At 63.5% G+C, this 50,746-nt stretch carries 47 protein-coding genes and 2 pseudogenes (1 of these 49 running past the window's edge); 20 read left to right on the forward strand and 29 right to left on the reverse strand.

Annotated elements, in window-relative coordinates; genetic code table 11:
* The 8 genes and pseudogenes from AYJ54_RS32455 to AYJ54_RS32480 all read left to right on the forward strand — a co-directional run.
* Nucleotides 1-259: the 3' end of a DUF1028 domain-containing protein gene (locus tag AYJ54_RS32455; RefSeq protein WP_063705520.1), read on the forward strand. 452 nt of this gene lie to the left of the window's left edge; 259 of the gene's 711 nt are visible here — the last part of the coding sequence; its start codon lies off the left edge, out of view; its stop codon occupies nt 257-259.
* 29 nt (nt 260-288) lie between these two features.
* Nucleotides 289-1,103: pseudogene (locus AYJ54_RS48105) on the forward strand (ABC transporter ATP-binding protein); the annotation flags it as partial.
* 1 nt (nt 1,104) lies between these two features.
* Nucleotides 1,105-1,246, forward strand: a pseudogene (dppD, locus tag AYJ54_RS52950) (dipeptide ABC transporter ATP-binding protein DppD); the annotation flags it as partial.
* The gene (locus AYJ54_RS32460; RefSeq protein ID WP_082905957.1) at nt 1,246-2,352 is read left to right on the forward strand and encodes an ABC transporter ATP-binding protein; all 1,107 of its coding nucleotides are present in this window, start codon (nt 1,246-1,248) and stop codon (nt 2,350-2,352) included. The pseudogene dppD and the gene AYJ54_RS32460, both read left to right, overlap by 1 nt.
* A 22-nt stretch (nt 2,353-2,374) precedes the next feature.
* Nucleotides 2,375-3,886, forward strand: coding sequence for an ABC transporter substrate-binding protein (locus AYJ54_RS32465; protein ID WP_063705522.1), 1,512 nt, complete (start codon nt 2,375-2,377; stop codon nt 3,884-3,886).
* A gap of 10 nt (nt 3,887-3,896) precedes the next feature.
* Nucleotides 3,897-4,838 (forward strand): ABC transporter permease, encoded by a 942-nt coding sequence (locus AYJ54_RS32470; protein WP_063705524.1) that lies wholly within the window; start codon nt 3,897-3,899, stop codon nt 4,836-4,838.
* 3 nt (nt 4,839-4,841) lie between these two features.
* Nucleotides 4,842-5,729, forward strand: coding sequence for an ABC transporter permease (locus AYJ54_RS32475; protein ID WP_063705525.1), 888 nt, complete (start codon nt 4,842-4,844; stop codon nt 5,727-5,729).
* A gap of 269 nt (nt 5,730-5,998) precedes the next feature.
* Nucleotides 5,999-7,222, forward strand: coding sequence for an integrase core domain-containing protein (locus tag AYJ54_RS32480; protein WP_430641451.1), 1,224 nt, complete (start codon nt 5,999-6,001; stop codon nt 7,220-7,222).
* A gap of 100 nt (nt 7,223-7,322) precedes the next feature.
* Here the strand turns inward: AYJ54_RS32480 and cnbZ are convergent, their stop codons facing one another.
* The 9 genes from cnbZ to AYJ54_RS32525 form a co-directional block, all read right to left on the reverse strand.
* On the reverse strand, nt 7,323-8,066 hold the full coding sequence (cnbZ, locus tag AYJ54_RS32485) for a 2-amino-5-chloromuconate deaminase CnbZ (protein ID WP_063705529.1): 744 nt from the start codon (nt 8,064-8,066) through the stop codon (nt 7,323-7,325).
* Nucleotides 8,067-8,075: 9 nt separating this feature from the next.
* Nucleotides 8,076-9,326 (reverse strand): adenylate/guanylate cyclase domain-containing protein, encoded by a 1,251-nt coding sequence (locus AYJ54_RS32490; protein WP_063705531.1) that lies wholly within the window; start codon nt 9,324-9,326, stop codon nt 8,076-8,078.
* Nucleotides 9,323-9,712, reverse strand: a complete 390-nt coding sequence (locus AYJ54_RS32495; protein WP_063705533.1) for a response regulator — start codon at nt 9,710-9,712, stop codon at nt 9,323-9,325. The genes AYJ54_RS32490 and AYJ54_RS32495 overlap by 4 nt, the downstream gene beginning before the upstream one ends.
* The gene (locus AYJ54_RS32500) at nt 9,709-11,757 is read right to left on the reverse strand and encodes a sensor histidine kinase (protein ID WP_063705539.1); all 2,049 of its coding nucleotides are present in this window, start codon (nt 11,755-11,757) and stop codon (nt 9,709-9,711) included. The genes AYJ54_RS32495 and AYJ54_RS32500 overlap by 4 nt, the downstream gene beginning before the upstream one ends.
* Nucleotides 11,758-11,917: 160 nt before the next feature.
* Nucleotides 11,918-15,013 carry a MexW/MexI family multidrug efflux RND transporter permease subunit gene (locus AYJ54_RS32505; RefSeq protein WP_063705540.1) on the reverse strand — a complete coding sequence of 1,032 codons (3,096 nt, stop codon included), beginning with the start codon at nt 15,011-15,013 and terminating at the stop codon, nt 11,918-11,920.
* 68 nt (nt 15,014-15,081) lie between these two features.
* Complete coding sequence (locus tag AYJ54_RS32510) at nt 15,082-16,275, reverse strand: efflux RND transporter periplasmic adaptor subunit (protein WP_063705543.1); 1,194 nt, start codon at nt 16,273-16,275, stop codon at nt 15,082-15,084.
* Nucleotide 16,276: 1 nt separating this feature from the next.
* Entirely contained in the window at nt 16,277-16,963 is a 687-nt protein-coding gene (locus tag AYJ54_RS32515) for a TetR/AcrR family transcriptional regulator (protein WP_063705545.1), read from the reverse strand.
* A 172-nt stretch (nt 16,964-17,135) separates the two neighbouring features.
* A complete protein-coding gene (locus AYJ54_RS32520; RefSeq protein ID WP_063705547.1) occupies nt 17,136-17,726 on the reverse strand; it encodes a thiamine pyrophosphate-dependent enzyme in 591 nt (196 codons plus the stop codon).
* Complete coding sequence (locus tag AYJ54_RS32525) at nt 17,723-18,277, reverse strand: phosphonopyruvate decarboxylase (protein WP_063705549.1); 555 nt, start codon at nt 18,275-18,277, stop codon at nt 17,723-17,725. The genes AYJ54_RS32520 and AYJ54_RS32525 overlap by 4 nt, the downstream gene beginning before the upstream one ends.
* Before the next feature lie 107 nt (nt 18,278-18,384).
* On the opposite strand from AYJ54_RS32525, the gene AYJ54_RS32530 reads away from it, so the two are divergent.
* From AYJ54_RS32530 to AYJ54_RS32545, 4 genes are all read left to right on the forward strand, one after another.
* Nucleotides 18,385-19,605, forward strand: coding sequence for a cytochrome P450 (locus AYJ54_RS32530; protein WP_063705550.1), 1,221 nt, complete (start codon nt 18,385-18,387; stop codon nt 19,603-19,605).
* Between the two features lie 67 nt (nt 19,606-19,672).
* Nucleotides 19,673-20,890 (forward strand): ornithine--oxo-acid transaminase, encoded by a 1,218-nt coding sequence (gene rocD, locus AYJ54_RS32535; RefSeq protein ID WP_063705552.1) that lies wholly within the window; start codon nt 19,673-19,675, stop codon nt 20,888-20,890.
* Between the two features lie 123 nt (nt 20,891-21,013).
* Nucleotides 21,014-21,331, forward strand: a complete 318-nt coding sequence (locus tag AYJ54_RS51550) for a hypothetical protein (protein WP_063705554.1) — start codon at nt 21,014-21,016, stop codon at nt 21,329-21,331.
* Between the two features lie 97 nt (nt 21,332-21,428).
* Nucleotides 21,429-22,973, forward strand: coding sequence for a Spy/CpxP family protein refolding chaperone (locus tag AYJ54_RS32545; protein ID WP_245329181.1), 1,545 nt, complete (start codon nt 21,429-21,431; stop codon nt 22,971-22,973).
* Nucleotides 22,974-23,002: 29 nt separating this feature from the next.
* Here AYJ54_RS32545 and AYJ54_RS32550 read toward each other — a convergent pair whose 3' ends face one another.
* The 9 genes from AYJ54_RS32550 to AYJ54_RS32590 all read right to left on the reverse strand — a co-directional run bounded on the left by AYJ54_RS32550 (nt 23,003) and on the right by AYJ54_RS32590 (nt 32,482).
* On the reverse strand, nt 23,003-23,866 hold the full coding sequence (locus AYJ54_RS32550) for a sugar phosphate isomerase/epimerase family protein (protein WP_063705558.1): 864 nt from the start codon (nt 23,864-23,866) through the stop codon (nt 23,003-23,005).
* Nucleotides 23,866-25,056 (reverse strand): dihydrodipicolinate synthase family protein, encoded by a 1,191-nt coding sequence (locus tag AYJ54_RS32555; RefSeq protein WP_063705560.1) that lies wholly within the window; start codon nt 25,054-25,056, stop codon nt 23,866-23,868. The genes AYJ54_RS32550 and AYJ54_RS32555 overlap by 1 nt, the downstream gene beginning before the upstream one ends.
* 10 nt (nt 25,057-25,066) lie before the next feature.
* Nucleotides 25,067-26,218, reverse strand: a complete 1,152-nt coding sequence (locus tag AYJ54_RS32560) for a Gfo/Idh/MocA family protein (protein ID WP_063705562.1) — start codon at nt 26,216-26,218, stop codon at nt 25,067-25,069.
* Nucleotides 26,215-27,612, reverse strand: a complete 1,398-nt coding sequence (locus tag AYJ54_RS32565; RefSeq protein WP_063705563.1) for an enolase-like domain-containing protein — start codon at nt 27,610-27,612, stop codon at nt 26,215-26,217. Before AYJ54_RS32565 ends, AYJ54_RS32560 begins: the two co-directional genes overlap by 4 nt.
* A gap of 4 nt (nt 27,613-27,616) precedes the next feature.
* Nucleotides 27,617-28,465 (reverse strand): ABC transporter ATP-binding protein, encoded by an 849-nt coding sequence (locus tag AYJ54_RS32570; RefSeq protein ID WP_063705565.1) that lies wholly within the window; start codon nt 28,463-28,465, stop codon nt 27,617-27,619.
* On the reverse strand, nt 28,462-29,454 hold the full coding sequence (locus AYJ54_RS32575) for an ABC transporter substrate-binding protein (RefSeq protein WP_063705567.1): 993 nt from the start codon (nt 29,452-29,454) through the stop codon (nt 28,462-28,464). The genes AYJ54_RS32570 and AYJ54_RS32575 overlap by 4 nt, the downstream gene beginning before the upstream one ends.
* Before the next feature lie 58 nt (nt 29,455-29,512).
* Nucleotides 29,513-30,322 carry an ABC transporter permease gene (locus AYJ54_RS32580; RefSeq protein ID WP_063705569.1) on the reverse strand — a complete coding sequence of 270 codons (810 nt, stop codon included), beginning with the start codon at nt 30,320-30,322 and terminating at the stop codon, nt 29,513-29,515.
* Between the two features lie 311 nt (nt 30,323-30,633).
* Nucleotides 30,634-31,341 carry a TetR/AcrR family transcriptional regulator gene (locus AYJ54_RS32585; protein WP_201724289.1) on the reverse strand — a complete coding sequence of 236 codons (708 nt, stop codon included), beginning with the start codon at nt 31,339-31,341 and terminating at the stop codon, nt 30,634-30,636.
* Between the two features lie 292 nt (nt 31,342-31,633).
* Complete coding sequence (locus AYJ54_RS32590; RefSeq protein WP_063705573.1) at nt 31,634-32,482, reverse strand: VOC family protein; 849 nt, start codon at nt 32,480-32,482, stop codon at nt 31,634-31,636.
* A 215-nt stretch (nt 32,483-32,697) separates the two neighbouring features.
* Between AYJ54_RS32590 and AYJ54_RS32595 the strand changes: the two genes are divergently transcribed.
* Entirely contained in the window at nt 32,698-33,591 is an 894-nt protein-coding gene (locus tag AYJ54_RS32595; protein WP_063705574.1) for a sugar kinase, read from the forward strand.
* 18 nt (nt 33,592-33,609) lie between these two features.
* The gene (locus AYJ54_RS32600) at nt 33,610-34,518 is read left to right on the forward strand and encodes a ribokinase (protein ID WP_063705576.1); all 909 of its coding nucleotides are present in this window, start codon (nt 33,610-33,612) and stop codon (nt 34,516-34,518) included.
* A gap of 169 nt (nt 34,519-34,687) precedes the next feature.
* Here the strand turns inward: AYJ54_RS32600 and AYJ54_RS32605 are convergent, their stop codons facing one another.
* Nucleotides 34,688-35,908 (reverse strand): NAD(P)/FAD-dependent oxidoreductase, encoded by a 1,221-nt coding sequence (locus AYJ54_RS32605; protein ID WP_063705578.1) that lies wholly within the window; start codon nt 35,906-35,908, stop codon nt 34,688-34,690.
* A gap of 252 nt (nt 35,909-36,160) precedes the next feature.
* On the opposite strand from AYJ54_RS32605, the gene AYJ54_RS32610 reads away from it, so the two are divergent.
* Nucleotides 36,161-36,955 carry an enoyl-CoA hydratase/isomerase family protein gene (locus tag AYJ54_RS32610; protein WP_063705807.1) on the forward strand — a complete coding sequence of 265 codons (795 nt, stop codon included), beginning with the start codon at nt 36,161-36,163 and terminating at the stop codon, nt 36,953-36,955.
* Between the two features lie 9 nt (nt 36,956-36,964).
* Here the strand turns inward: AYJ54_RS32610 and AYJ54_RS32615 are convergent, their stop codons facing one another.
* The 4 genes from AYJ54_RS32615 to AYJ54_RS32630 all read right to left on the reverse strand — a co-directional run bounded on the left by AYJ54_RS32615 (nt 36,965) and on the right by AYJ54_RS32630 (nt 41,816).
* Nucleotides 36,965-38,305 carry a TRAP transporter large permease gene (locus AYJ54_RS32615; protein WP_063705579.1) on the reverse strand — a complete coding sequence of 447 codons (1,341 nt, stop codon included), beginning with the start codon at nt 38,303-38,305 and terminating at the stop codon, nt 36,965-36,967.
* Entirely contained in the window at nt 38,302-38,886 is a 585-nt protein-coding gene (locus AYJ54_RS32620; RefSeq protein ID WP_063705581.1) for a TRAP transporter small permease, read from the reverse strand. The genes AYJ54_RS32615 and AYJ54_RS32620 overlap by 4 nt, the downstream gene beginning before the upstream one ends.
* Before the next feature lie 153 nt (nt 38,887-39,039).
* Nucleotides 39,040-40,035 carry a TRAP transporter substrate-binding protein gene (locus AYJ54_RS32625; RefSeq protein ID WP_063705583.1) on the reverse strand — a complete coding sequence of 332 codons (996 nt, stop codon included), beginning with the start codon at nt 40,033-40,035 and terminating at the stop codon, nt 39,040-39,042.
* Nucleotides 40,036-40,097: 62 nt separating this feature from the next.
* Nucleotides 40,098-41,816 (reverse strand): IlvD/Edd family dehydratase, encoded by a 1,719-nt coding sequence (locus AYJ54_RS32630; RefSeq protein WP_063705809.1) that lies wholly within the window; start codon nt 41,814-41,816, stop codon nt 40,098-40,100.
* Nucleotides 41,817-41,990: 174 nt separating this feature from the next.
* Between AYJ54_RS32630 and AYJ54_RS32635 the strand changes: the two genes are divergently transcribed.
* Entirely contained in the window at nt 41,991-42,677 is a 687-nt protein-coding gene (locus AYJ54_RS32635; protein ID WP_063705585.1) for a GntR family transcriptional regulator, read from the forward strand.
* A gap of 103 nt (nt 42,678-42,780) precedes the next feature.
* Here the strand turns inward: AYJ54_RS32635 and AYJ54_RS32640 are convergent, their stop codons facing one another.
* Entirely contained in the window at nt 42,781-43,218 is a 438-nt protein-coding gene (locus AYJ54_RS32640; RefSeq protein WP_063705586.1) for a Rap1a/Tai family immunity protein, read from the reverse strand.
* Between the two features lie 2 nt (nt 43,219-43,220).
* On the opposite strand from AYJ54_RS32640, the gene AYJ54_RS48110 reads away from it, so the two are divergent.
* On the forward strand, nt 43,221-43,670 hold the full coding sequence (locus tag AYJ54_RS48110) for a DUF4070 domain-containing protein (RefSeq protein ID WP_245329182.1): 450 nt from the start codon (nt 43,221-43,223) through the stop codon (nt 43,668-43,670).
* An 85-nt stretch (nt 43,671-43,755) separates the two neighbouring features.
* Here AYJ54_RS48110 and AYJ54_RS32645 read toward each other — a convergent pair whose 3' ends face one another.
* The 4 genes from AYJ54_RS32645 to AYJ54_RS32655 form a co-directional block, all read right to left on the reverse strand.
* Nucleotides 43,756-44,457: a hypothetical protein gene (locus AYJ54_RS32645; protein ID WP_063705588.1), complete on the reverse strand. Its 702-nt coding sequence runs from the start codon at nt 44,455-44,457 to the stop codon at nt 43,756-43,758.
* An 88-nt stretch (nt 44,458-44,545) separates the two neighbouring features.
* Entirely contained in the window at nt 44,546-44,746 is a 201-nt protein-coding gene (locus AYJ54_RS54135) for a hypothetical protein (RefSeq protein ID WP_082905971.1), read from the reverse strand.
* Between the two features lie 212 nt (nt 44,747-44,958).
* Nucleotides 44,959-45,543, reverse strand: a complete 585-nt coding sequence (locus AYJ54_RS32650; protein WP_063705590.1) for a protein-S-isoprenylcysteine O-methyltransferase — start codon at nt 45,541-45,543, stop codon at nt 44,959-44,961.
* 5 nt (nt 45,544-45,548) lie between these two features.
* Nucleotides 45,549-46,811 (reverse strand): hypothetical protein, encoded by a 1,263-nt coding sequence (locus AYJ54_RS32655; RefSeq protein ID WP_063705591.1) that lies wholly within the window; start codon nt 46,809-46,811, stop codon nt 45,549-45,551.
* 166 nt (nt 46,812-46,977) lie between these two features.
* On the opposite strand from AYJ54_RS32655, the gene AYJ54_RS32660 reads away from it, so the two are divergent.
* Together AYJ54_RS32660 and AYJ54_RS32665 are read left to right on the forward strand one after the other, a co-directional pair.
* Nucleotides 46,978-47,700 (forward strand): SGNH/GDSL hydrolase family protein, encoded by a 723-nt coding sequence (locus tag AYJ54_RS32660; RefSeq protein WP_063705593.1) that lies wholly within the window; start codon nt 46,978-46,980, stop codon nt 47,698-47,700.
* Nucleotides 47,701-47,882: 182 nt separating this feature from the next.
* Nucleotides 47,883-48,143, forward strand: a complete 261-nt coding sequence (locus AYJ54_RS32665) for a hypothetical protein (protein ID WP_063705595.1) — start codon at nt 47,883-47,885, stop codon at nt 48,141-48,143.
* 765 nt (nt 48,144-48,908) lie between these two features.
* On the opposite strand, the gene AYJ54_RS32670 is transcribed toward AYJ54_RS32665, so the two are convergent.
* The gene (locus tag AYJ54_RS32670; protein WP_063705596.1) at nt 48,909-49,733 is read right to left on the reverse strand and encodes an NAD-dependent epimerase/dehydratase family protein; all 825 of its coding nucleotides are present in this window, start codon (nt 49,731-49,733) and stop codon (nt 48,909-48,911) included.
* A 91-nt stretch (nt 49,734-49,824) separates the two neighbouring features.
* Here AYJ54_RS32670 and AYJ54_RS32675 point away from each other — a divergent pair.
* A partial coding sequence (locus tag AYJ54_RS32675; protein WP_063705811.1) for an SMP-30/gluconolactonase/LRE family protein occupies nt 49,825-50,746 on the forward strand: 922 nt, incomplete at its 3' end.

Raw genomic sequence — 50,746 nt, forward strand, 5'->3', positions numbered from 1 at the left:
CGAGGCCGCTGGTGGCGACAAGCGCGGCAAGCAATCCGCCGCGCTCCTGATCCACGGCGAAGAGGAATGGCCGGCGCTGGATCTGCGGGTCGACGATCATCCTGATCCGCTCGGCGAGCTCGAACGGCTCGAGCAGGTCAGCCACGAGGTCTGGGTGCATTTCCGCGACTCCCTGCCGACGCGGCAGAACCCGGCTGGCAACACCGACCGCAGCGTCATCGACGCCCGCATCGCCGCTGCACGCGCAAAAGCCCAATGAGCGCGGCCCCGCTGATCGAGATCGAGGGCCTGCGCGTCCGTTTCCACGGCGACGATGGCCGCATCACCCATGCGGTCGACAGCGTCGACCTCAGCGTCGCCAACGGCGCGACGCTCGGCCTGGTCGGCGAATCCGGCTGCGGCAAGAGCGTGACGTCGCTCGCGATCATGGGACTGCTGCCGAAGCAAAGCGCGGAGGTCACCGGAGCGATCCGCTTCGACGGCTTCGACCTGTTGCGGGCCCCGGACCAGACCCTGCGCGACCTGCGCGGCAACCGGCTCGCGATGATCTTCCAGGAGCCGATGACCTCGCTCAATCCGAGCTTCACCATTGGTGACCAGATCATCGAGACGATCCTGCGTCACCGCGGCGGATCCCGCAGGAGCGCGCGCGAGCGGGCCATCACGCTGCTGCGCCGTGTCCACATCCCTTCGCCGGAGCGGCGGATCGACGAGTACCCCCACAAGCTATCCGGTGGCATGCGCCAGCGCGTGATGATCGCAATGGCGCTCGCCTGCGATCCAAGGCTGCTGATCGCCGACGAGCCGACCACGGCGCTCGACGTCACCTTGCAGGCCCAGATCCTGGAGCTCATGCGCGAACTGAAGGCGGCAAGCGGCGCGGCCATCATCCTGATCACACATGACCTCGGCGTCGTAGCCGAGGTCTGCGACGAGGTGGCGGTGATGTATGCAGGCGAGATCGTCGAGCGCGCACCGGTCGACGAATTGTTCGCCTCACCCCAGCATCCCTACACCGTCGGCCTGCTCGGCTCGATCCCGCGGCTCGACCACCGCGCCGAGCAGCTCGCGACGATTGAAGGCATGGTGCCGAACATGGCGCANCCCGCCTGCGGGCTGCCGCTTCGCCGCACGCTGTCCCTTCGTCCGCGAGGTCTGCACCGAGGCGCCACCACCACTTGTCGAGGTCACCCCCGGCCACCTCTCCCGCTGCATCCGCGCGCCACTCGAACTCCTGGTGTCGTGATGGCGCTGCTCGAGGTCGAAAACCTGGTCAAGCATTTCGTCGCCAAACGTTCGCTGTTCGGCCAGCCGAAAGCCATGGTCAAGGCGGTCGACGGCGTCAGCTTCACGCTCGAGGCCGGCAAGACGCTCGCCCTCGTCGGCGAATCCGGTTGCGGCAAGTCGACGGTCAGCCGCCTTGTGCTGCGGCTGATCGAGCCCGACGCCGGCTCCGTCCGCTTCGACGGCCGCGATCTGCTCTCCCTCGATGCCGGCGCCTTACGCGCGTTCCGCCGCCAGGCACAGATCATCTTTCAGGACCCTTACGCTTCCCTCAACCCGCGCATGACGGTCGGCCAGATCCTCACGGAGCCGCTGACCTTGCATGATCTTGTGCCGCCGCCGCAACGGCGCGCACGTGTCGATGAGCTATTGCGGCTGGTCGGGCTGGAGCCGCGGCTGGCGCGGCGCTATCCGCACGAATTCTCCGGCGGCCAGCGGCAGCGCATCGCCATTGCCCGTGCGCTCGCGGTCGAGCCGAAGCTGATCATCTGCGATGAGCCGGTCTCCGCGCTGGACGTCTCGATCCGCTCGCAGATCCTCAACCTTCTGCGCGAGCTCCAGGACCGGCTCGGGCTTGCCTATATCTTCGTCTCGCATGATCTCGCGGTGGTCAAGCACATCGCCGACCGTGTCGCGGTGATGAATCTCGGCCAGATCGTCGAAACGGCGGAGGCGGATGCGCTGTTCGCTGCGCCGCGCCATCCCTATAGCCGGGCGCTGCTGTCCGCGATCCCCGTGCCGCAACCCCGCGCCAAGCGAACGACGGTCCTACTGGAGGGCGAGATCCCCAGCGCGCTCAATCCACCGTCAGGTTGCCGCTTCCACACTCGCTGCCCTTACGTGATCGCGCGCTGCCGCACCGAGCCGCCGGAACTGGTGGCTGACGGCACGGGCCACGCCACCGCCTGTCACCGCGTCGCCGAGCTGCCGTCCCCCGATGCCATCCTGCCGGTCGCGGGCGGCTTTTCGCCGGCACTGACAAAATTGCTCGCGGCTTTCAGCCAAAAGGCGGAAGGCGCTGCCCCCTCCGGTGTTGGTATACAGGGTGCAACGCCTACAACGACGTAGCCGCAGCAATGGGGACTGTCCGATGAAGACTCTTCGCCTCGCCACAACAGCCGCCGCTTTCGTACTGTCGTTTGCGGCAGCCGCCCAGGCCCAGACTACCCTGCGTATCGGCCTTGCCGAGGACCCCGACGTCCTCGATCCGACCATGGCGCGCACCTATGTCGGACGCATCGTGTTCTCCGCATTCTGCGACAAGCTGTTCGATATCGACGAGAAGCTCAACATCGTGCCGCAGCTCGCGCTGTCGAGCGAGACCGCCGATGACGGCAAGGCCCTCGTCATCAAGCTCAGGCCCGGCGTGAAATTCCATGACGGCGAGCCCTTCGATGCCGAAGCCGCGAAATTCTCGCTTGAACGGCACCTGACGTTCCCCGGCTCCTTCCGCAAGCCCGAGCTTGCCTCGGTCGATCATGTCGATGTGGTCGATTCCCTCACCATCAAACTGGCGCTGAAGGCGCCGTTCTCGCCTCTGCTCGCGCAGCTCACCGATCGTGCCGGCATGATGGTATCGCCCAAGGCCGCGAAGGCGGCCGGCGACAAATTCGGCCTGCATCCGGTCTGCGCCGGTCCTTACAAATTTGTTGAGCGCGTGCAGCAGGACCGCATCGTGTTCGAGAAATTCACCGACTACTGGAACAAGGACAACGTCTTTATCGACCGCATCGTGTTCCAGCCGATCGTCGACGCCACCGTGCGGCTGGCGAATCTGAAATCGGGCGGGCTCGACCTGATCGAACGCGTGCTCGCTACCGATCTCAAGGAGGTGCGCGCGGATTCGCGGCTGAAGGTCGCAACCGCGATCGAGCTCGGCTATCAGGGCGTCACGCTCAACATCGGCAAGGACAAAGCCAAAGGTCCCCTCAGCCAGTCCGCAAAAATTCGGCAGGCGCTCGATCGAGCGATCGACCGTGACGCAATCAACCAGGTCGTGTTCAACGGCGAGTTCCAGCCTGGCAATCAATGGGTCAATCCGGGCCATCCCTACTATCAGAAGTCGCTTCCGCTGCGTGCCCGCAATGTGGAGAAGGCCAAGGCGCTACTGAAGGAAGCCGGCGTTACGCCGCCGGTCAGCGTCGACTTCCTGGTGCCGAAAGGCGCCGAGACGGAAACGCCGGCCCAGGTGATCCAGTCGATGGCCGCGGAGGCCGGATTTGATCTGAAGATCCGTCTCACCGAATTCGCAACGGGCCTCAAGCAGGCCGAGGCCGGCGATTACCAGGCCTATATGCTTGCCTGGAGCGGACGTGTCGATCCCGACGGCAATAGCTACGTCTTCCTCCACAGCGACGCCCCGCAGAATTACAGCGGGTGGAACAACGCGCAGGCTGACCAGGCCTTGGATGAAGCCAGGCTGGTCACCGACCCGGCAAAGCGCAAGGCCATCTACGAACGCCTCGCGAACCTGGTCCAGGACGAGGAGCCAATCCTCTATCTCTACCACCGCCGTATCATCATCGCGCATACGACCAAGCTCGAAGGCTACAAACAGATGCCCGACGGCCTCGTGCGCGTGATCGGGCTCAAGCTGAAGTGACGTTGAGAGGATGCTGAACTTCCTCGCCCGGCGTCTTGCCCAGATCGTACCGACGCTGTTCTTTGTCTCCGTTCTGATCTTCTCGCTCCAGCAATTGCTGCCGGGCGATCCCGCGCTGGTGATGGCGGGCGAAGAGCGCGATCCAGCAGTGATCGAGCAAATCCGCCATCAATACCGGCTCGACCAGCCGATTCCGGTGCAATACGCCTACTGGGTCGGCGGCGTGCTCAGGGGCGATTTCGGCGAGTCGCTGCGCAATAAGATGCCGGTGCGCGAGCTGATCGCGCAGAAGCTTCCCGTCACGCTGCAGCTCGGCTCCATGGCGATCCTGATCGCGGTCCTGATCGGCATTCCCGCTGGCATCGTCGCCGCGGTGAAGAAAGGCACCGCCTGGGACTATGGCGCGAACCTGTTCGCGCTGTGGGGCATCTCGACGCCGAATTTCTGGCTCGGCATCATGCTGATCTTCCTGTTCTCGATCGAGCTCGGCTGGCTGCCGGCCTCGGGCTACGTGTCGCTGACGGAGAACTGGCGCGCGAGCATTGCCGCTACCATCATGCCCGCCTTCGTGCTCGGCAACGCGATTGCCGCGATCCTGATGCGGCATACCCGCAGCGCCATGCTGCAGGTGCTGGAAAGCGACTATGTCCGCACCGCGCGCGCGAAGGGACTACTGGAGCGCTCCGTGATCCTCAAGCACGCGATGCGCAACGCGCTGACACCGGTGATCACGCTCGGCGCGCTGGAGCTCGGCACGCTATTATCCGGCGCCGTGCTGACCGAGCAGATCTTTTCCATTCCCGGCTTCGGTAAGCTGATCGTGGATGCCGTCTTCAACCGCGACTACGCCGTCGTGCAGGGCGTGGTGCTGGTGACGGCGACGATCTACATCACGCTCAACCTGATTGCCGACATCGCCTATATCCTCGTCAATCCGCGGCTGAGGGGCTAGGCCATGACCGACGCCGCGCTCACGGCCAGCCCCGCCGCCGAGACCAGCGAGCTGGAGAGCCCTGCGCGCCGGGCACGTCGGCGCCTGTTCAAGCGCAAAGCCGCGGTCGCAGGCCTCATCGTGCTCTGCTTCTTCATCGCCCTTGCGCTGTTTGCACCGCTGATCGTGCCCTACGATCCCATCGCGACGAGTTGGGGCCTGGTCCGAAAGCCGCCCACGGCGCTGCACTGGTTCGGCACCGACGAGCTCGGCCGCGATATCTTGAGCCGGGTCGTCTACGGCGCACGCACATCGCTGCTCGCGGGCCTGATCTCGGTCGCGATCGCGCTCGGCATCGGCGTGCCGCTTGGTCTTCTCGCCGGCTATCGTGGCGGCTTCATTGATGCGCTGATCAGCCGCATCACGGACGCAATGCTAGCCTGCCCGTTCCTGATCCTCGCGATCGCGCTCGCGGCATTCCTTGGGCCCAGCCTCGGCAACGCCATGATCGCCATCGGCATCTCGGCGACGCCGGTGTTCATCCGCCTGACCCGCGGCCAGGTCCTGAGTGTCAAGGCCGAGGACTATGTCGAAGCGGCGCGTGCGCTCGGCAATCCGCCCTGGCGGATTGCCTTCGCTCATATCCTGCCGAACATCCTTCCGGCGCTGCTGGTGCAGGCGACGCTCTCGATCGCCGCTGCGATCATCGCCGAGGCTGCGCTGTCGTTCCTCGGCCTCGGCCAGCAGCCGCCGGCGCCGTCCTGGGGCAGCATGCTCAACGCCGCGCAACGCTTCCTGACGCAAGCGCCCTGGATGGCGATCTGGCCGGGCCTCGCAATCTTCCTGGTGGTGCTATCACTGAACCTGCTGGGCGACGGCCTGCGTGACGCGCTCGATCCACGCCAGCGCTAGAGCAAGATGAAATCTGATTAGATTGCTGCCAGGCGGAGAACTCGGTTCACCTCTCCCGTAGGGAGAGGTCGGATCGCATCGAGAGATGCGATCCGGGTGAGGGGTTACAGCCTCACCGAACGCTGCGGCCCCTCACCCGGATTGCTTCGCAATCCGACCTCTCCCCGCTGGGGAGAGGTGAAACCGAGGTCCTGACCGGCTACATGGGTAACAGAATAGACCGACGACATGGGTAACAGGTCAACTGATCGGCGAGGAGGACCTTGCCGATGGGGTGGATGGAGACCTGTGCCGTGGATGAACGGATGCGGTTCATGCTTGCGATCGAGAGGGGTGACGAAACGATTGCGTCGGCATGTCGGCGTTTCAACATCAGCCGAAAGACCGGCTATAAGTGGCTTGGACGTTATCGCGAGGCGGGGTTTGCGGGGCTGCTGGACCAATCGCGAGCGCCGCTGCATCATCCTCGGGCGATCAGTGGGAGGATCGCCGAGCGCTGCCTTGAGGTGCGGCGGGCGCATCCAACCTGGGGACCGGTGAAGGTGCGAGCTCGTCTGGAACGCCGCTGGCCGGGGACGGATTGGCCTGCAGCAAGCACAATCGGAGCGCTGTTTGACCGCGAGGGCCTGACGGTGAAGCGCAAGATGCGCCGGCGCAGTCCGCCGTCGAGCGCACCCTTTGCCCATTGTGAGGCTGCCAACGACGTCTGGTGTATCGACTTCAAGGGCTGGTTCTTGACCGGGGACGGCAAGCGCTGTGAGCCGCTGACACTGACTGATGCCCATAGCCGCTATCTTCTACGCTGTCAGGCCTTGCCTCGCGCGGACACCGAGCACGTCTGGCCGGTGCTCGATGCGGCATTCCGTGAGTTCGGGCTGCCGTATCACATGCGCTCGGACAACGGCTCGCCGTTCGCTTCGCGGGGTGCCGGCGGCCTGTCGAGGTTATCCGTGCTGTTGATCAAGGCTGGCGTAACGCCGGAGCGCATAGCTCCCGGCAAGCCGCAGCAGAACGGCCGCCACGAGCGCATGCATCTGACCTTGTTGCAGGAGGTTGCCAGCCCGCCGGCGCGCAGCATGCGCGAGCAGCTCAAGCGCCTGCGGGAGTTCCAGCGGCTGTACAACGACGAGCGTCCTCACCAGGCGCTCGAGAACGCCACGCCGGCCGATTGCTATCAGGCTTCCACGCGCCGGTTCGATGGCATCCTGCGCGAGCCGGAATATGACGATGACCACGAGGTGCGCCGCGTCCGTCACAACGGCGAGATCAAGCTGAACGGCAACATGATCTACATCAGCGCAGCTTTGGTTGGCGAACCGATCGTCCTTGCCGAGAACGAGGATGGTTGGACCGTCAGCTATGGACCGATCGTGCTCGGGACCATCGCGCACGGTGACGACCGGTTACAGCAACCAAAACGCAAGGGCTGTGGACTTGTGGGCAACGCTGCGCGTTCCCCACAGGGTCCACAGCCCCAACAGCAACAGACCTGAACGAAACGAGAATTGTGTTACCCATGTCGTCGGTTTGAACTGTTACCTATGTTGCCGGTTGCACACCGAGACGGTCGATCAGACCTAATCTCATCACGCACTAGATCACGACCTCGCGCATCACGCGCCGGCAGTCCATCTCATATTCGAGATCGACCACCGGCGGACGCGCGAAGTGCCAAGTGAGGCCCGAGCGCAGCGCGCCGCGGCGGACCAGCTCGTCCGCCAGCGCGTGATGGAAATCGTGCACTGAATAAGCCTGTACGCCCGTGGTGTCCTTCCAGCCGAAACCGAAGGCGGTCAACCGGGTTTCCATCTGTGACGTCGTGAAGCGCACCTTCTCCCGCAGGCCCTCCGGGCTGAGGTCACGGTAGCGCACGGTGCGTTCGACATAGCTGCCGCTGCCCTCGCGTGCTTCGGCCCCACCCGCGATCACGAAGGTCGGCGTCTTCGACCCCGTCGGCCTCGTGAAGGAGAATGCATAGAATGACGGCTCGGACGGCGGATCGATCTCGGGACAGACGTTGCTGCGCGCCACCGGATTGGTCGTTCCGTCGAAGATGCCCCATTCGGAGAGCGTCTTCACGTAGTGCAGGTTGAACGCGCGAAAGCCCTCTTCGCTGAACGCTGCCGGCGAGCGCAGCTCGCAGGCGCAGAAGGCAGTCAGCGGACGCCCGGTGTCCTGGATAAACTTCGCTGCGCGCGCAAATCCTTCAGCCAGCGGCACCAGCCGATCGAACCGGACCCGCTCGATCTCATAGCCATCATCTGCCGCGGCGCCGGCCGAATACTGGAATACGGACGGAATGAAACGATAATTACCGGCAGAGAATTCGCGCGTCATGTCCAACTCCTATTCCAGTTGCATGCGGACGCCCTTGGCGCCGTTGAGCAGGCGCTTGAGATGAAGGCCGGCCAGGGGATCGCCGGCATGCACGCCGATCAGTGCGGCGAAGGCGGGCATGGCCGCAGAATCGCCTGCCTCCAGCTTGGCAAAGGCCTCCGAATATTGCGCCGTTGCCGGCGCTTCGAATCTTGCCGGCGGCAGCGGCTCGAATGCACGCAGGGGCTCGCTGCGCCCGCGCAACATCAGATCGCCCACGGGGCGTCCCTGAAAATTCTCGGCACTCCCAGCAACACTCGCACTGACGCAAATCCGCGTGCCCAGATACTTGTTGGCGGCTTCCAGCCGCGCCGCGATATTAATCGTATCGCCATAGGCGGTGTAGTCGAAGAAGCGATTGCCGCCGAAATTGCCGACCAGTGCGGGGCCGGAATGGACGCCGATGCGGGTCGTTCCGAAATTCACACCCTTCGTCTTCTGGCGAGCGCAAAAATCCTCAGCCCAGGCGTCGAGATCATGGGCACAGGCGACCGCTCGCGTCGCATAATCCGGCTGGTCGCCGGGCGCGTTGAACAGCACCTGGATCGCGTCGCCGATGATCTTGGCAACCGTTCCCTCATGCGCGAAGACGACCTCGGCCATTCCACCGACATATTCGTTGAGGAGCGCCCCGAGCGCCTCGGGTGGTGCACTCTCGATCAGTGACGTGAAGCCGGTGATGTCGGTGAAGATGGTCGCGACCTCGCGCCACTGCACCTCCATCCCGTCGCCCTCGCCGCTTGCCGCCAGTCGTTTGGCAAGCTCCGGCGAGAAATGGCGCGACAGGGCAGCATGAGCCCGCTCTGCCTCCATCTGACGCCGCCGCACCTCCCGCAGCATCTCGATATGGCGGAGGGTCTTCTCGATCGTCGTCTCAAGGTCGACGAAGTCGATCGGCTTGGTGAGGAAATCAAATGCACCGCGGTTCATGGCGGTGCGGATGTTGCTCATGTCCCCATAGGCGGAAAGGATGATGGTCGACTTCTTGTCCTCGGCTTCCTGGAGCTTTTGCAACAGCGACAGCCCGTCCATCCGCGGCATGTTGATGTCGGAGACGACCATGTCGACATGCGGATGCTGCGCGATCGACTCCAGGGCCTCGACGCCGTCGCGCGCGAACATGAAGTTGACCAGCCCCTCGCGAAGCTGCCTGCGGAATTTTTGCAGGACCAGTGCCTCGAGGTCGGGCTCGTCGTCGACGAAGAGGATGGTCGCCGTCATGCCGCCTGCTCGAGCCGCGTGTCGATCTCCTGGCGCAGCTGCGCGAAGTCGATCGGCTTGGTGAGGAGCCCGACGGCGCCCCGCTCGATCGCCTTCCTGTGCGTCTCGGCGTCGCCATAAGCCGTGATCATGATGACGGGAACGTGCGGATATTCGGCCCGCACCTTCGGCAGCATGTCGAGTCCGCTCATGCCGGGCATGTTGATGTCGGACAGGATCAGGATCAACGCGGGATCGCGGACCTCGGCGGCGCGCCTGAGCGCATCGGGCGCGGAGGGAGCAAACTCCATCTGGAAGCGGCCGGCGCGCAGGTCGCGCCGGAACTGCTGACGGAACAGCGCCTCGACGTCGGGCTCGTCATCGACGACCAGGATATAAACGTTCAAGTCTTGCCTCCGGTAGTGCCTTCCGCTGCCAGCGTGCGCGGCAGCGTGATGATGAACTCGGTAAATACACCGGGCTCGGTATTCACGTCGATCGTTCCGCCATGCTGCTTCACGACGATGTCATGACTCATGGAAAGGCCAAGCCCGGTGCCCTCGCCGGCCGGCTTGGTGGTGAAGAAAGGATTGAACATCTTCTCCTTCACCTCGGGCGGAATCCCGGTGCCGTTGTCGCGGATCCGGATCTCGACCCCGCTGCCGAGATTCCTGGTCGTCGCGCTCAAGGTCGGCTCGAAGCCGTCCCCGGCGCTCTCCTTGCGTTTGGCAGCAGCATAGAATCCATTCGAGATCAGATTGAGCAGGACGCGCGTGATCTCCTGCGGATAGATGTCGACCGCACTGGCCGCCGGATTCAGATCGCGCTTCAGCGTGACGTTGAAGCTCGGCTTTTCGGCGCGCGCGCCGTGATAGGCCAGATTGAGGCTCTCCTCGACGATCGCGTTGATGTCGACGAGACGATGCTCGCCCGAGCCTTCGCGCGAATGCAACAGCATATTCCTGACGATGGAATCGGCGCGCTTGCCGTGCTGCACGACCTTATCGAGATTGCTCTTGAGCATGCGGGTCAGCTCGTCGACGTCCTCCCTCGTCTTGCCGTCCAGCGAAGCCGATCGCAGGGCCTCGTTGAGCTCATCGATCAGCTCCGTCGACACCGAGGAGAAGTTATTGACGAAGTTGAGCGGGTTCTTGATCTCGTGGGCAATGCCAGCGGTGAGCTGGCCGAGCGAGGCGAGCTTCTCGGTCTGGATCAGGCGGTCCTGTGCGGCGCGCAAATCGTTGAGGGACTGGCTGAGTTCGGCCGTCCGTTGCGCGACTTTCTTTTCCAAGTCGGCATAGGATTCCTGCAAACGCGCGCCCATGTCGTTGAACTGGTCGGCGAGCCCTTCGAGCTCGTCGCCGGTCCTGATCGAGATGCGCTGGGAGAAATCGCCGCCGCCGATGCGCTCGGCGCCGCTGCGCAGCGCCTGGATCGGGCCGACCATGCGGCGCGCGAGAAAGATCCCGGCGAGCACGGCGAAGATCGACGCCACGAGCAGCACGATCGCGAGCCGCTCCAACGAGGCATGGAGGGCTGCATAGGCCTCCTCGACCGGCAGCTCGACGAACATGGTCCAGCCGAGCGGCGCGATCGGCGCCGACGCCGTCAGAACCTTCTGTCCCTGGATGTTGGTCGCTTCCTGAAGCGAATCCGGCGTGACGCCGCCGCCGGCTTGCGCAGCGCGCACCTGCGCGAGCCCCGACATGTCGGTGTTGCGCAGAACGAGGCTGATATCGGGATGCGCGATCAGGCGCCCCTCCGGACCGACCACATAGGCATGGCCGTGCTCGCCGACCTTGATCTGCGAGACCACGTCCCAGATCAGCTTGAGATTCACCTCCGCGATGCTGACGCCGGCATCCTTGCGCGCGCCGGCCAGCGCCAGCGTCATGTAGGGCTCGGACTCCCGGCGAAAATAGACCGGCCCGTAATAGACCTTGTGGGCGACGGCCTCGGTGAATTTCGGATCGATCGAGAGATCCACCCCGCTGTCGATCGCGTCCATCGCGAGCCGCGAGACGCGCAGGCGCTCCTTGCCGGTCGCATCCACCTGGGCGAGCTCGGTGATGGCGGGTACCTGGCGAAGGAGCCGCAGCGCATCGAACCGGCGCTGCTCGATCGAGCCCGCCGACCACGGCAGCTGGATGGTCCAGCCAAGCTGGCTCTCGATCTCCTTGACGAACTGGCCGATCTTGGCCGCCGCCGCCTCGGCCTGCTCGTGCTGCACCCGGATCAGCGATGCCTTGTGCTCGCGATAATAGAAGAAGACCTCGAAGAGGCCGTTGGCGAGCAGCGCGATGGCGACGACGGCCACGAACAGCGCGACATATTTGGTGAACAGCCGCGTGCGGATCCCCGGCCGCGGTCCGGCCTCCGAACCGACGCCGTCCGGCGCTGCACTGGGCAGCGTCCGGGCCTGCGGGGTGTCGGGATGGAGGGAAATGCTCATCCCGGCAAACCTAGCAAGAAGGCCGGACCTTGTCTCTCGCAGGCGCGGGAAAAGACGTCCAACGCGGGGCACCGCGGAATCACCCCTGCTGCCGACCACAGAAAAAGGGCGGCAACGGTGTCAGCCGATGCCGCCCTTTTGGTTCAGTTGGCCTTCTGTGTCAGGTCGGCCGCAGCGCCTTGGAGCCGAGGTCCATGGCCTCGATCTGCTTGTTGCGCTCCGATTCGGCCTCCTTGCTGTGATCGGTCGCCAGCACGACGTAGACCGCCGGCAGCACGAACAGCGTGAACAGCGTGCCGATCGACATACCGGCCACGACCACGAGGCCGATCGAGAAGCGGCTGGCCGCGCCGGCGCCGGTCGCCGTCAGCAGCGGGATCAGGCCGGTGACCATCGCCGCCGTCGTCATCAGGATCGGACGCAAGCGGATGCGGGCCGACATTTCGATCGCCGAGCGGCGGTCGAGCCGTTCCCTGATCTGGAGCTCGTTGGCGAACTCCACCATCAGGATGCCGTGCTTGGTGATCAGGCCGACCAGGGTGAGCAGACCGACCTGGGTGTAGATGTTCATGGTCGCGACGCCGAAGAACAGCGGGATCAGGGCGCCGACGATCGCCATCGGCACCGAGATCATGATCACCAGCGGGTCACGCAAGCTCTCGAACTGCGCCGCCAGCACCAGGAAGATGATGATCAGCGCGAAACCGAAGGTGATCGCGAGCTGGTTGCCTTCCTGCACGTACTGCCTGCTGTCGGCGAGATAGTCGTGGCTGAAGCCCTGCGGCAGCTTCTTGGCTTCGCTTTCGAGGAAGTCCACCGCCTGACCGATGGTCACGCCAGGCATCGGCACGGCCGAGAACGTCGCCGAATTGAGCTGATTGTAGTGCGTCAGCGAATTCGGGTCGGTGGTGGTCTGGATCGAGACCACGGTCGACAGAGGGAGCTGCGCACCCGTGTTGGTGGTTACATAATAGCCACCGAGCGATTCCGGCGAGAGCCGCTTGCCACGGGGCACCTGCGGGATCACCTGGTAGGAGCGGCCCTCCAGATTGAAGCGATTGATGTAGTTGCCGCCGAGCAGCACCGCCAGCGTGCTGCCGAGGTTCTGCATGTTGACGCCGAGGTCCTGAGCCTTGGTGCGATCGATCGTCACCTTCACGTTCGGCTGGTTGAAGGCAAGATCGCTGTCGGAGACGATGAACATGCCGCTCTTGCGCGCAGCGTCCTTCAGCTTCTCCATCTGCTCATAGACGGTCTGGAATCCCGCGGTGGAGTTGATAACCATCTGCACCGGCAGGCCGCCTGGCCCGCCCGGCAGCGGCGGCAGGTTGAAGGCGAACGCCTGCACGCCCTCGATCTTGGACAGCTCCGCCTGCACCAGCGGCTTCAGCGCGATCGACGACCGCTTGCGCTCGTCCCACGGCTTCAGCAGCATGCCGGCAATGCCGCCCTGCGGGCCGTTGATGCCGTTCAGCACGAAGCGCAGATCGGTCTCGGAGAATTTCTGGAATTCCTTGTCGAGCTTGTCGCCATAGAAATCGAGATAGTCGATGTTGGCGTATTTCGGCGCCTTGGTCACCGCGAACACGATGCCCTGATCTTCCTCGGGCGCCAGCTCCTTCGACGTGTGCATGTACAGGAAGCCGACGAGCCCGAGGATCGTCAGCGCGAAGAGTCCCGTCACCGCCTTGTAGTCGAGCGAGCGGTCGAGCTTGCGGCCGTACCAGCGCGTTACTGCGCCGAACACCTTGTTGACGAGCTTGGCGAAGCGGCCTTCTTCGGTGTTCTTCAGCAGCACCGAGCACATCATCGGCGACAGCGTCAGCGCGATCACGCCGGATACAATCACCGAGCCGGCGAGCGTGAAGGCAAACTCGCGGAACAGCGAGCCGGTGAGGCCGCCGAGGAAGCCGATCGGCGCGTACACCGCGGCGAGCGTGATGGTCATGGAGATGACGGGACCGACGATCTCACGCGCGCCTTGCAGCGCCGCCTGGACCGGCGTCTTGCCCTCCTCCAGATGGCGGTGGATGTTCTCCACCACGACGATGGCGTCGTCGACCACGAGGCCGATCGCGAGCACCATCGCAAGCAGGGTCAGCAGGTTGAAGCTGAAGCCCAGCGCCAGCATCAGCGTGCAGACGCCGATCATGGACAGCGGAATGGTGACGACGGGAATGATGACCGAGCGGAGCGAGGCCAGGAACAGGAAGATCACCACGATGACGATGATCACGGCTTCGCCCAGCGTCTTCTCGACCTCGTCGATCGACGACTGGATGAACTTGGTCGAGTCGTAGGCGACCTTCATCTTCATCGACGGCGGCAGGTTGCGCTCGAGCTCGGGGAACAGCGCGCGCACGCCCTTGACCAGCGTCAGCGGGTTGCCTTGCGGGGTTGCCTGCACGCCGATGAAGATCGCGTGCTCGCCGTTGAAGGCGACGCTCGCGTCCGTGCTCTGCGCGGCAAGTTCGACGGTTGCGATGTCCTCCATGCGCACGAAGCCGCCGTCCTTGGCCTTGACGATCATCTTCTTGAACTGGTTGACGTCGGTGAGACCCGTATTCGTCGAGACGTTCGAGACGATGAGAAAGCCTTTGGTCTGGCCCGCCGCAGACTGGAAGTTGTTCGCGGTGATCGCAGCCGCAACATCGGCCGGCGACACGTTGCGGCCGGCCATCTTCACGGGATCAAGCCACAGCCGCATCGCGAAGGTCTGGCCGCCGAGAATGTCAGCGGAGGCGACGCCGTCGACGGTCGACAGCACCGGCTGCACCACGCGCGTCAGATAGTCCGAGATCGCCGAGCCCGACAGTTCCTCGGACGAGAAGCCGAGATACATCACGGCCGTGGTCTGGCCCGTGGTCTTGGTGACGATCGGGTCGTTGGATTCCTTCGGGATCAGGTACTTGACCGAGTTGGTCTTGGCGAGCACCTCGGTGAGCGCCTGGTTCGGGTCGAAATTGAGCTTGATGTAGACCTGGATCGTCGAGGTGCCGAGCACCGAGGACGAGGTGATGTAGTCGACGCCTTCGGCGGAGGCGACCGCCTGCTCGATCGGCGTGGTGATGAAGCCCTGGATCAGGTCCGCGGACGCACCGGGATAGACGGTCGTGATGTTGATGACCGTGTTCGAAAGCTTCGGATATTGCCGGATCGGCAGCACCATCGCTGCGCGCAGACCGATCAGCAGGATCAGCAGGCTGACGACGACCGATAGAACCGGGCGCTTGATGAAAATATCGGTAAAGGCCATCGCGGCGATCTCGATTTCTTTGTCTCAAGAAGCATGATCCGGCCGGGCCGGATCATGCGAATGTAATGTCAGTAGCGCGGCGGCTGCGCCGGGATCGGCGGCGGCGGGTCGGTCGAAATCGACACCGCGGCACCCGATTGCAGCTTGAGCTGGCCGACGGCGACGACCTTGTCACCCGCCTTCACGCCCTTGAGGATCTCAACACGGCCATCGCCCCGATTGCCGGTCTGCACGAAGGTGCGGACCGCGCTCAGGCTGGTCTTGCCGTCCTCTTCCTTCTTCTCGGTGATCACGAACACCGCGTCGCCATAGAGCGTGTAGTCGACCGCCGTCTCCGGCACGGTGATCACCGCCGGCTTGTCCGGCAGCACGACCGTGGTGGTCACGAACATGCCGGGCTTCAGGATCTTCTCCGGATTGGCGATCGTCGCCTGCACCCGAATGTTGCGGGTGTCGGTCGAGATCTGCGGCTCGATCGTCGTGATCTTGCCGTCGAAGGTGCGGCCTGGATAGGCGTCGACCCTCAACCGGACGGGCTGGCCGACCTTGAGATTGCCCGAGTCCTTTTCCGTCACCGTGAAGTTGGCCCACAGCTCCGACAGATCGGTCAGCGAGACGATGGCCGTGCCAGCGGTCAGATACTGTCCGACCTCGACCTTGCGGACGCCGAGATCGCCGGAGAACGGCGCGCGCACCAGCTTCTGCGAGATCAGCGCCTCGGTTTTGGCGATGCCGGCCAGCGCCTGGTCGTAGGCGGCCTGAGCGGAATCGACAGTCGCCTGCGGACCGAACTGGCGCGACGCCAGCTGCTTGGCACGGTCGAGCGAAAGCTGCGCGACGGTCGCCTGCGCCTTGAAGTTGGCGAGGTCACCCTGCTCCGGTGCATCGAACAGCTGCACCAGCGGCATGCCTTCCTCGACATGCGCGCCCGGCTCGAACTTGATCTCGGTGACGCGGCCGTTGACGTCAGCAGTGACGTTGACCTGGTGCACGGCGGCGAGTTCGCCCACCGCGGTCAACAGATTCGGCACCACCTCTGACTTCGCCTCCGCCGCGCTGACGGCGACCGGCGGCGGCTTGTTGTTGGCGAAGAACTGCTTGATCATCTGGCCCCGGAACGAGTTGAACCAGACGAGGCCACCGACCAGCGCGCCCAGCAGCACGCCGACGATGAGAAACCAGCGCACCGGCTTGACCGGACGCTTGGCAGCCTTGTTGTCGATCGGTTCGCCCGAAATCTTGTGTTCGGCTACGATGTTCATGTCATGCACTTTCTGCAATCGCCGTCTTGCCGGCACCCGGCGCCAATGCGCGGTCCAGATGCGAAGCAATTGCGGCGTCGTTAAGTCCTATACCCCTCAGGAGAAACTCACAGAGCTGCCGTTCGAGATCGTTCGCCTTGCCGTAAGCGAGACAGGGCGTGGCCGGCAGCCTGGTCAGCGCAGCCGTCATCACCGAATGATGCGCAAACCAGAACAGGTTGAGCGGCTCGCCGGCGAAAGGCCGTGCGTCGCCTGCGGCAACTGCACGCTCGAGCGAGGCGACGAAGACCGTTCCGATCAGCTTCTCGATCTTGGCATATAGCAGGCGAGCGAATTCGCCATCATCCAGGTGACTCGTGGCCATCAGTCGCAGGCGCTGCGCCTCCTCCTGGTCGGGGCCGTCGGCAATCTCGAGGAAATGCTGGACCATGCCGCGGATCAGCTCGACCAGGGCAGCGGTCGACGGCTCCCGCTCGAGCAGCTCCATCAGCGCCGGATCGGCCTCGCATTCGTCGCTCAGGATTTCGGCATAGAGCGCCGCCTTGGAGGGGAAATGCTTGAACAACAGCGCTTCGGAAATGGCAGCAGCGGCCGCCACGCTCTTCGTCGTGGTGCCGTTATAGCCGTGACGGGCAAAGCAACGTTTGGCTGCGCCGAGGATCAACTGACGCCTCAGGTCGCTCGTCATGCGTAATGAGCTCATGCTAGTGAGTAACCACTCACCCACGCAAAAGTCAAGCCAAATGCTGCGACGCAACCTAAATGGGTTGTAGATTCAATGGAAAATTTGCCCGACGGCCATCGCCCGCCGACACGGCAGGGCCGGCAGGTCCTCTTCGGGGCAGATTGATTCGAGAGGGCTAGATCGGCTGGAAGCCGAGGTCGCCGCGGATCCGGTTGACGATGTAGGTCCCGTCCCGGCTTGGCAAAATCCGCTCAACGTTGGCGCTGTCGATCTTCACATTGGCAAATTTCGGTCCGGCGGAGACATCATGGACGGCTCTCGCAAGGGCCTCCACCTCGGCCATGGTCGAGATCGCCCGGCTGTCCGGGATGCCGCAGGCCCTGGCGACGCCGACGAGGTCGGCGGCCGCGGAGGTGTGGCTGGTCTGGCCGCCGGTCTCGCCATAGCACTCGTTGTCGAGCACCACGATCGAAAGGTTGGACGGCTTCTGGAGGCCGATGGTGGCAAGGCTGCCCATGCCCATCAGCATCTCGCCGTCGCCGGTGATCACCAGGACCGGCAGTTTCGGCTGCGCCAGCGCGAGCCCGAGCCCGATCATCGCTGCGCCGCCCATGCCGCCCCACAGGTAGAAGTTGCGCGCGTGATCGCCTGCGGCGGTGATGTCGTTGGTGGAGGCCCCCAGGCCGCCGATCGCAACGACATCCTTGCGGTTGGCAAGCAGCGCGGACACCACCTGGCGGCGGTCAAGAAGATTGGCCTTGCTCATTTGGTGAAAACCTTGGCGCCGATCAGGCGCTGCGACAACAGGACGGCGGTCGGCGTGAGGGCATTATAGGCCTGCGCGGCGGCGGCTTCGAGCACCGCCGGCACTTCGGCCGCGTTCGAGGCCCGCAGCACCTTGACGCCCGAAAGTTCGAAGACGCCCTGCGTGGTCGATCCCATCGGCACCTGCCATGGATTGAACTCGCCCCACTCGCCACGCATGGTCACGAGCGTGAGGAACGGGAAGCGCAGGATCGGGATCAGCGACAGCATGTTGATGCAGTTGCCGACCCCGCTCGACTGCATCAGCAGCGCGCCGCGCTGTCCGCCGGCCCAGGCGCCGGCCAGCAGCGCCACGCCCTCCTCCTCCGTCGTCAGCGGAATGCCACGCATCGTGGACGAGGCCAGCACGCGCTGGATCAGCTTCGAGTGGCCGGCGTCGGGCACGTAAGGCACCTGACGGACGTCGAAGCGTTGCAATGTCGCGAAAATATCGTCGGGCCAAAGAGTGCTCGATTCGGGGGCCGTGTCGGCAGCATCAGCGCGGGCGTGCATTTTCCTGTCCGGTCGGCTAGCAAATCGTGGCACGACTGTAGACGGTGAGCCGCATCGCTCGAAAGTGCGAAAATGGCATATCGGTCTCAACCGGCGAGTATGGCGGCATGAACGCAGATGCGAGAGAACTGGCGGCCAATTTCGATCTGGAGAAGCTGACGCCCGAATTCTACGACAATCCCTACCCGACTTATCGTGCACTGCGGGAGAACGAGCCGGTCAAGCGCCTGCCGAACGGCACCGTGTTCCTGACCCGGTACGACGACCTCGTCGCCACCTACAAGAACACAAAGTCCTTCAGTTCGGACAAGAAGCGCGAGTTCGCACCGAAATATGGCGACTCCCTGCTCTACGAGCACCACACCACGAGCCTCGTTTTCAACGATCCGCCTTCTCACACCCGGGTGCGGCGCCTGATCATGGGCGCGCTTTCGCCGCGCGCGATCGCCGGCATGGAGCCTGACCTGATCAAACTGATCGACGGCCTGCTCGACGCCATCGCCGCCAAGGGCCATAGCGAGCTGATCGACGACTTTGCTGCTTCCATCCCCATCGAGGTCATCGGCAATCTGCTCGACGTTCCCCACGACGAGCGCAAGCCGCTCCGCGACTGGTCGCTGGCGATCCTGGGAGCGCTCGAACCGGTCGTGTCGACTGAGGCCGCGGCGCGCGGCAACAAGGCGGTGAAGGACTTCCTTGCCTATCTCGAGACGCTGGTTGCCCGCCGTCGCCAGAAGCCCGGCAATCCCGAGCGCGACGTGCTGACGCGCCTGATCCAGGGCGAGGAGAACGGCGAGCGGCTGACCGAGAAGGAATTGCTGCACAACTGCATCTTCCTGCTCAATGCCGGGCACGAGACCACCACCAATCTGATCGGTAACGGCCTGGTGGCGCTGCATCGGAACCCGGATCAGAAGCAGCGGTTGATCGACAACCCCGAGCTGATCAAGACCGCGGTGGAGGAGATGCTGCGCTATGAGAGCTCGAACCAGCTCGGCAATCGCATGACCACGGAGCGGGTCGAACTCGGCGGCATCATGCTCGATGCGGGCACCTCGATCACGCTGTGCATCGGTGCGGCCAACCGCGATCCCGCGCAGTTTCCGGATCCCGAGAGTTTCGACGTTGCGCGCACGCCGAACCGGCATCTCGCCTTCGCCACCGGGGCGCATCAATGCGCCGGCATGGCGCTGGCGCGGCTCGAAGGCGCCATCGCGATCTCGCGCTTCCTGGCGCGCTTCCCGAACTATGGCCTGAGCGGCCAGCCGGTGCGGGGCGGACGGGTGCGGTTCCGCGGCTTCCTGAGCGTACCCTGCTCCATCGGCTGAGCATTTTTGAACGAGCTCCGCATTGTCGGTTAGAATGCGCGCTACCCATGAGCTGGAGTGACGAAGGATGAGTAGTCCGCCAGTCGATGATTTCATCGCGAGAGAGGCGCGCTTCGGCGCCCGCAATTACGAGCCGCTTGGTGTTGTCCTGTCGCGCGGCGAAGGCGTGTTCGTTTGGGACACCCAAGGCAACCGCTATCTGGATTGCCTGTCCGCTTATTCGGCGCTCAACCAGGGCCACTGCCACCCGAAAATCCTGGCCGCGATGGTCGAACAGGCCGGCCGACTAACCCTGACCTCGCGCGCATTCCACAACGACCAGCTCGCTCCCTTCTACGAAGAGATCGCGGAGCTGACCGGCTCGCACAAGGTGCTGCCGATGAACAGCGGGGCCGAGGCGGTGGAGAGCGCGATCAAATCCGTGCGCAAATGGGGCTATGAGGTGAAGGGGGTGCCCGACGGGCAAGCCGAGATCATCGTCTGCGCCAACAATTTCCATGGACGCACCCTCGGTGTCGTCGGCTTCTCGACGGATGCGGCCACGCGCGAACATTTCGGACCTTTCGCGCCGGGCTTCAGGATCATTCCCTTCGGCGATCTCGCCGCGCTGGAAGCGGCGATCACGCCGAACACTGTCGCCTTCCTGGTCGAGCCGATCCAGGGCGAAGCCGGCGTCATCATTCCACCGGCAGGCTATTTCACGGGGGTGCGCGAGCTCTGCACCGCGCACGAGGTGATGCTGATCCTCGACGAGATCCAGACCGGGCTCGGCCGCACCGGCAAGCTGCTTGCGGAACAGCACGAGGGCATCGAGGCGGATGTGACATTGCTCGGCAAAGCTTTGTCCGGCGGCTTCTATCCCGTCTCGGCCGTGCTTTCCAACAACGAGGTCCTCGGCACGCTGAAACCGGGTCAGCATGGCTCGACGTTTGGCGGCAACCCGCTCGCCTGTGCGGTGGCGCGGGCGGCGCTCCGCGTTCTCGTCGAGGAAGGAATGATCGAGAACGCTGCGGTGCAGGGTGAGCGCTTCCTGCAAGGCCTCGGAAGCATTCGCGCCAACACCGTCCGCGAGGTGCGCGGACGCGGGCTGATGCTGGCTGTCGAGCTCAATCCCGAGGCCGGACGTGCGCGACGCTACTGCGAGGCGCTGCAGCTCGAAGGCATTCTCGCCAAGGATACCCACGAGCACACGATCCGCTTCGCCCCGCCGCTTGTCATCACCAGCGACCAAGTCGACTGGGCGCTGGAGCGGATCGCGGCCATCCTTACGCAGGATTTGACGTAAGGCCTGCCTGCGTCGGAATACCGCAATGCCGGGCGGCGGCCGAACGATTTCGTCACCTCCGCGTTGAACAGTTGCGGGCGACTGGGACTAGCGTGGAGTTGCTATCATGCTTCCGCGGGGCGTGTGCTTTTCGGCGTTTTTGGTTGGCGTCTCGATGCTCGCGGCGGGCGTCGGCGCGTCCGCCCAGGACCACCATGGAAGGGGTGGACCACCGGGACCGGCTGCACGACCGGCAGCGCCACCGGCGATGGCCCGTCCGGCGGCGCCGCCAGCCATGGCGCGCCCCGCCGCGCCGGCATTCCATCCACCGGCAATGCCGCAGCGACCGGCGATGGCGCCACATCCGGCGCCGCACATCGCCTCACCGCCGCCGCGTCCGACCCCACACTTCGCTGCACCACCGCCGCGAGCTGCCCCGCACGTGGCGGCACCGCGGCCTGAATTCCATCGGGCGCCGGCAGCAGCGCAGCGTCCGGCCATGGCACCGCGGCCGACGCCGCATATCGCAGCCCCCTCACGCCCCAGCGCGCCGCCGGCAGTGAGCGAGCGGCAGGAACGGCCGCGCGAGACGCTGTCGCGCCAATCCACGGAACGCCAGGGCCGCATCGACCGCTTGCAGCAGCGCGTGCAGCAATTGCAGTCGCAAAAGCCCGCAGAAGGCGCAAGGGCTCAACGCGAGCAGCAACGGTTGCTGCAGTCGCAGAGCCGGCTGCTTGAGCGCGAGCAGCGAGTGCAACAGCGCGAGCAGCACGTCGACCAGCGGCAGCGCGAGATGCTTACGCGCCAGACCACAGAACGTCAGACGCGCATCGATCGGCTGCAACAGCGCGTGCAGCAATTGCAGTCGCAGAAGCCGGAGGGCCGGCGGGCGCAACGTACAGAGGAGCGGGCGTTGCAGACACAGAACCGCCTGCTGCAGCGCGAGCAGAGCATGCAACAGCGGGATCAGGCGCGCCTGCAGCGGTTGGGACCTGAGCCGACGACAGTTGGGCGAGCCGCCACTGCCGCCGCGCAGGCCGCCGAGCGCGGGCGATTTGCGGAGCGTTTCCGTGAGCACGCCACTCCGCAAAGCCAAGCGGCACTCATCACCCGCCAGAGCGGCTGGGCTCCCCGGCAGGCCTGGCGGCACCGTCATCCTGCGGTCTTCGTGGCGTGGCTTGGGCCGGTGTTCTGGCCGTATGCCTATTCCGATATTTTTGACTACACGTTCTGGTCCTACGCGTACGATCCCGGCTATTGGGCCTATGCCTACGATGACTTCGTCGACACCGTGTTCTGGGGCGGGGATGGCGGCTATTCCGCCTATGCCAGCATCAACCCGTATGACTATCCGCAAGCCGGTGGCAGCTACCGCGCGCGCCGGGGCGCCAGCGTAAGCCAGCAGACGCTACGGCAATTGTGTGACGCTCCGGACAAGGGCGTGACCGCCTGGCCGATCGCGTCGATCGCGCAGGCAGTACGGCCGACACCCGAGCAGCGCACCCTGCTCGATGACTTGAAGGCTGCGGCGGCTAAAGCTGCCGCCGTGTTCAAGGACTCCTGCAATGATTCATATGCGCTGACGCCACCCGGCCGCCTGCGCGCGATGACGGCACGCGTCAGCGTCACGCTTGAGGCGGTGAAAATCGTGCGGCCGGCGCTCGAACGATTCTATGGTTCACTCAACGATGAGCAGCAGGCGCGTTTCAACGCGCTCGGCCCCAATATCGGCGAGCGCCCGCAACAGCAGCCGCAGCAGCAGGAAGCGAACGCTCGGTCCGAAAGCTGCGGCGATCCGAAATCCAGCCTGACGCAGCTGCCGATCGAACGGATCGAGGCGGTGGTACATCCGGCGGGCAAGCAAAAGGAAGCGCTCGAACGCTTAGGCGACGCGACCAAGCAAGCGGTTCAGGCCCTGCAGGCTGCCTGCCCGGATGACGTGCCGCTGACGCCAGTCGGGCGGCTCGAAGCGATGCAGAAGCGGCTCGAAGCCATGCTGGAGGCAGCCAATCGGGTGCAGCCGGCATTGGACGAGTTCTATGCAACGCTGAGCAGCGAGCAGAAGGCCCGCTTCAACACGCTGCCGCAGACGGCAAGCCAGTGACCGCCACCAGCGTTGCTTGAGTACCGATCCTAAACCACGCTCCGGTGCCGATCGATGCAGGTGCGCAGCACCTCGTCCATCGGCTTGCACCACCAGTCGTTGGAGAAGATCTCGATCTCCGAATAGCCGGTATAGCCCTGCGCTTCGACCGCGGCGCGCACCGACTTGATGTCGATGACACCGTCGCCCATCATGCCGCGGTCGTTGAGGATGTCCTTGGTCGGCACCAGCCAGTCGCAGACATGGAAGGCCAGCAGGCGATCCTTGCCGGCGCGCGCGATCTGGCCCATCAGCTCCGGGTCCCACCAGATGTGATAGACGTCGAGCGCGACACCGAGCATGCCGCTGCGGCCGGGATCGAGCCGGTCGCAGATGTCGAGCGCCTGTTTTGTGGTGTTCACGCAGGCGCGGTCCCCGGCATAGGCCGGATGCAGCGGCTCGATCGCCAGCGGCATTTTCGCCTGCCTGGCGTAGTCGAGCATTTCGGCCAGCGCTTCCTCGACTTGCACGCGCGCCGCGGCAAGGTCCTTTGAGGCCGCGCTGCCCGGCCGCGAATATTGCGGCAAGCCGCCGACGACCAGCACGATGCAGGATGCGCCCAGCGCCTTGGCTTCATCAACACAGCGCCGATTATCGTCACGCATTTCGGCTCGGTGCGCAACGTCAGAGGTAAACATGCCACCGCGGCAATAGCCCGAGAGGTCGAGCCCGGCATCGCGCACCGCGCGCGCGGCCCGGTCGAGACCGACGGTCGCGACCTGGTCGCGCCAGGGATCGATGGCGCGGATACCGTGCTTTGCACAGGCTTCGATGATCTGAACGAGGTCACCCTGCTTGCGGACAGTCGCCGTGTTCAGCGACAGCCAGCGATGGTCAGACGAAAAGTCACGCATCAGGATTCGAGTCCGTGCGAGGCCAGCACGGTCTTCATCCGCTGCGTCGCGAGTTCGGGATTGGCGAGCAGGCCGGCATGATCGGCCAGGCGGAACAGCTCGGCCAGATGCAGCATCGAGCGCGCGCTCTCCTGACCGCCGACCATGGTGAAGTGATCCTGGTGGCCGTTGAGATAAGCCATGAACACCACGCCGGTCTTGTAGAACCGCGTCGGCGCCCTGAAGATGTGGCGCGACAGCGGCACGGTCGGTCCCAACACGTCGTGGAAGCCGGCATCGTCGCCTGCCGCAAGCCGTGACAGCGCGTAAGAGGCCGCCGGCGCTATGGCATCGAAGATGCCGAGCAGCGCGTGCGAAAAGCCTTGGCTATCGCCCGCGATCAGCTCCGCATAGTTGAAGTCGTCGCCGGTGTACATCTTTATGCGCTTGTCGAGGCGACGGCGCATGTCGATCTCGCGCTGCTTGTCGAGCAGTGAGACCTTGACGCCATCGACCTTGGCGGCGTTGCCGTTGATGATGGCAACCGCCGTGTCCATCGCCTTGTCGAGATCCTTGGTTCCCCAATATCCCGTCAGCGCCGGGTCGAACATGTCGCCGAGCCAGTGAATGATCACGGGCTCGCGGACCTGCGAGAGCACGCGGTCATAGACTTTTGCGTAATCGTCGGCGCTGCGGCCGAGCTTGGCCAGCGCGCGCGAGGCCATCAGGATGATGCGGCCGCCGACTTTCTCGACCGCCGAGAGCTGCTCTTCATAGGCGCGGGTCACGTCGTCGAGGCTTTTGGCATCGTCGACCGCAAGATGATCGGTGCCTGCCCCGGAGAACACCAGTGCGTTACGCCGCTTGGCGGCCGCGACCGAGCGCGTGATCAGCTCCAGCGAGGTCGGCCAGTCCAGACCCATGCCGCGCTGCGCCGTGTCCATGGCTTCCGCCACACCGAGACCGAGGTCCCAGACGTGCTCGCGGAAGGCGATGGTCTTGTCCCAATCGACAGACGCCGAGAGCCAGGGATCGCTGTCGGCGAAGGGATCGGCGACCGTGTGCACGGCCGAGAACGCGACGCGGTTCAGCGTGCCCTCGAGCTTCGCCGGAAAGCTCCGCGAGGCCGCAAGCCGGTAGGTCTCGATCGAGCGGTCGGCCTTCGGCAGCTTCAGCGACAATGACGACATCGGCAGGACGGGCTTGTTCATCTTTCCCTCCTCAGACCTTGATCGGCGCAACGTCGATCCAGCGCCGCTCCTTCCAGCTCTTCAGCGCACATTCGGCGAGTTGCACCCCCTTGGCGCCTTCGAGCAACGTGAACTTGTACGGCGCATCTTCGTAAACGTGGCGGATGAACATCTCCCACTGCTCCTTGAAGCCGTTGTCGTAAGAGACGTTGTCGGGCAGCTTCTGCCAGTCGCCATAGAAATCGTGCAGCCGCTTCTCGTCGGGATTCCACACCGGCCGGGGCGTCGCCTGCCGCGCCTGGATCATGCAGTCCGAAAGACCTGCGACAGCCGAGCCGAGCGTGCCGTCGACCTGGAAGGTGACGAGGTCGTCGCGATAGACCCGCGTCACCCAGGACATGTTGATGTGGGCGATGATGCCGCCCTTGAGCTGGAACGTCGCGTAGGCGGAATCGTCAGCAGTCGCCTTGTACTTCTGGCCCTGCTCGTCAAAGCGCTCTGGAATGTCGGTGTTGCCGATGCAGACCACGCTCTCGACGTCGCCGAAGAGATTGTCGAGCACGTAGCGCCAGTGGCAGACCATGTCCAGGATGATGCCGCCGCCGTCTTCGCTGCGGTAGTTCCAGGACGGCCGCTGCGCCTCCTGCCAGCCGCCTTCGAACACCCAGTAGCCGAACTCGCCACGCACCGAGAGGATGCGACCGAAGAAACCGGAGTCGCGCAGGAAGGCGATCTTCTTCAGACCTGGCAGAAACAACTTGTCCTGCACCGTGCCGTGCTTGACGCCCTTCGCGTTGGCGAGCTTGACGACCTCGACCGCCTCCTCGAAGTTGGTCGCGATCGGCTTCTCGCAATAGACATGCTTGCCGGCGTTGATCGCGCGGGACAGAAGGCCGGGCCGCGCCTGCGTGGTCGCAGCGTCAAAGAACATGGTGTCGCTCTTGTCGGCGAGCGCCGCGTCGAGGTCGGTCGTCCACCGCGTGATGTTGAACTGCTTGGCGAGCCGCTCGACCTTGTCGGCGCTCCGGCCGACCAGGATCGGATCGGGCATCACGCGATCGCCGTTCCTCAGCTTCACACCGCCCTGGTCACGGATCGCGACGATCGAGCGGATCAGATGCTGGTTGAGCCCCATGCGGCCGGTGACGCCGTTCATGATGAGGCCGAGGCGTTGCGTGGTCATGCCAATTGCTCCTGAAGTGATGTTGGCTGTTCAAGCGGGCGTAGTGCCGACCAGTCCGGATAGACCGACGTCGCAAAGCCCGTTGCGGTCAGCGATCCCGTCAGGAGATCGCCGTTGTGAATGGAAAGGCGGATGTCTTGGCCGGCATCAGCATAGAGATCGGGATGCGCGGCCGCGAAGGCTTGGGCTTCGGCGGCGGGCGCCTCACCGAAGCCGTCGACATAGTGATGGCCGTTGCGCTCGGCATGCGTGACGCCGATCAGGGCGCCGAGCGCCAGATCCTGTTGCACGGCAAGGCCGGCCTGGCAGGTCAGGTCCTCGCCGGTCACGAAGAACCTTTCTCCGCCCACGCTCCATTTCGCAGCACGGGTGGCGTTGACGATGGACTTGTAGAGACCCTTGCAGGATTTCGAGGAAATTCCGCAATAGCCCAGCGCGCGCGCGGCCGGGAAGGCATCGTAGGAATCATCGGCCTCGTCGATGATGAAGCCGCGCGCCGCGAGCGAGTCGAGCGGGGACTGCCGGGTGATATCGCGCGGCATCGGCTGTTCGACATAGAGCAGACGCGACGAGATCGATCGAAGCTCGGGTGCGTGATCGAGCCGGTCGATCAGCGTGCGCAAGGCGACGAGATCGGCGTATTGCTCGTTCGCGTCGAGGGTCACCTGGTAGTCATGCCCCAGCGTGTCGAGTTCCTTACCGATACGCGTCAGCCTTGCCGCATCGGCGGACGGATCGCCCGACAGTTTCAATTTGAAGTAGCGTGCGCCGGCATTCTCGTGCGTATCGGCGACACCGCCCTCGCCCTCAACGATGTCGTCGAGACCCACGGTGTGGCGTACCGCGACGCGCGGCAGCGGCTTCCGTTGCGCGAGAAACTGCCCGATCTCCGCATCGTTCAGATCGGGCGAAAGGCGCGCATCGATGCCGGCGATGTTGTCGGCCATTCCATCGAAGAAATTCGTATCGGCGCCGCGCAGCAGCGCATCGAGGATCGCCTTGTCAATCTCAGCCGGACCATACGCAGCAGCAAGCGGCGGAATGTTCTCCTTCGCGCAGGCCGCAACCTGCGCGCCGATGCATGCGGCATGCAGCCCGAAGGTCGTGTCAAAATTTGTCTGCGCAAGATAGAGGCCACGCGCGATCGCGAGCGAGCGGCGCAGCCCATCGACTGTCTGCGCCGGCGACAGCTCGGGCCGTTTGTCGAACCATTTCGGCACCAGCAGCTCGGCGCTGGCGCCGACTGCGATCCCCTTGCCTTCGACCTCGATCTCCACCCGCACAAAGAGCTGCGGGGTCGCATGGATCGTGATGGCGCCGAAGCGGAACGGCCGCGCGAATCGCACGGGCCGCTCAAAGAATGCGATGTCTCGCAGCTTCTGGCGCACAGGCATGGCTTCAGTCCAGCGAGCCCTGTGAGAAGAAGTGCTTGCGGATGCGTTGCACGAGCTCGGTGAAGACCGGATCGGCCATCACGTCGAGCGAGCGCGGACGCGGCAGCGGCACGTCGTAGATCGCGGCGACCGCACCGGGCCGCTCGGTCATGACCAGCACGCGGTCGGCGAGGAACACGGCCTCCGGAATCGAATGCGTGATCAGGAGCACCGTCTTCTTCGTCTCGCGCTGAATCCGCATCAGCTCGACATTCATGCGCTCGCGCGTCAAAGCGTCGAGCGCACCGAACGGCTCGTCCATTAGCATGATCTTGGGATCATGCACCAGCGCGCGGCAGATCGAGGCGCGCTGCTGCATTCCGCCGGAGAGCTGCCAGGGCAGCTTCTTCTCGAAGCCTTCGAGCCCGACCAGCTTCAACAGCTCCTTGGCGCGGGCGAGATATTTGTCCCGCGGCAACCGCTTCATATCGATCGGCAGCATCACGTTGGAGATGATGTTGCGCCACGGCAGCAGCAGCGCGTTCTGGAAGACGATGCCGACATTGCCGTGCGGCGTCGTCACCTTCTCGCCCTCGACCAGGATCTCGCCGGTCGTCGGTGGCAGCAATCCCGAGATCAGCTTGAGCAGCGTGGACTTGCCGCAGCCGGACGGGCCGACCACGACGAAGAACTCGCCGTCGTTGATGTGGAAATCGAGCGGCCGCAGCGACGGCACATCGCCGTCGCGCGTCCGATAGGTCTTCGACACGGCGGACAGCTTGATGCCCGACGCGTCGCTGTCGGCCCGGTCGCTCACCAGTCGCAGATGTGCGGCCGGTTGCACGTCATCACTCGGTCTTGTCGCTGGTTTCACGAGTTGCCCTTCGGCAGGTAGTCGTTGGTGTAGAAGGCCTTCGGGTTCTCCTTGGCCTTGGCATCGAGCCCGCCATATTCGACCATCAGATTGACGGAGTCGGTCATGTTCTGGTCCGTGACCTGGAACGGCCGCTTGCTCTTGGTCTCCGCCGTCCGGTACAGCGGGATGGTCAGCTCAAACCCCTGCGTCAGCGTGTCGATCCTGCCGCCCTTGGGGTTGGTATCGAGGATCGACTGCGCCGCCGCCTTCGGATCCTTCTCGGCGGCTTCCACCGCCTTGGTCGTCGCCGACATGAAGCGGCGGACCAGGTCCGCATTGGCCTTCACATAGTCGGAGTTGGCGATGATGCCGGAGGAAACCAGGTTGATGCCGTAGTCGGCGAACTTGATCAGATAGACGTCCTTGCCGGTGGCGTCCTTGATCTTCATCGACTGGTCCATGACGTAGCCGAGCAGGAGATCAGCCTGACCGTTGATGACGGCGTTGAGCTTGGTCTGGCCGTCGCCGGCTACGGTATGGAAGTCGCTTTCCTTCAGACCGGTCTTCTTCAGGAACAGCGGCCAGATCTGCGTCATGGAGTCGGCGGGCGTGATCGCGACCGTCTTGCCCTTGATGTCCTCGGGCTTCTTGATGTTCTTGTCGGCAAAACCCATGGCGGACATCGGGCTGGTCTGGAGCAGCACGCCGGTCGCGATCACGGGCGCGCCCTTGATCGCGGCGCGCATCATGGTGGGAACGTCGACATAGCCGAAATCGGCGGTCTTGGCGGCGACGGCCTGCGTGGTCGCGGCCGAGCCGCGGCCTTCCTGAATCTCGATATCGATGCCTTCGGCGGCGTAGATGCCCTTGGCCTTGCCGTAATAGAACGGCGCGTGCTCGCCATAGACGTACCAGTTCAGCATCAGCACGACCTTGTCGGCCGCCTGCGCCGGCGCAACCCAAAGCGCCATCAGCGCCGCCGAGACAGCCCCTATCCACCGCTTCATTACTGCTCTCCCTTTTGTCCTTGTTGCTTCGGCCGTTGGTGGCCGTTCGTTGCTTCGTTTATGAGGCGAAAATCACGTCGTCGCGCTGGCTGACATGCCAGGGAATGATCAGCTTCTCGATCCGGTCCACGATCCAGAAAAGAATGACGCCGAGCAGCGCGAGGATCACGAGGGCTGCGAACATCGTCGGCAGATCGAAGGTTCCAATCGAGCGCTGCATCACATAGCCGATGCCGGAATTGGAGCCGACGAACTCGCCGACGACGGCGCCGACCACGGCAAGCGTCACCGACACTTTGAGGCCCGAGAAGATCGCGGGCAGCGCATGCGGCAGGTTCACAGCGAGGAACACCTGCAACCGGCTGCCCTGCATGGCGCGGGCAAGATCGACCATATCGGGGTCGACCGACTTGAAGCCCTGCACGGCCGAGACCACCACCGGGAAGAAGCCGAGCAGGAAGGCGGAAATCACCTTCGGCACGATGCCGAAGCCGAACCAGACCACGAACAGCGGCGCGATCGCGATCTTCGGCACGGACTGCGAGAACACCAGCAGCGGATAAACGTAGCTCTCCACTGTCTTCGACCCCGCAATCAGCATCGCCACGGGAATGCCGAACAGCGCGGAGAGCACGAAGCCGCAAACGGTCGCATAGGTCGTCGGCCAGGATTGGCGCAGCAGTTCCGGCCAATCGGTGCGCAGCACGGCCACGACGTCGGCCGGAGCCGGAATCTGATAGGCGGGGATATTGAACAGCCGGATCGCGAGATCCCAGGCCACGATGATGAAGACCAGGAACAACAGCGGCCGCACCCAGGCCGCATTCAGCATCTTGGACACCGCACTTTGCGGCTTCGGCTCAGCCACGTCTCGCTCCCGGCATTCTTCCTTCGTTCGGGCGAGAAATTAACCCGTTGGATAAATACTGTCCAGCGGTTTCCCCTGTGACGTTTTGCGCAGTGGTTCCAGTCGTTTTGGGTGGCGTTCAGATTAGTAAGGGCAGCCGCACCGCATCTTCGGTGTCATTCCCCGCGAAAGCGGGGAATCCAGTACGCCGCGGCTTCTCCGTATCGCGTCGCCACCTCTGGAATACTGGATCGCCCGATCAAAGTCGGGCGTTGACGGCTGAGATCGCGGAAACGGCAGACGATCCGTCCGCCAGTACGCGAATTGCGCCGCTAAGCCGTCTGCGCAACCGCGGCGCGCGACTTCGGCGCCTTGACGATCTCGAGCAGCTCAGCGGACCGCCCCGTCAGCGCGGCCAGCACGAGGCCGACCATGTGGGCAAGCCGCTCATCCTTGGCATCCTTGGCGAGCAGGTCGCGGCCGAAGATCACGCTCAGCGTGGCCGAGTTCGAGAGATAGAAGAAGCACAGCGCCGCGATCGAGATGTAGAGCTGCACGGGATCGACCGCGACCTGGAAATCGCGGCTGTCGACACCGCGCCGCACCACCGTGCGGATCATCTCGACGAACGGCGAATGCATCGACTTGACCTTGGTCGAGCGTTTCAGGTGCTTTGCCCGCGCGAGGTTCTCGGTCTGCAGCAGCGACAGGAATTCAGGATTGCGCAGGAAATAGTTCCAGGTGAATTCGATCAGCCGTCTGATCGCCTCGGGCGGATCGAGATGTTCGAGATCGAGCCCCCGCTCCTCGCTGCGGATCTTGTCGTAGGCGCCTTCGAGCACCGCGAGATAGAGATCGTCCTTGTTGCCGACGTGGTAGTAGAGCATGCGCTTGTTGGCGCCGGCCTTGGCCGCGATGCGATCGACGCGCGCACCGGCAAGCCCGTGGGCCGAAAACTCCTGCTTGGCCGCCTCGAGAATGCGCAGCCGCATCCCTTCGGGATCACGCTGCCATCTCAGATTTCGCTTTGCCTTCGCCAAACCGGGTGCTCGCTGGGTGCTCTCACAACGTCATGTAACACGCGCGCGACGGTTTGAGAATGATGACAGCCTCTCCAGGGCGATCCAATGTCCTCCGGGCAGCAGGACACGACGTCGCTTGTTTCGTCATTCCGGGGCGCGCCCTCTTGGGCGCGAGCCCGGAATCCATCGTGCGGCAGGGTGAGTGGACGAATGGATTCCGGGCTCGTCGCTCCGCGACGCCCCGGAATGACGGAGAGAGGTGTTCGCCGCCTCAATATCGTCATTGCAATGACGAGCGGAGAGATGGCCCTCAATCCGCCGGCTTCGGCGAGCGCTCCAGCAGGATCGTCTGAATCCCGCAGGTGCGGTTCCTGACCGTCATCACCCGCGTGCCCGGCTTGCGGCCGTTGCGCACCTCGGTCACGTCGAGCCCAGCCACGATCAGACGGGCGCGCGTGGCCTCGATATCGGCCACCCGCCAGCTCAGGCCCCACAGCCTGTCGCGCGTGAGGTCACCGCCGGCGACTGGCCTCCGCACCACCTCGACGACGAGGTCGCCGCAGCGGAAGAACATGAGCTGGCCCCAATCCTGGTGCGAGCGGTCGAGTGCCAGGTCGAGTCCGAGACGCGCGCCGTAGAGTGAAGCGGCACGCTCGGAGTCCTCGGTCGTGACGACGACGTGGTCGAGCGCATCGATCGGCGCGACGTCGGTCGCTGCCGACAGCGGACGCTCCTCGGCGAGTTCGAGGAAGAACATGCGCACGCCGCGCGTCAGCTCGGTCGCGGCCCGCGTGCGCTTCCAGTGCAGGACCGCGCCGGTCTCCGTATCGCTGCTTTCGACCTCGGCGACCGGGTCCGGCTTCAGCGCCACCCGCTCCAGCCGCCGGTACATCTTGCCCATGTCTGCGACACGAAAGCACAGGCTCGCAAGCACGCCCTCGTGGTCATCCAGCAGCGCGCGCATGCGATCGGCCGTCACGTTGAAGCCGCTCGGCGCCATCAGCTCGATCGTCATGTTGGCGAGCGTGAACAGCACCCGGTCGGCGCCCTCGCCGGAATTCTGCCAGGCTGGCGCCCGCCCGAGCAGCGTCTGATAGGCCGCCTTGGCCGCACCTATATCCTTGACCAGAGCGACGACGTGATCGAGGCCGGTGATCATTTTCCCTCCCCTCCGACATGCCTGGAACTGCAAATCGATCCGGCGCGGCGGCTCCCCTTGGGCATTGCGTTGGCCCCGTCATGGTCGTATTCCGGCCCCATGCTGACCTCAAGCGCTTCGGTGGCAGTTTTGCGAATAATTTCAGCGTCCCCCGAGCGGAACCGGTGCTAGAGTAAGCCGCCGGTCGGGACCACCCAGCGCATCACGGAAATCCAATGCAGGCTCTCTTCATCGGACAGACCTATATCGACGTCGTCTTCATCACCGACCACATGCCGACCGGCGACGAGAAGCACGTGGCCTCGGACTACGCAGTCTCTTTCGGCGGCAACGCGGTCACGGCGGCGTTCTGCTGTGCCAAGCTCGGCATCGTGCCGGACCTGATCGCCACCGTCGCCAATGACTGGCTGGGCCGCATGTTCCAGGACATGTGCGCAAAGTACGCGATCTCACTGCACGGGCGGAAGGTGAACACGTCCTCGCTGTCCTTCATCATGCCCAAGGACGGCAAGCGGGCCATCGTCCGCTGCCGCGACGACTCCCACATCCACCCCTTCCCGATCCTCAATCTCGGCAATTGCCGCGCGCTGCATATCGACGGCCATCAGCCGGATGCCGCAATCCACTACGCCAAGGTGTGCCGTGAGGCCGGCATCCTGACTTCACTCGACGGCGGCGGCCTGCGGACCAACACGCATGAGCTCTTGGAATTCGTCGACGTCGCAATCGTCGCCGAGCGCCTCTGCGAGCAGATGGACCTGACGCCGGATCAGATGCTGGACTATTTGAAGGGCCGCGGCTGCAAGATCGGCGGCGTCACGATGGGCGAGAAGGGCCTGCTCTGGTACAACGAGACCGGTACCGTCGAGACCATGCCGGCGATGCCGATCCCGCGTGAGCGCGTGCTCGACACCAACGGCGCCGGCGATGTTTTCCACGGGGCCTATATCTATTCCTACCTCGCCCATCCCGGCAAAAGCTGGCGCGAGCATTTCGACTTCGCCCGTGCCGCCTCGGCCTTCAAGATCCAGCGCCTCGGCAACGAGGCCGGCTTACCGACCCTTGTCGACATCGCGAAAGTCAGGCACGAGTTCGAAGTCAGGGTCTAGGCTTCAGAAGGGCATATCATGGGGCGCGTCTTCGTCGCCGGCAGCATCAACATGGATGTGGTGGCGACGGCCGATCGCCATCCCAGGGTCGGCGAGACCGTCGCCGGCCGGCAGGTGCTGTATTTCCCTGGCGGCAAGGGCGCAAACCAGGCCGTTGCGGCGTCGCGGCTCGGCGCCCGGACCACGCTGATCGGCCGGCTGGGGAAGGATTCCTTCGGAGCGGAGCTGAGGGCCTTCCTCGGCGATCAGGGCATCGATCTCGGCTACGTCCAGGAGACGGCTGAAGCGCATACCGGCACGGCGATCATCACGGTGGCGGAGGCCGACAACACCATCGTCGTCATTCCCGGGACCAATGCGCTGGTCAGCGCGGACGATGTCAGCGTCGTGCCTCTGCTGAAGGGCGATGTCGCGGTCAGCCAGTTCGAGATTCCTCTGCCCACGATTGCCGCGTTCTTCCGGCGAGCACGATCGGCACAGGCGACCACGCTGCTCAACCCGGCGCCGGCGCAAACATTCGGCCGCGAGTTGCTCGATCTCGTCGACATTCTCGTGCTCAACGAAACCGAGCTCGGCTTCCTCGCAGGCGTCGAGCTGTCGGAAGGCGATGAGGCGGCGCGCATGATGGACGTCGCGCGGCGGCTGCGGGCGCGCGAGGACCAGACGATCTGCGTGACGCTGGGCAAGCGAGGCGTGCTCGCACTTGCGGGGCTCGAGGAGATCGTCGTGTCAGGCCGCGTGGTGAAGGCGGTCGACACGACCGGCGCCGGCGACTGCTTCGTTGGCGCGCTCGCGGCGCAACTCGCCGATGGCATAGAGTTGCACGCAGCGCTCGCCTTCGCCAACGCCGCCGCCTCGATTTCGGTACAGCGGATGGGGGCAGGCCCGTCGATGCCGACCGCGGCAGAGGTGACCGCGGTCTTGTAGGTGCCTCTTCGCCTCTCCCCGCCTGCGGGGACAGGCCGGAATTCGCGCATCGCGCGGATTCCGGGTGAGGGGACTCTCCGCGAGTCCAACTGTCACTGTTGTCGCGGAAGCAGCCCCTCACCCCAACCCTCTCCCGTAAGAACGGGGACAGGGAGCGGCGGCGCCGCGATCACGCCAGCGCGCTCTTCAGATCAAAACTCTCATCCGCGGCCTTCTCCGGCGCGAGCGAGCGGTCCATGCCGAGCAGGCGGCGGCCGAACATGTGATCACCGGCGCGGTTGATGGATTCGATGCCGAGCAGCTTGTCGCCCTTGTAGCAGAAGGCCGAGAACGCCTTGCCGGTGGGGTCGCCGCGCAGCACGACGCGGTCATAGCCGGTGGTGAGGCCTGCGATCTGGAGCTTGTCATCACCCTGGTCGCTCCAGAACCAGGGATGACCGTCGTAGGGCTTGCTGTCGCCTGTCAGCCGTGCCGCCACGCACCGGGCGTGATCCGTTGCATTCTGCACCGACTCCAGCCGTAGCGATCCACCGAAGCGCGGGCTTGCGAACAGCGCGCAATCGCCGATTGCCGAAATATTGGGATCGGACGTCAGCAGATGCTCGTCGACGATAATGCCGGACGCGACCGGCAGCCCCGCCTCCGCCGCGAGCTCGATGTTCGGCAGCACGCCGACGCCGACCACGACGAGGTCGGCCGGCAAGTGGCGGCCGTCGCTGAGGCTGACGCCGGTGACCTTGCCGCCCTCCGCCTCGATGCTGGTTGCCTGCACCCCGAGATGAATACGGATGCCGGCCTCGCGATGCCGCGCTTGAAAATAATCCGAGACCTCCGCCGTCACCGCCCGTGCCATGACGCGCGGGGCGAGCTCGATCACGTCGACCCCGAGCCCTTTGATCCGCGCGGTGGAGGCGAATTCCAATCCGATGAAGCCTGCGCCGATGATCACGGCCCGCTTTTTCGACGGAACGATCTTTCGCAGCGCCTCACTCTCATCGAGAATACGCAGATACTTCACGTCGGGCAGATTTGCATTCGGTAGATCGAGCAGCCGGTTGCGCGCGCCCGTGGCGAGCACGAGGTGGCCATAGTCGAGCATCTCGCCCGACGCGAGCAGGACCTTGCGCTTCGCCCGGTCGATCGACACCGCGCGGCCCGCGATCAGCTCGATCTTCTGGTCGTGATAAAACTTCTCCGGCCGGAACATCAGGCTCTCCGGCCCGGCAGAGCCCTTGATGTAGGCTTTGGACAAAGGCGGCCGCTGATAGGGCAGATGCGCCTCGTCGTTGATGAGGCAGACGCGGCCGGAGAAGCCCGCCTGACGCAGGGATGCCGCGAGCTGGTAGCCGCCATGGCCCGAACCGACAATGATCACCGGACCATCCGTCATTGGAACAGCCCTCTTCCCAAGACACGAGCGTTAGCCATGTCGTCCCCTCTCTCGCTGATTTTGGCTTGCTGGCCTCGCCCGGAGGAGCCGGCGCTCGTGTCCGTCCCTAAACGAAGGCAGCCCCATTTGATCCTATCGTTCCGGGTTGCGCAAGGGCGCCGGGACGACACGCGGAAGCCATGGTCGGGGATTGTCACCCCTCGCCTTCTGCGATTTAGTTGTGCAAACGACCTCATGCCGGGGATTTTCGAAATGTCAGCTCCCGTCTCCCAACCCGATGACGCCGCCCTGCTGCGGATCGACGGCCCGATCGCGACCATCACGCTCAACCGTCCTGCCGCGTTCAACTCGATCAACCTCGCGATTGCGCAGAAGCTCGAGCAGCTCGCAACCTACATCGAAGGCGCCGACGAGATCAGGGTCGTAGTGATCGAAGGCGAAGGCCGCGCCTTCTGTGCCGGCGGCGATCTGCAGACGATCGGCGCTGCGGCCGAAGCGAACACGGTGACGCCGGTCGTCGGTGAACTGCTGAAACATTATCACGCCTTCATCGAAACCATCCGGCGCATGCCAAAGCTCTCGCTGTCCAGCGTTCACGGTTCGGCGGCTGGCGCCGGCATGGGTCTCGCCTTCGTCACCGATCTCTGCATTGCCGCCGAGGATGCCCGCTTCACGCCGGCCTATGCCAAGATCGGCGTCTCGCCGGACGGCGGCAGCACGGTCGGTATCGTCGGCACGGTTGGTTCGCGCCGCGCGCTGCAGATCTTCCTGTCCGAAGACAATTTTACCGCGCAGCAGGCCTATGAATGGGGCCTGGTCGCGAAGCTCGTTCCCGCGACCGAGCTGAAGGCTGCGACTCGGCAGCTCGCCGAGCGCCTGGCGCAGAACCCTCCGGCGGCGGTCGCCGGCACCAAGTCGCTGGTCTACCAGGCTGCGACCACGCCGGTGAAGCAGCAGCTCGACGCGGAGGAGCACAAGATCATCATGGCGATGAACACGGAGGAGTTTCGCGTCGCCGTGAAGAAGTTCACCAGCAAAGGCAAGTAGCCGCAGAACTCACTGCGGACAGATATAGCCTGTGCCCGCAGGCGACTTGAAGCAGCCGACCGACTCCGGCAGCACATGCCGCGGCAGCCACAGCACCACGCTCGGGAAGTAGATCGCGAATGCGATGGTGGCGAAGAACACGACATAGATCGGCAGGGCCGCGCGCAGCGCCTTGGCGAAGCTGATGCCGACGAATTTCGATGCCATCAGCAAAACCAGTCCGTAAGGCGGCGTGATCAGGCCGAAGGCGAGCGTCGCGATCAGCACGACGCCCATATGCACGCCATTGATGTCGCCCGCCTCCGTCAGCGCGTTGACGAGCGGCATGAAGATGATGATGGTCGGCACCGGTTCGATGAAATCGCCGACCACGGTGAAGAGCAGCACCATCAACAACATGATGAGATGCGGATCGTTGCCGGCAATTGAGGTGATCCATTCCGCGATGTAGTTCGCGCCGCGCAAATAGGCGAGCATCCAGCCGAAGGCGTTGGCAGCGCCGATCGTGATCAGCGGCAGCGAGAAGATCAGGCCGGCAAGGCAGAAGTCGTACGGGATCTTTTTGAAGTGGCCGCGATTGAGTGCGGGGATCACGACCAGGATGATCCAGGCCACGGCGACGACGCCGGCTTCCGTCGGTGTGAACCAGCCGGTGAGGATGCCGCCGAGCAGGATGACCGGGATCATCAACGGCAGCGCCGCGTCGCCGGCAGCGAACACCACCTGCCGCAACGGCGCGCGCGGCTTGCGCAGGCCCGACGGGCCGAAGAAATAGCAGTAGATCATCAGGCCGAAGCCGATCATCAGGCCCGGCACCACGCCCGCCATGAACAGGCCGGCGATCGAGACGTTGCCGACCGCACCATAGACCACGGCCGTGATGCTCGGCGGCACCAGCGCCGCAATTGTCGAGGCGGAGGCGATGATGGCGGCGATGAAGGCGGGCTCATAGCCCTCGCGCTTCATCGGGCCGCCCAGCGCGCGGCTCATCACGGCGACGTCAGCAGTGGTCGAACCCGACATCTCCGAGAAGAACATGCTGAAGACAACCACGACCTGCGACAGGCCGCCCCTGATGTGCCCGACCAGCGACACCGACAGGTTCGCGATCCGCACCACCACGTTCGCCGAGCTCATGAGCTCGCCGACGAGGAGGAAGAACGGGATCGCCAGCAGCGCTTCTGAATCGACGCCGTCAAAGATCTTCTGGATGATCGCGGCGAGCGACACGTCCGACAGGATCGCGCCGATGAACACGCCGGCCATCAGCGAGAACGGCACGGGCACACCGAGATAGCCGAAGAACAGGAAGCAGAACGACATCAACACCAGGACAACGGGTGCGCTCACGGCTGCACCCTCATCTGCGCGTCAGTCGCGGCCGCGGAATGTGCCGCATCCTCGTCCGGCGGCTCGGGATGATCAAAACCGTTGCGCAGGCCGTTGACGAGCTGTTCGATGGTGAAGAGGCCGATCAGGACGCCCGACAGCGGAATGATCGCGTAGAGCGAGGCGATCGGCGTGCCCGACGGCAGGCGGAAGCTGCCGAAGCCGCGGAGATAGTTCTGATAGCCGTACCAGATCAGGCAGAAGGCGACGCCGAGAACGACGATTCGAATAATGACTTCCACGATCAGTCGCGGCGTGCCGTGCATCGCCTCGGAGATCGCAGTGAGATAGAGGTGGTCGTTGCGCCGGGTCGCCGCCGCCGTGCCGATGAAGATCGCATAGATGAACAGCGTCGAGGTAACTTCCTGGAGCCACAGCCAGGGATGGCCGATCGTGCGGGTGACGATGTCGGCCGTCACCGACAGCGAGAAGCCGAAGCACAACACGCCGCAGAGAAGCATGAGCGCAAGCTCGAGCCAGTCGAGCGCGCGCCATTTGAGGTGACGCTGGCGTTCCAGGACCAGTTTGTCGGCGATGGCCATTAACTTCCCCGTCGTCCCGGCGAAAGCTGGGACCCATAACCCCAGGCTCGCGTGGCGAAAGCAAGCTGACAGCCGCTGTGCCATAAGCGCCGCCGCGGAGTATGGGTCCCGGCTTTCGCCGGGACGACGCGTGGAAGCGGCTGCAACCGCGGCCTAATTGACCGACCGGATCAGGTTCTTGATCTTCTCGGCATGCGAGCCGAGCTCCTTGGCGAGCTTGTCGAGATAGGGATCGGCGATCGTCGTAAAGCTCTTCTTGTCGACGTCCTGGACCACCTTGACGCCCATCTTCTTCAGCTTCTCGGCCGCGGTCCGCTCGAGCTCGAACGCCTTCTGCGGCTCCTTGGAGGAGATCTCGTTCGCCGCCGTCAGCACCCACTGCTTCTGCTCGGCCGTCAGGCTCTGCCAGAGCTTGTCGGAGACGAACACCAGCGCGTTGTTGGCCTCGTGCTCGGTGATGTTCAGGACCGGCGCGACCTCGTAGTGTTTGTTGACGAGGTAGACGTTGATGCTGTTCTCGGCGGCGTCGACCACGCCGGTCTGCAGCGAGGTGTAGACGCTGCCGAACGGCATATGCACGGTCTGGGCGCCGTAGGCCGGGAACATGGTGTCCTCGGTCGCGGTCGCCTGCACGCGGACCTTCAACCCCTTGATGTCGCCGACATTGTGGATCTCCTTCTTGGAGTACATGTGACGGACGCCCTGCGATCCGGTCGCGATCACATGAAGGCCCTGCGTGGTCTCGTCGATCATCGTCTTGAGGGCTTCGAACACGCGGGGATCGGCGAGCCCCTTGATCACGTGGTTCTCGTCGCGGAACAGGAAGTGCAGCGACATCACGCCGGCCTGCGGCGAGATCGTTGCGGTGTTGGCCGAGGAGATGATCGCGAATTCGATGTCGCCCGCCTTCACGAGCTGGAGCAGTTGCGGTTCCTGCCCGAGCTGTGCGCCGGGATACTGATCGATGATCATCGTCCCCTTGCTCAATTCCTTGAGCTTGTCGGCGAAGAGGTCACCCGCGATGGAATAGCCGGTATTGCGCGGCTGGTCATAGGCGAAGCGATAATGCTTCACCTCCTGTGCCGCGGCCCCAGTGACGAACAGGACGGCGGCCAACGCCGCCAACCCACGCATGGATCGTGCAATCATCGTTTCCCCCTGTTTTTATCGCCCGCCGCTTTAGCGGTCTGAGCTACGTGTCGGGTGGTTGGTCACCCCTTCCCAGTTCCTTGCCCAGTCCTCTGCATGAAATCGAAGTCGCAGCCCTCGTCGGCCTGCAAGATGGTCTTATTGAACAGCCAGGCGTAGCCGCGCCTGGCCTCGTCCGGCGCAGCGGGCGCTTTCAACCCAGCGCGGCGCCGTTCCAGCTCGGCGGCGTCGACCAGCAACTCGATGCTGCGCTTGGCAACGTCCAGCCGGATCATGTCGCCGTTCTTCACCAGCGCCAGCGGTCCGCCGACGGCGGATTCCGGCGTGATGTGCAGCACGATGGTGCCGAACGCCGTGCCGCTCATGCGCGCGTCCGAGATGCGCACCATGTCCTTGGTGCCGCCACGCGCGAGCTTCTTCGGGATCGGCAGATATCCCGCTTCGGGCATGCCGGGCGCCCCCTTGGGGCCGGCATTGCGAAGCACCAGCACGTCATCGGCGTTCACATCGAGATCGGGATCGTCGACCCGCAGGGTCATGTCCTCGACGGATTCGAACACCACGGCGCGCCCGGTGTGCTGCAACAGCTTCGGGCTCGCAGCCGATTGCTTGATGACCGCGCCGCGCGGCGCCAGGTTGCCGTGCAGGACGGCGAGGCCGCCTTCCGGCTTGATCGGGTTGTCGCGCGAGCGGATCGCGTCCTGGCCGGGCACCTCTTCCGCATTCGCCACGACGTCGCGCACCGTCTGTCCCGTAATGGTCTTCGCGTCGAGATCAACGAGATCGCCGAGCTGCGCCAGGAGTTTCGGCACGCCGCCGGCGTGATGGAAATGCTCCATATAGTGCTCGCCGGACGGTTTCAGGTCGACCAGCACCGGAACCTCGCGGCCGAGCTTGTCGAAGGCGTCGAGATCGAGCCGGTGCGGCGAGCGATGCGCCATCGCGGTCAGATGGATCAGGCCATTGGTCGAGCCGCCGATCGCCTGGAGCACGACCTGCGCATTTTTGAAGGAGGCCGGCGTCAGCAATTCGCTCGGCTTCGGCCCCTTGGTCTTGGCCATCTCCGCGGCGACCTTGCCGCTGGCTTCTGCGAGGCGAAAACGCTCGGCATGCGGCGCCGGAATGGTCGCGCTCATCGGCAGCGAGAGGCCGAGCGCCTCGATCATGCAGGCCATGGTCGAGGCCGTGCCCATCACCATGCAGGTGCCGACCGACGGCGCGAGACGGCCGTTCACCGCCTCGATCTCGGCATCGTCGATATCGCCGGCGCGATACTTGGCCCACAGCCTGCGGCAGTCGGTGCAGGCGCCCAGCACCTCGCCCTTGTGATGGCCGACCACCATCGGACCCACGGGAATGACGACAGTCGGCAGGTCGGCGCTGATCGCCGCCATCACCTGCGCAGGCAACGTCTTGTCGCAGCCGCCGATCACGATCACCGCGTCCATCGGCTGGGCACGGATCATCTCCTCGGTGTCCATCGCCATCAGGTTGCGCAGGTACATCGAGGTCGGATGCGCAAAGCTCTCGGCGATCGAGATGGTCGGGAACACGAACGGCATCGCGCCCGACAGCATCACGCCGCGCTTCGCGGCCTCGATGATCTGCGGCACGTTGCCGTGGCAGGGATTGTAGTCGCTATAGGTGTTGGTGATGCCGACGATGGGACGCTCGAGCGCGTCGTCGGAATAGCCCATGGCCTTGATGAAGGCCTTGCGCAGGAACAGCGAGAAGCCGGCATCGCCATAGCTCGTCAGCCCTTTGCGCAAGCCACTCGTCATCATGCCACTCCATTCCGCTCTGCCATTGTCGTACAGGCTGCCCCCTTATTGTCAATAAGATAGGCATCTGCACTGGCAATTTCAGGAGAAGACCAGCGTCGAACGCTCCAGATTATTGACAATCTGCATGTTCCCTGCTCCACAGGGGCGGCTGGACCGGAGAGGCTGGAGGGAATGCAGCACATTCGCACCGCTGATGCCGTGACGGTTCGGCGCGAGGACCCGGACGATATCGTCGCGCGGCTCGAGGAGGACATCATCTTCGGCCGCCTTGCGCCGGCCGCGCGCCTCACCGAGGACGCGCTGATGGCGCGCTACGGCACCTCGCGGCACTTCGTGCGCCAGGCGCTGGTCGAGGCAGAGCGGCGCGGCATCGTTCGGCGCGAGAAAAACGTCGGCGCCACCGTGCGGTTCTATTCGGCCGAGGAGGTCCGGCAGATCTACGAGGTGCGGGAAATGCTGACCCGGCAAGCCGCACTGATGATCCCCCTGCCCGCGCCGCAGAGCCTGATCGACGAGCTGACCGTGTTGCAGCGGCAATATTGCGCTAGGGCCGAGTTGCAGGATCTGCGCGGCATTCACGAGACCAACGACGCCTTTCACGTCGCGCTGTTTGCTGCCTGCGGCAATCCCTATCTGGTGCGCTCGCTCCAGGACTACATGAACCTGACGCTGCCGATGCGTGCGAAGAATCTCGCCGACCACGAGGGGCTGGCGCTGTCGAAGCGCCAGCACGAGCTGATGATTGAGCTGTTGAAGGGACGCGATAGCTGGGCCTTAGCCCAGCTCTGCGTCGATCATATGCAGTTCAGCAAGTCGGACTACCTTGCGCGGATCGCCGACGACGAGACCAGGCGCTAGGCAGGTCGTGTGCTCACTTGGCCGACGCCGAGGGAACACTGTGGACGGAGCAGCATACGTTTAATGCCGCTCACGGATGGGCCAAGATCGCGAAGGCACTGTTCTAATTGCTCGCAGGCGGCGTAGGCTTCACTGATTTTTTCGGCACGCGCTTTTTTGGTCTCGGGCCACCAGCATCGTCCCCATGGCAAGGCCAAGCATCTCTGAACGCCTCGAGAGCAAGGGTAATCCCCGGTTCATTCAGTCGATCCGGATTGTTGTCAATGTATTGAAGAAGGATCTTGGCACTTTCCAAGATACTGCCTTGCGCGGGGGGGCATGCACGCACCTCAGCCGGCAGGTTTGGTGCAAAGAGCATCGCGGTCTCGATCATTCCCTCGCATGAGCCGGCAGACCGGGCGTCGCCCTGATCACGAAACGATTTCTGAACAAGTAGCTCGCAAGATTTCTGCGCGTCGGTTCCTTTATCGACGATCGTGCCGCTGCCCTCCCTTCCAATGAGCAAGAGGGCTAGGCCGGCAAGAATGATATAGACCCGCATTGGTGTCCCCCGAATACCGGCGCAAAAACGGCGTCGATCAGTGCACTGGCGATCAATGCACTGATGCCACAAATTTCGATCCCGCGCGTCCCTTGCGCGAGATTTTGATGGACTACAGACAGATTCTGGAGAGCGTCTATCAACCTGCCGCCTACGCGAGCCGCATTGATCGATTGATGTCAATGCTCGACCGTTCGAGGCACATCAACAACCGCCTGTCGATGACCTCGTTTTCCAGGACGAGCGCCAGAGAATGTACCATCGGGTCGTTACGGCCATTGCTCAAGCGAAACGCTTCATCTTGGCTAACCTTCCTCAACTGCGCCAAACGACTCGTCACCGGCACGCATCGCGATCGCCTTGATCGCGGGCTATGCGCAGGGTCCTCCAACCGATCGACGGCTGTTTGGCCGCTTTGGACGGTCGATATAGCGCCGCACTTTCTCGGATGACGCCGCTCACTGAATTCGTGGAAAATAGTGGGGCCCTGTCGAGACGGCTGATCAGGAAAGCTGGATGAGCTCAATACCGAGGAACCTAGCCTCGACCGGGTTCGAGGTGCACCATTTTTCGCCCCCCGTTCAGCTCCCTGAGTCGGTTTACGTATTCCTCAGGCTTTAGCAGATGGAACGGAGCGTTGAGGCCCATAAAAGTCGCTATGCGGCCGATAAAAGCAGTGCAGTTGGCCGTTGCCGCGTTCCACAGCGGCGAGGTCTCCTGCTGGTGCTTGATATAAGCAAAGACCTTCTTGGCATCGGCCTCATCCAAATAGACGCGATAGCTGGCCGTCAAATATTGCTCGTCAAGATCACCATAGGTCGCCCCTGTCTCAGAGGGCACAAACATGATGTGTCCCAAGATGTAAGGCACCTCGTCGCCGGCCGGCGCCAGACCAGCGACCTCGACCTGCTTTTCGCTCGTCTTTCCGTACCAGACGAATGCATGACCGTACGTTGATGCCGTGCGGGCACGAAAATCAACGTAGTAGGGACCTAGGGCAGCAGCTCTTCGAACTGGCTTTGCATCTGACGTGGCCGGCGGGGCACTCGGCGTAACCGCGGCCATGCTCTCCGCAGGCTTCGTCGCCGAATTAGGGAGAGCGTCCCGTTGCTGATGGTCGGCACGCGCCTCGATTGGTTGCGCGCTACTGATCCCGGCCCCCAAGCCCACAAAGGCCGCCAGCAAGGCGGCCTTTGCAAGAAGCTCCAGACCCGGACGCTTCCGAATCATTCCCGCCATCTTCGAATCCTCTTGGATCCAAGATCCGATGCCACAGGTAGTCAGCTACCCCAAACGAACTCCGCTGGGGTACGAACAGATATTCAGATCAACCTTTGGTCACCAACGGGGCCGGGGCTGCGACCGGGTATTTGCCCACGGGGCTCTTACCGACGGGGTATTTGCCGACGGGATATTTGCCAACCGGCGCGGGCGCGGCGGCAACAGGCTGAGGCCGTGGCAGGTCGGCAGCAACTGCTGTTCCTACGAAAGCCAAAGAAGCGATACCAAGGACTACGAATCTCAACATCGGGTTTCTCACCATGATTCGGGTGGGTTGGAATTCACCTGACACGCGTAAAAATAACCCGACGCTCGCCACGACGGCAATGAATAGACCGAGGAGTCGGCAGCCCCGACAGCCGTTTTTTGCCATATGTTGCGAAAATGGCACGCGAATTGAAGCTTTTGGTTCCAGGTCGACTTCGTGATCCTACAGATCAAGACGTGCCGGTACCTGCTTCAGAGTATCCGCGGGAAGACCCGACCGGTCCGCGCCATATACTCGCGATAGCTGTCGCCAAACGTCTGCAGCATCATTCGCTCTTCTCTTGCGACGCGGCCAAAGAACAAGGTCCCGAAGCCGACCAGGCCCGCGATACCGGCAATCCAATTCGGCAGCAGCAATGCCTGGGCGATGGCCCACAGCCAAAATGCCGAATACATCGGGTGTCGAACTCTCCGGTAAATCCCTTCCGTCACGAGTTCATGGTTCTCCCGCACGTCGAGACTTATCGACCAATTCCGGCCGAGTGCACGGTGAGTCAGGTGAAACACGCCCAGAGCCGCGATCGCAAAGAGAGATCCCACCCAAGCCAACCAGGGATAAAAGCTGTAAGCTGCGAAACGAGGTATTCCTGTCGCTACGTAGACGAGCGGCACAAGTCCTAGTCCCGAAAGAGATATGAGCAGGAGCGCAGTTTCCAGGGGGCCACGAGCGCTCCACACAATCCTCGCACGGCGGGAACGCCGCGCGTACTTATAGCGTATGAGGTACCAGCCGATCGCCAATGCGACGAAAACGACTTTCGAAATGGTGGGCGTCATTTGAATTAGGCTGCCGCGCCCGGATTACCTGGTAGTTCGCTTTCCGACAGCGGCGCGTTCGCAATCAGTCCTCCGTCGTCAGCGATCATCGACACGGCGCCATCCGGGGCGAGCGTCTGGGATTTGGCTGAAATCGGTCCGCACGTGAGCATAAAGTAATCGTACGATGTTCGCTTGTCATTTCCACTGACGAACTGGCAGTGCACACGGAAGAAATTGAACCGGATGCGTTGATATATGTCGTCGTCAAGCATTCGACTAAGTTTCACGACCCTGACGGTCGCCTCGTTTTCTGTCGACAGGCCCATTTCGGCCATTGGCCGGCTTTTGTAAAAGTTCAACACGTCGATGAGAGCCTGATAGTCGCCCCAGAAGATCGCGCGCGACTTGGCGACGCGTTCCACCGTCGAACGAAAGCGCATTGCCTTCGGGTGCAGACCGATCTTGAGTATGGATGACCCAACGCTCAAGAACGTGACGGGAATTTTGTTCCGACCGAGCGCAGGGTCCAGCTTCAAGGCGCGATCAAGCAGATCAACCGCAAGTACGGCGCCAAGACTGTGCCCTATGACCAAAATTTCGTCTGCGGCAGAGTTGCTCGCCGCAACCACGAGCTCGGCGGCCAACCTGTCCAGCCTTTGCTCGATTTCCGAATTACCGCATCGAATATACTCGCGAGAAAAAATCCAATCGTCGAACAAGTCGCCCAGGTGCAGCCAGCGCCACGGCCCCGCCAAAACGGCCGCGAACCCGAAGAGACCGCCACCGGCAGCAATGGGAATTGATCCCGTGATCTTGAATGCAAACACGCCAATCAAGAAGGCGGCCGCGATGAGCAATCCGAACGTGACCAATGGATAGAGAAAGAAAAGTGCGTAGCGCCAGTTGCTCAGCAAGTAACGCCAAAGAGTGCCGGCCAAAACGAAATCCAGAAACGCAAGAATGCCGACGGAAATGCGTGAGCCAATGCTTCGACGCCCGAAGGCCTCGATTACGTCGTGCCATCGGACCAGACGGTAATCGGTTTCGACGAGCCAATCGGGGCCGGTCGTCGTCACATTCCATTGGATCTGGTCGACGGTATCATGCGAACCGTCGACGGCCGCTTTCACTGACCAGGTACGTTGGAACCTGGCAATCTCGCGCACAAAGCGTCGTTGCGCGGTGACATGCGACGTGATTGGATCATAGCCGCCGATATGGAATACCAGCCGCTTCGCTACAGGCTTTCCGGACATGGTCTTACCCGCGCCTATCCGCGGATTCATCGTGCTACTCGCTGTCCACGCGTCAATCGACCTGTAATCAAATGACAGAACGTTTGACGCCAAGGGTTGTCAAGAGAGAATCGACCAGTTATTGGGGAACATGTGTCGATTTATTTTGCCATGCGTAACCCGAACCGCTCGAGCAATAGCGTCGATCGGTGCCGCCATGATTATCGGGTTGTCCAGCACGGCGCCCTCTCAAGCACAGGACGAGATATCGTCTGGAGAGAGATGTCTTGCGGCAAATTTGGATGTCTCGCTGGGCGCACAATTGCCCCGCACGGCGGCGCGTTTGAGATCCGGTGAGCCGTTAAAGATTGTCGCGATCGGCTCATCGTCGACAGTAGGACTCTGGGTGCTTAGGTCCGCGGCCACATATCCGGAGGTGATGCGCCGAGAGCTCTCGAGGCTTAGATCGAACGCCAACATCAGCGTCATCAACAGCGGTCGAATCGGCGACACGATTCCCAACAACATCGCACGCTTCGAGCGTGATGTTTTCGCCCACGCACCTGATCTCGTTATCTGGCAATTGGGCACCAATGACGTCGCCTGGGGTGGGCGGCCGGACCAAGGGCTCAAGAGGAGCGTTCTTGAAGGGGTAAGGGCACTTAAGGCAGGGTCGGCGGATGTCGTGCTGATGGATCTGCAATATGCGCCGCAGGTGCTCGCTTCCGCTAGCTACCCGACGATGGAGGGCATCATCGCCGATGTCGCGAAGCAGGAACGGGTCGGGCTATTCTCTCGTTTTGCGCTGATGCGGAATTCGATCAATGCCGGAGTTGCGCAAAGCGCGCTGGTATCGTGGGACGGATTGCACAACACCGCCGATGGTTATGATTGCATTGGACGAGCCCTCGCCCGAGCCATCTCAACGAGTGCACGTTGAGAGGCCCTAGCTCAGGCGAATCGAAGGCCGCGGCTTCGCATGAGTTTGGGCCCCGGCCGGGACAGCGGCGCCGAGCGTGCTGATGCCCGCGAACGCGAACAAAGACCAATTCTCCGCCACAATCACCGCAGTTCTCGCAGCGGTGACAGCAATTCGCGCCGACGCTGTCAGGAGGTGCGCTCATGCACCATTATGCCAGCCAACTTGTTGACCTGTTACTGGTGCTCGTCGCCGCGTGGATGGCGCCAGCCACCATTTTTGTTATCTACGCCTACTTCGCTCGTCTTAAGAACCCGGTCAGCGAATCGGTCTTTGGACGTGCGGTCATCATTTCCTTGTTCATTATAACCACGTCGATTTGGCTCCCGATCATTGTGGCCGCCATAGTCCTATCGCTGATCGGTCATTTGTGGTCCCGCTTCAGGGTAAAACCACGCAAGTAGCTGGAGATTGCTAGAGGCGCAAAAGGTGCGGTCGAATTGGAGCGGCACCTCACAAGAACAGAAAAGGGAAGCAAAGCAATGCCTGCGTTTCTCCTGGTTCTGACGATGGCTGCAATCAATGTTGCAACAATCGCCGCGGCCGCAGAGTGGCGACCGCAATTTCTCTCAGTGTGCCGAAGCGGTTGCGCGCAGCAAGGTGGCTTTTCAACGGACGCTTGCTTGCAAATTTGCAACTGCATTGCCTCCGAAATGGAAGCGAACTTTGGTGACGAGGCTCTCGGCTCCATGAGTACCCCGAGCGCTGATCAACTGCGTCGGACCAACGAAATCAGAGAGCTCTGCGTCCGTCGAGTACTAGGGGTTAGACCTAGTACCATTGGCACAGTGGTTGCGTATCGACGGGGTCGAACAGTCTTCCGCGGGCATCGGCAGTTCGCAGATCGACAGCATGAAGAACGCCGCGTGGGGATGTCGCACACCCGCTCCAGCTTCCCGTTCAGTTTGAAATCATGAGGGGGTGTGTCTTGCACCTGGACGAGGATGACGAACGCACCGCCCAGCATCTTCGCAACATATTCCCGACTGTCGCTGATCACCGGGGAGAAGCACGCGACGGTAATCGTTACCTCACTGCACAAAACGATCGACGGCTTCCGGTTCTGGGCGCTTAGCGGACAGACATCGACTAATGGGTGTTGTCCGCTTTGAGCTCCGAACCGGACGCCGACCGGGCGCACCTGTGTCTCGGATTTGCGAATCCGAACGCTAACGCTTGGTCCAGTCGATGATCCGGGTCGGGTCGGCATCGAACTCGATGCTGCAGAACGTGCCGCCCTGGTAGTAATCGCCGACCGGATCCGGCTTCAGCTTGGCCTGCTCGGCCATCGCGTGCTGCCAGAAATCCTCGGCGCGGCCCGTGGGGCGATAGCCGAATTCATAGGCGCGGTGATTGTCCCACCAGGCGCGCTCGTTGAAGGAAGCCCCGTAGAACACCTCGAAATGGATGTCGGGGTGCTCGAGGCCGATGCGGCAGAGCTGCACGAGGTCCTCCGGCTTGAGCCAGATCGCAAGCCGGCGCTGGTCGAGCGGCTTGTCGCCGAAATTGCCGATACGGATGCAGGTGACCTTCAGCCCGTGCTTGTCGGCATAGAGCGCCCCGACCGCTTCGCCGAACACCTTGCTGACGCCGTAGCGTCCGTCCGGGCGCGGGGTGACGTCGGTGCCGATCTTGTGGTGCCGGGGATAGAATCCGACCGCGTGGTTCGACGAGGCGAACACCACGCGCTTGACGCCTTTCTTGCGCGCCGCCTCGAACAGGTTGTAGCCGCCGATGATGTTGGCCTGGAGGATATCGTCCCAGGCGCCTTCGACCGAATAGCCGCCGAAATGCAGGATGCCGTCCACGCCCTCGCAGATCGCTTCGCATTGCGCGAGATCGGACAGGTCGGCCGCCTTGAACTTTTCGTTCGCGCCGAGATCGGCGGGCGGCTTGATGTCGCTGAGCAGGAGGTCCGGATAGATCGGCGGGAGCAACTTTCGCAAGCTCGAGCCGATTCCGCCTGAAGCTCCAGTCATCAAAATACGCGGCATTTCTTCCCTCGTCGGTAGCGACCGATTTGCGGTCGTAGGTCTCTAATGATAGCAGATTTGGGCAGAGGGAACGCAATAACGAGAACTGCACATGAGCGATGCATCGTCCCAAACCCAAGAAAGGCCTCAAGGTTGGCGGCCGGCCACCTATTACCCCGATCCGGCGATTCATGCACTCGATCCCCGCTTCGAAAAATACTGGCTGAAGCTCTCGGCCGTGGAGCGGCTTGCGACCGGCCTGCGCTGGGCCGAGGGTCCGGTGTGGTTCGGCGACGGGCGCTATCTTCTGTGCAGCGACATCCCGAACCAGCGCATCATCAAATGGGAGGAGGAGACCGGGGCCGTCAGCGTCTTCCGCAAGCCCTCCAATTTCGCCAACGGCAACACGCGCGACCGCCAGGGTCGGCTGATCACCTGCGAGCATGGCGGCCGGCGCGTGGTGCGCACCGAATATGACGGCGAGATCACGGTGCTGATGGATTCCTTTGGCGGCAAGCGGCTGAACTCGCCGAACGACGTGGTTGTGAAGTCCGACGGCTCGATCTGGTTCACCGATCCCACCTTCGGCCTGCTCGGCAATTACGAGGGCTACAAGGCCGAGTCCGAGATCGACCCGAACGTCTATCGGCTCGATCCGGCGACCCGCAAGGCGACCATCGTCGCCGAGGGCGTGCTGGGACCGAACGGGCTGTGCTTCTCGCCGGACGAGAAGATCCTCTACGTCGTTGAATCGCGCGGGGTACCGAACCGCAAGATTCTCGCCTATGACGTCTCGCCGGACGGCACCACGATCTCCAACAAGCGCGTCTTCATCGATGCAGCTCCGGGCACGCCGGACGGGATGCGCTGCGACATCGACGGCAACCTCTGGTGCGGCTGGGGCATGGGCGATCCCGAGCTCGACGGCGTCGTGGTGTTCGCGCCCGACGGCGTCATGATCGGCCGCATCGCGCTGCCCGAACGCTGCGCCAACCTCTGCTTCGGCGGTGTCAAGCGCAACCGCCTGTTCATGG

This window comes from Bradyrhizobium centrolobii, from assembly GCF_001641635.1.
GTDB classification, from domain to species: Bacteria; Pseudomonadota; Alphaproteobacteria; order Rhizobiales; family Xanthobacteraceae; genus Bradyrhizobium; species Bradyrhizobium centrolobii.

Coding starts and splice junctions, on each gene's coding strand:
- AYJ54_RS32460 (WP_082905957.1), top strand. CDS start 1,246: ATGGCGCTGCTCGAGGTCGAAAACCTGGTCAAGCATTTCGTCGCCAAA.
- AYJ54_RS32465 (WP_063705522.1), top strand. CDS start 2,375: ATGAAGACTCTTCGCCTCGCCACAACAGCCGCCGCTTTCGTACTGTCG.
- AYJ54_RS32470 (WP_063705524.1), top strand. CDS start 3,897: ATGCTGAACTTCCTCGCCCGGCGTCTTGCCCAGATCGTACCGACGCTG.
- AYJ54_RS32475 (WP_063705525.1), top strand. CDS start 4,842: ATGACCGACGCCGCGCTCACGGCCAGCCCCGCCGCCGAGACCAGCGAG.
- AYJ54_RS32480 (WP_430641451.1), top strand. CDS start 5,999: ATGGGGTGGATGGAGACCTGTGCCGTGGATGAACGGATGCGGTTCATG.
- cnbZ (WP_063705529.1), bottom strand. CDS start 8,066: ATGACGCGCGAATTCTCTGCCGGTAATTATCGTTTCATTCCGTCCGTA.
- AYJ54_RS32490 (WP_063705531.1), bottom strand. CDS start 9,326: ATGACGGCGACCATCCTCTTCGTCGACGACGAGCCCGACCTCGAGGCA.
- AYJ54_RS32500 (WP_063705539.1), bottom strand. CDS start 11,757: ATGAGCATTTCCCTCCATCCCGACACCCCGCAGGCCCGGACGCTGCCC.
- AYJ54_RS32505 (WP_063705540.1), bottom strand. CDS start 15,013: ATGGCCTTTACCGATATTTTCATCAAGCGCCCGGTTCTATCGGTCGTC.
- AYJ54_RS32510 (WP_063705543.1), bottom strand. CDS start 16,275: ATGAACATCGTAGCCGAACACAAGATTTCGGGCGAACCGATCGACAAC.
- AYJ54_RS32515 (WP_063705545.1), bottom strand. CDS start 16,963: ATGACGAGCGACCTGAGGCGTCAGTTGATCCTCGGCGCAGCCAAACGT.
- AYJ54_RS32520 (WP_063705547.1), bottom strand. CDS start 17,726: ATGAGCAAGGCCAATCTTCTTGACCGCCGCCAGGTGGTGTCCGCGCTG.
- AYJ54_RS32525 (WP_063705549.1), bottom strand. CDS start 18,277: ATGCACGCCCGCGCTGATGCTGCCGACACGGCCCCCGAATCGAGCACT.
- AYJ54_RS32530 (WP_063705550.1), top strand. CDS start 18,385: ATGAACGCAGATGCGAGAGAACTGGCGGCCAATTTCGATCTGGAGAAG.
- rocD (WP_063705552.1), top strand. CDS start 19,673: ATGAGTAGTCCGCCAGTCGATGATTTCATCGCGAGAGAGGCGCGCTTC.
- AYJ54_RS32550 (WP_063705558.1), bottom strand. CDS start 23,866: ATGCGTGACTTTTCGTCTGACCATCGCTGGCTGTCGCTGAACACGGCG.
- AYJ54_RS32555 (WP_063705560.1), bottom strand. CDS start 25,056: ATGAACAAGCCCGTCCTGCCGATGTCGTCATTGTCGCTGAAGCTGCCG.
- AYJ54_RS32560 (WP_063705562.1), bottom strand. CDS start 26,218: ATGACCACGCAACGCCTCGGCCTCATCATGAACGGCGTCACCGGCCGC.
- AYJ54_RS32565 (WP_063705563.1), bottom strand. CDS start 27,612: ATGCCTGTGCGCCAGAAGCTGCGAGACATCGCATTCTTTGAGCGGCCC.
- AYJ54_RS32575 (WP_063705567.1), bottom strand. CDS start 29,454: ATGAAGCGGTGGATAGGGGCTGTCTCGGCGGCGCTGATGGCGCTTTGG.
- AYJ54_RS32590 (WP_063705573.1), bottom strand. CDS start 32,482: ATGATCACCGGCCTCGATCACGTCGTCGCTCTGGTCAAGGATATAGGT.
- AYJ54_RS32595 (WP_063705574.1), top strand. CDS start 32,698: ATGCAGGCTCTCTTCATCGGACAGACCTATATCGACGTCGTCTTCATC.
- AYJ54_RS32600 (WP_063705576.1), top strand. CDS start 33,610: ATGGGGCGCGTCTTCGTCGCCGGCAGCATCAACATGGATGTGGTGGCG.
- AYJ54_RS32605 (WP_063705578.1), bottom strand. CDS start 35,908: ATGACGGATGGTCCGGTGATCATTGTCGGTTCGGGCCATGGCGGCTAC.
- AYJ54_RS32610 (WP_063705807.1), top strand. CDS start 36,161: ATGTCAGCTCCCGTCTCCCAACCCGATGACGCCGCCCTGCTGCGGATC.
- AYJ54_RS32620 (WP_063705581.1), bottom strand. CDS start 38,886: ATGGCCATCGCCGACAAACTGGTCCTGGAACGCCAGCGTCACCTCAAA.
- AYJ54_RS32625 (WP_063705583.1), bottom strand. CDS start 40,035: ATGATTGCACGATCCATGCGTGGGTTGGCGGCGTTGGCCGCCGTCCTG.
- AYJ54_RS32630 (WP_063705809.1), bottom strand. CDS start 41,816: ATGACGAGTGGCTTGCGCAAAGGGCTGACGAGCTATGGCGATGCCGGC.
- AYJ54_RS32635 (WP_063705585.1), top strand. CDS start 41,991: ATGCAGCACATTCGCACCGCTGATGCCGTGACGGTTCGGCGCGAGGAC.
- AYJ54_RS32640 (WP_063705586.1), bottom strand. CDS start 43,218: ATGCGGGTCTATATCATTCTTGCCGGCCTAGCCCTCTTGCTCATTGGA.
- AYJ54_RS32645 (WP_063705588.1), bottom strand. CDS start 44,457: ATGGCGGGAATGATTCGGAAGCGTCCGGGTCTGGAGCTTCTTGCAAAG.
- AYJ54_RS54135 (WP_082905971.1), bottom strand. CDS start 44,746: ATGTTGAGATTCGTAGTCCTTGGTATCGCTTCTTTGGCTTTCGTAGGA.
- AYJ54_RS32650 (WP_063705590.1), bottom strand. CDS start 45,543: ATGACGCCCACCATTTCGAAAGTCGTTTTCGTCGCATTGGCGATCGGC.
- AYJ54_RS32655 (WP_063705591.1), bottom strand. CDS start 46,811: ATGAATCCGCGGATAGGCGCGGGTAAGACCATGTCCGGAAAGCCTGTA.
- AYJ54_RS32660 (WP_063705593.1), top strand. CDS start 46,978: ATGATTATCGGGTTGTCCAGCACGGCGCCCTCTCAAGCACAGGACGAG.
- AYJ54_RS32665 (WP_063705595.1), top strand. CDS start 47,883: ATGCACCATTATGCCAGCCAACTTGTTGACCTGTTACTGGTGCTCGTC.
- AYJ54_RS32670 (WP_063705596.1), bottom strand. CDS start 49,733: ATGCCGCGTATTTTGATGACTGGAGCTTCAGGCGGAATCGGCTCGAGC.